This window comes from Nesterenkonia cremea (genome assembly GCF_014642675.1).
In the GTDB taxonomy this organism is placed as follows: Bacteria; Actinomycetota; Actinomycetes; order Actinomycetales; family Micrococcaceae; genus Nesterenkonia; species Nesterenkonia cremea.
The window spans coordinates 281225-337853 of record NZ_BMIS01000001.1 but is presented as its reverse complement, the minus strand read 5'-3'; the positions used below and the strand labels follow the sequence as shown (position 1 = coordinate 337853).

General features: G+C 67.0%; 52 protein-coding genes (1 of these 52 only partly in view). 20 read left to right on the top strand and 32 right to left on the bottom strand.

The window, feature by feature from the left end:
* Positions 1-261 precede the first annotated feature (261 nt).
* Complete coding sequence (locus IEW85_RS01560; protein ID WP_028654349.1) at positions 262-1203, bottom strand: GlxA family transcriptional regulator; 942 nt, start codon at positions 1201-1203, stop codon at positions 262-264.
* A 107-nt stretch (positions 1204-1310) separates the two neighbouring features.
* Here IEW85_RS01560 and IEW85_RS01555 point away from each other — a divergent pair, with 107 nt between their 5' ends.
* Together IEW85_RS01555 and IEW85_RS01550 are read left to right on the top strand one after the other, a co-directional pair.
* Positions 1311-1622 (top strand): putative quinol monooxygenase, encoded by a 312-nt coding sequence (locus tag IEW85_RS01555; protein ID WP_033107114.1) that lies wholly within the window; start codon positions 1311-1313, stop codon positions 1620-1622.
* 616 nt (positions 1623-2238) lie between these two features.
* Positions 2239-3567, top strand: coding sequence for an ISL3-like element ISPfr2 family transposase (locus IEW85_RS01550; RefSeq protein WP_188682495.1), 1329 nt, complete (start codon positions 2239-2241; stop codon positions 3565-3567).
* A 1264-nt stretch (positions 3568-4831) separates the two neighbouring features.
* Here the strand turns inward: IEW85_RS01550 and IEW85_RS01545 are convergent.
* Complete coding sequence (locus IEW85_RS01545) at positions 4832-5098, bottom strand: DnaJ family domain-containing protein (RefSeq protein WP_188682213.1); 267 nt, start codon at positions 5096-5098, stop codon at positions 4832-4834.
* A 352-nt stretch (positions 5099-5450) separates the two neighbouring features.
* On the opposite strand from IEW85_RS01545, the gene IEW85_RS01540 reads away from it, so the two are divergent.
* The 3 genes from IEW85_RS01540 to araA all read left to right on the top strand — a co-directional run bounded on the left by IEW85_RS01540 (position 5451) and on the right by araA (position 9378).
* Positions 5451-7070, top strand: a complete 1620-nt coding sequence (locus IEW85_RS01540) for a xylulokinase (RefSeq protein WP_188682211.1) — start codon at positions 5451-5453, stop codon at positions 7068-7070.
* Complete coding sequence (locus IEW85_RS01535; protein WP_188682210.1) at positions 7067-7804, top strand: L-ribulose-5-phosphate 4-epimerase; 738 nt, start codon at positions 7067-7069, stop codon at positions 7802-7804. The genes IEW85_RS01540 and IEW85_RS01535 overlap by 4 nt, the downstream gene beginning before the upstream one ends.
* 65 nt (positions 7805-7869) lie before the next feature.
* Positions 7870-9378, top strand: a complete 1509-nt coding sequence (gene araA, locus IEW85_RS01530; RefSeq protein ID WP_188682208.1) for an L-arabinose isomerase — start codon at positions 7870-7872, stop codon at positions 9376-9378.
* A gap of 60 nt (positions 9379-9438) precedes the next feature.
* On the opposite strand, the gene IEW85_RS01525 is transcribed toward araA, so the two are convergent.
* From IEW85_RS01525 to IEW85_RS01505, 5 genes are all read right to left on the bottom strand, one after another.
* A complete protein-coding gene (locus tag IEW85_RS01525) occupies positions 9439-10275 on the bottom strand; it encodes a MetQ/NlpA family ABC transporter substrate-binding protein (RefSeq protein ID WP_188682206.1) in 837 nt (278 codons plus the stop codon).
* A 37-nt stretch (positions 10276-10312) separates the two neighbouring features.
* Complete coding sequence (locus tag IEW85_RS01520) at positions 10313-11011, bottom strand: methionine ABC transporter permease (protein WP_188682204.1); 699 nt, start codon at positions 11009-11011, stop codon at positions 10313-10315.
* Positions 11008-11754 (bottom strand): ATP-binding cassette domain-containing protein, encoded by a 747-nt coding sequence (locus IEW85_RS01515; RefSeq protein WP_229658698.1) that lies wholly within the window; start codon positions 11752-11754, stop codon positions 11008-11010. Before IEW85_RS01515 ends, IEW85_RS01520 begins: the two co-directional genes overlap by 4 nt.
* A 266-nt stretch (positions 11755-12020) precedes the next feature.
* On the bottom strand, positions 12021-12491 hold the full coding sequence (locus IEW85_RS01510; RefSeq protein WP_188682201.1) for a universal stress protein: 471 nt from the start codon (positions 12489-12491) through the stop codon (positions 12021-12023).
* A 91-nt stretch (positions 12492-12582) separates the two neighbouring features.
* On the bottom strand, positions 12583-14448 hold the full coding sequence (locus IEW85_RS01505) for a serine hydrolase (RefSeq protein WP_188682199.1): 1866 nt from the start codon (positions 14446-14448) through the stop codon (positions 12583-12585).
* Positions 14449-14781: 333 nt separating this feature from the next.
* On the opposite strand from IEW85_RS01505, the gene IEW85_RS01500 reads away from it, so the two are divergent.
* Positions 14782-15522 carry an alcohol dehydrogenase catalytic domain-containing protein gene (locus tag IEW85_RS01500; protein ID WP_229658697.1) on the top strand — a complete coding sequence of 247 codons (741 nt, stop codon included), beginning with the start codon at positions 14782-14784 and terminating at the stop codon, positions 15520-15522.
* A 62-nt stretch (positions 15523-15584) separates the two neighbouring features.
* Here the strand turns inward: IEW85_RS01500 and IEW85_RS01495 are convergent, their stop codons facing one another.
* From IEW85_RS01495 to IEW85_RS01475, 5 genes are all read right to left on the bottom strand, one after another.
* Positions 15585-15848, bottom strand: coding sequence for a glutaredoxin domain-containing protein (locus tag IEW85_RS01495; RefSeq protein ID WP_188682198.1), 264 nt, complete (start codon positions 15846-15848; stop codon positions 15585-15587).
* Positions 15849-15888: 40 nt separating this feature from the next.
* Positions 15889-16296, bottom strand: a complete 408-nt coding sequence (locus IEW85_RS01490; protein WP_188682197.1) for a VOC family protein — start codon at positions 16294-16296, stop codon at positions 15889-15891.
* Between the two features lie 127 nt (positions 16297-16423).
* Positions 16424-17920 carry a sodium:solute symporter family protein gene (locus IEW85_RS01485; RefSeq protein WP_188682196.1) on the bottom strand — a complete coding sequence of 499 codons (1497 nt, stop codon included), beginning with the start codon at positions 17918-17920 and terminating at the stop codon, positions 16424-16426.
* Between the two features lie 4 nt (positions 17921-17924).
* Complete coding sequence (locus IEW85_RS01480; protein ID WP_188682519.1) at positions 17925-18134, bottom strand: hypothetical protein; 210 nt, start codon at positions 18132-18134, stop codon at positions 17925-17927.
* Between the two features lie 20 nt (positions 18135-18154).
* Complete coding sequence (locus tag IEW85_RS01475) at positions 18155-19609, bottom strand: SNIPE associated domain-containing protein (RefSeq protein WP_188682195.1); 1455 nt, start codon at positions 19607-19609, stop codon at positions 18155-18157.
* Between the two features lie 151 nt (positions 19610-19760).
* On the opposite strand from IEW85_RS01475, the gene IEW85_RS14805 reads away from it, so the two are divergent.
* The 5 genes from IEW85_RS14805 to IEW85_RS01450 all read left to right on the top strand — a co-directional run bounded on the left by IEW85_RS14805 (position 19761) and on the right by IEW85_RS01450 (position 22934).
* A complete protein-coding gene (locus IEW85_RS14805) occupies positions 19761-20102 on the top strand; it encodes a hypothetical protein (RefSeq protein WP_229658696.1) in 342 nt (113 codons plus the stop codon).
* 41 nt (positions 20103-20143) lie between these two features.
* A complete protein-coding gene (locus IEW85_RS01465; protein WP_188682194.1) occupies positions 20144-20632 on the top strand; it encodes a YbaK/EbsC family protein in 489 nt (162 codons plus the stop codon).
* A 6-nt stretch (positions 20633-20638) separates the two neighbouring features.
* Positions 20639-21001 carry a divalent-cation tolerance protein CutA gene (gene cutA / locus IEW85_RS01460; protein WP_188682193.1) on the top strand — a complete coding sequence of 121 codons (363 nt, stop codon included), beginning with the start codon at positions 20639-20641 and terminating at the stop codon, positions 20999-21001.
* Between the two features lie 285 nt (positions 21002-21286).
* Positions 21287-21898 (top strand): hypothetical protein, encoded by a 612-nt coding sequence (locus IEW85_RS01455; protein ID WP_188682192.1) that lies wholly within the window; start codon positions 21287-21289, stop codon positions 21896-21898.
* A gap of 10 nt (positions 21899-21908) precedes the next feature.
* Positions 21909-22934, top strand: coding sequence for an inorganic phosphate transporter (locus IEW85_RS01450; RefSeq protein ID WP_188682191.1), 1026 nt, complete (start codon positions 21909-21911; stop codon positions 22932-22934).
* 3 nt (positions 22935-22937) lie between these two features.
* Here the strand turns inward: IEW85_RS01450 and pstB are convergent, their stop codons facing one another.
* From pstB to pstS, 4 genes are all read right to left on the bottom strand, one after another.
* Positions 22938-23717: a phosphate ABC transporter ATP-binding protein PstB gene (gene pstB / locus IEW85_RS01445; protein WP_188682190.1), complete on the bottom strand. Its 780-nt coding sequence runs from the start codon at positions 23715-23717 to the stop codon at positions 22938-22940.
* A 23-nt stretch (positions 23718-23740) separates the two neighbouring features.
* The gene (gene pstA / locus IEW85_RS01440; RefSeq protein ID WP_188682189.1) at positions 23741-24949 is read right to left on the bottom strand and encodes a phosphate ABC transporter permease PstA; all 1209 of its coding nucleotides are present in this window, start codon (positions 24947-24949) and stop codon (positions 23741-23743) included.
* Positions 24949-25941, bottom strand: coding sequence for a phosphate ABC transporter permease subunit PstC (pstC, locus tag IEW85_RS01435; protein WP_373286534.1), 993 nt, complete (start codon positions 25939-25941; stop codon positions 24949-24951). The genes pstA and pstC overlap by 1 nt, the downstream gene beginning before the upstream one ends.
* A gap of 155 nt (positions 25942-26096) precedes the next feature.
* Entirely contained in the window at positions 26097-27212 is a 1116-nt protein-coding gene (gene pstS / locus IEW85_RS01430; RefSeq protein WP_188682188.1) for a phosphate ABC transporter substrate-binding protein PstS, read from the bottom strand.
* Positions 27213-27452: 240 nt separating this feature from the next.
* Between pstS and IEW85_RS01425 the strand changes: the two genes are divergently transcribed.
* Positions 27453-27968 (top strand): amino-acid N-acetyltransferase, encoded by a 516-nt coding sequence (locus IEW85_RS01425; protein WP_188682187.1) that lies wholly within the window; start codon positions 27453-27455, stop codon positions 27966-27968.
* Positions 27969-28013: 45 nt separating this feature from the next.
* Here the strand turns inward: IEW85_RS01425 and IEW85_RS01420 are convergent, their stop codons facing one another.
* The 3 genes from IEW85_RS01420 to IEW85_RS01410 are packed head-to-tail and all read right to left on the bottom strand — an operon-like array spanning position 28014 to position 30861.
* Positions 28014-29213, bottom strand: a complete 1200-nt coding sequence (locus IEW85_RS01420; protein WP_229658695.1) for an FUSC family protein — start codon at positions 29211-29213, stop codon at positions 28014-28016.
* Positions 29213-29902, bottom strand: coding sequence for a hypothetical protein (locus tag IEW85_RS01415; RefSeq protein WP_188682186.1), 690 nt, complete (start codon positions 29900-29902; stop codon positions 29213-29215). Before IEW85_RS01415 ends, IEW85_RS01420 begins: the two co-directional genes overlap by 1 nt.
* A gap of 35 nt (positions 29903-29937) precedes the next feature.
* The gene (locus IEW85_RS01410) at positions 29938-30861 is read right to left on the bottom strand and encodes an AraC-like ligand-binding domain-containing protein (protein WP_229658732.1); all 924 of its coding nucleotides are present in this window, start codon (positions 30859-30861) and stop codon (positions 29938-29940) included.
* Between the two features lie 265 nt (positions 30862-31126).
* Here IEW85_RS01410 and IEW85_RS01405 point away from each other — a divergent pair, with 265 nt between their 5' ends.
* Positions 31127-32164, top strand: a complete 1038-nt coding sequence (locus IEW85_RS01405) for a carbon-nitrogen hydrolase family protein (RefSeq protein ID WP_188682184.1) — start codon at positions 31127-31129, stop codon at positions 32162-32164.
* A 78-nt stretch (positions 32165-32242) separates the two neighbouring features.
* Here the strand turns inward: IEW85_RS01405 and IEW85_RS01400 are convergent, their stop codons facing one another.
* Positions 32243-33757: an NCS1 family nucleobase:cation symporter-1 gene (locus IEW85_RS01400; protein ID WP_188682183.1), complete on the bottom strand. Its 1515-nt coding sequence runs from the start codon at positions 33755-33757 to the stop codon at positions 32243-32245.
* A 229-nt stretch (positions 33758-33986) separates the two neighbouring features.
* Between IEW85_RS01400 and radA the strand changes: the two genes are divergently transcribed.
* Entirely contained in the window at positions 33987-35393 is a 1407-nt protein-coding gene (radA, locus tag IEW85_RS01395; RefSeq protein WP_188682182.1) for a DNA repair protein RadA, read from the top strand.
* 107 nt (positions 35394-35500) lie between these two features.
* On the opposite strand, the gene IEW85_RS01390 is transcribed toward radA, so the two are convergent.
* Both IEW85_RS01390 and IEW85_RS01385 read right to left on the bottom strand, forming a co-directional pair.
* Entirely contained in the window at positions 35501-36427 is a 927-nt protein-coding gene (locus IEW85_RS01390) for an iron-sulfur binding domain-containing protein (protein WP_188682181.1), read from the bottom strand.
* A gap of 69 nt (positions 36428-36496) precedes the next feature.
* Positions 36497-36919, bottom strand: coding sequence for an ArsR/SmtB family transcription factor (locus tag IEW85_RS01385; RefSeq protein WP_188682180.1), 423 nt, complete (start codon positions 36917-36919; stop codon positions 36497-36499).
* 92 nt (positions 36920-37011) lie between these two features.
* On the opposite strand from IEW85_RS01385, the gene arsB reads away from it, so the two are divergent.
* Positions 37012-38112, top strand: coding sequence for an ACR3 family arsenite efflux transporter (gene arsB, locus IEW85_RS01380; protein ID WP_188682179.1), 1101 nt, complete (start codon positions 37012-37014; stop codon positions 38110-38112).
* Positions 38109-38624 (top strand): arsenate-mycothiol transferase ArsC, encoded by a 516-nt coding sequence (locus tag IEW85_RS01375; protein ID WP_188682178.1) that lies wholly within the window; start codon positions 38109-38111, stop codon positions 38622-38624. The genes arsB and IEW85_RS01375 overlap by 4 nt, the downstream gene beginning before the upstream one ends.
* A gap of 12 nt (positions 38625-38636) precedes the next feature.
* Here IEW85_RS01375 and IEW85_RS01370 read toward each other — a convergent pair whose 3' ends face one another.
* The 3 genes from IEW85_RS01370 to IEW85_RS01360 all read right to left on the bottom strand — a co-directional run bounded on the left by IEW85_RS01370 (position 38637) and on the right by IEW85_RS01360 (position 42787).
* Entirely contained in the window at positions 38637-39506 is an 870-nt protein-coding gene (locus tag IEW85_RS01370; RefSeq protein ID WP_188682177.1) for a hypothetical protein, read from the bottom strand.
* A gap of 85 nt (positions 39507-39591) precedes the next feature.
* Entirely contained in the window at positions 39592-42111 is a 2520-nt protein-coding gene (locus IEW85_RS01365) for an ATP-dependent Clp protease ATP-binding subunit (protein WP_188682176.1), read from the bottom strand.
* Between the two features lie 94 nt (positions 42112-42205).
* Complete coding sequence (locus IEW85_RS01360; protein WP_188682175.1) at positions 42206-42787, bottom strand: GNAT family N-acetyltransferase; 582 nt, start codon at positions 42785-42787, stop codon at positions 42206-42208.
* A 229-nt stretch (positions 42788-43016) separates the two neighbouring features.
* Here IEW85_RS01360 and IEW85_RS01355 point away from each other — a divergent pair, with 229 nt between their 5' ends.
* Positions 43017-43259: a FitA-like ribbon-helix-helix domain-containing protein gene (locus IEW85_RS01355; protein WP_188682174.1), complete on the top strand. Its 243-nt coding sequence runs from the start codon at positions 43017-43019 to the stop codon at positions 43257-43259.
* Positions 43256-43642, top strand: a complete 387-nt coding sequence (locus IEW85_RS01350; RefSeq protein WP_188682173.1) for a type II toxin-antitoxin system VapC family toxin — start codon at positions 43256-43258, stop codon at positions 43640-43642. Before IEW85_RS01355 ends, IEW85_RS01350 begins: the two co-directional genes overlap by 4 nt.
* A gap of 106 nt (positions 43643-43748) precedes the next feature.
* Here IEW85_RS01350 and IEW85_RS01345 read toward each other — a convergent pair whose 3' ends face one another.
* Complete coding sequence (locus tag IEW85_RS01345; protein ID WP_188682172.1) at positions 43749-44711, bottom strand: GntR family transcriptional regulator; 963 nt, start codon at positions 44709-44711, stop codon at positions 43749-43751.
* A gap of 644 nt (positions 44712-45355) precedes the next feature.
* Here IEW85_RS01345 and IEW85_RS01340 point away from each other — a divergent pair.
* Positions 45356-48889 carry a proline dehydrogenase family protein gene (locus IEW85_RS01340; RefSeq protein ID WP_188682171.1) on the top strand — a complete coding sequence of 1178 codons (3534 nt, stop codon included), beginning with the start codon at positions 45356-45358 and terminating at the stop codon, positions 48887-48889.
* A gap of 159 nt (positions 48890-49048) precedes the next feature.
* On the top strand, positions 49049-50269 hold the full coding sequence (locus tag IEW85_RS01335) for a Fic family protein (RefSeq protein WP_373286533.1): 1221 nt from the start codon (positions 49049-49051) through the stop codon (positions 50267-50269).
* Positions 50270-50426: 157 nt separating this feature from the next.
* Here IEW85_RS01335 and IEW85_RS01330 read toward each other — a convergent pair whose 3' ends face one another.
* The 6 genes from IEW85_RS01330 to panC all read right to left on the bottom strand — a co-directional run.
* On the bottom strand, positions 50427-50729 hold the full coding sequence (locus tag IEW85_RS01330; RefSeq protein WP_188682170.1) for a histone-like nucleoid-structuring protein Lsr2: 303 nt from the start codon (positions 50727-50729) through the stop codon (positions 50427-50429).
* Between the two features lie 197 nt (positions 50730-50926).
* A complete protein-coding gene (locus tag IEW85_RS01325; RefSeq protein WP_188682169.1) occupies positions 50927-51079 on the bottom strand; it encodes a hypothetical protein in 153 nt (50 codons plus the stop codon).
* A 24-nt stretch (positions 51080-51103) separates the two neighbouring features.
* Entirely contained in the window at positions 51104-52657 is a 1554-nt protein-coding gene (gene lysS, locus IEW85_RS01320; protein ID WP_229658693.1) for a lysine--tRNA ligase, read from the bottom strand.
* Between the two features lie 37 nt (positions 52658-52694).
* Positions 52695-53711, bottom strand: a complete 1017-nt coding sequence (locus IEW85_RS01315) for a DMT family transporter (protein WP_188682167.1) — start codon at positions 53709-53711, stop codon at positions 52695-52697.
* 36 nt (positions 53712-53747) lie between these two features.
* A complete protein-coding gene (locus IEW85_RS01310) occupies positions 53748-55733 on the bottom strand; it encodes a M13 family metallopeptidase (protein ID WP_188682166.1) in 1986 nt (661 codons plus the stop codon).
* Between the two features lie 35 nt (positions 55734-55768).
* On the bottom strand, positions 55769-56629 hold the 3' portion of the coding sequence (gene panC, locus IEW85_RS01305) for a pantoate--beta-alanine ligase (protein WP_229658692.1). It continues 105 nt past the right edge of the window; the window shows 861 of its 966 coding nt (coding positions 106-966); its start codon lies off the right edge, out of view; the stop codon is at positions 55769-55771.

Genomic DNA, 56629 nt, shown 5'->3' with positions numbered 1-56629 from the left:
CGGCTTCGGCCGCCCTGACCTGACCGCCTTCGCGTCTCATCCCAATCGACCCTGATCGAGTCTGCTGACCCCCTCGACGAGAACGCAGCGACATCACAGCCACCCAACCCCGACCGTCCGGGAAGCCGGGACACGTCACATGGCCTGTGCTGCGGGCGTGTCGAGTGGGTCGTCCAGGGGCGACGCAGGAGCGTCGACGCGACGTGCTGAGAGGTGGTTCCAGTCGAGCACTAGGACACCGGCTACAGGCATGGCGATAGGTCAGGAACGGCGTCGCTCCCTACGCAGGAGGGAGCGCAGAGTCTCGGCGTTCGCGTAGCCGACCCGTAGCGCGATCTCGGCGGAGGTGAGGTCCGTGGTTGCTGAGAGGTGCCGAGCTCGTTCGATGCGAAGCCGTTGGACGAAGCCGAGCGGAGTGAGGTTGAGCGCCGCACGGACTCGTCGTTCGAGGGTGCGCCGGCTGGTGCCGAGCGACTGCGCGACGAAGGCGACGTTGAACGGTTCGTCCAGGCGGGCGCGCACGAAGCGTTCGAACTCGACGACGATCGGGTCCTCGTGCCGGAGATGTTCGTAGGCGACGAAGGCCGCCTGCGACGGACGCTCGTCGATGATGAGGAGCTTGGCGACATGTTGGGCCAGGTCGGGGCTGATCGATCGCACGAGTGAGAGCGCGAGGTCGATGTGGGCGAACGCGGCGCCGGCGGTGACGAGGTTCCCGTCGACCACGACCATGGTGTCGAGATCGAGGGCGACGGTCGGATAGCGCTTCAGGAACTCCGGCCCCAGGAACCAGCTGGTCGTCGCCCGCCGATGATGCATCCGTCCGGTCTCGGCGACGGCGAACACGCCGGTGCACGCTGCGGCGATCCGGGTGGTCGCCTCGTCGAGGCGCCCGAGCGAGGCGATGACCGAACGAGCATCTCGGCTCTGGAGGGCGTCGTTGGTAGCGGCGGCCGTAAGGGTTCCAAGCGCAGGGACGACGACCACGTCGAACTCTGCGGACTCCGACAGTGGGTGGTCCACCGACAGGGTCATCGATGCCGTCGTGGTCACTCGCCGTTTCGGTCCGAGGATGGCGAGTTCGATCGGGTCGATCCGCGGGTCGACATCGCCGCGGGCTCCGTCGGCCACCCGCACGATGTCGATGATCGACGCGACAGCCGAACCGAAGCAGCCGTCGATCGCGATCAGTCCGATACGCATGACGTAAACAATAGCAATACTGCCGTATACGCCACTCCCCACCGGCCCTCGCTCGTCATACGCTGAACTCGTCCCACGAAGAACCCCGACGTCAAGGAGAGTCCCTCATGTCCACACCCGCATCACTTCCGTATGCCTTCGTCGCCAAGATCGTCGCGGCCGATGGACAGCACGACGCGGTCGCCGATCTGCTCGCCGGCGCTGTCGCACTCGCCAACGAAGAAGTAGGAACGATTGTCTGGTTCGCGGTCAGGACCCACGCCGACACCTTCTGGATCTTCGATGCATTCCCCGACGAAGCCGCTCGCGACGCCCACGCCAACGGCGCCATCGTCGCAGCCCTGATGGCCAACCAGCACCTCCTCGGCGCAGCACCCGAGATCCTGGCGGCCGACGTCCTCGCGTCCAAGCTCCCGTAGTCCGCCAACGCACGAGACGATCGCGCCCCGCCGAGCCGTCGCCAGGTCGCGACGCAACGCCACGCCGCGTTGCCGAGCGGAGCGAGGCCTATCGGCACACGGACAGGATGCCGGCCGCGAGCGCTCGGCCGGCGAGGGGTCCGTCGCAGAGGAGAGCGATGTCGGTGTCGGGCAGAGCCGTGAGGCCAGCGCATCGCGCGACCACCAGAACCGAACCGCCCCTGCCCTGCGTTTCCGCAGGTCAGGGGCTGTTCGCCAGAGCCGCCTGTCGGAATCGAACCGACGACCTAATCACGTCGGCTTTGCGTCTATCGCTTGATTGCGCCCACTGGGCGAACGAGCCGCTGACCTGCGCAAACGCCGAGCGTGGAGGGCGCCGCCATCCGGTGGTGACCGACGACGACCGACCAGTACCGACCGTTTCACCGGAGCTTGCGGCGGCGTCGAAGCCGAGCAAGCTCCATTCCTTTAGCTCACCGCGCCCTCCTCCTCGCCGGTCCCGTCGTCGTCGAAGACGTTTCAGGGGTCTTCCCAGATGAGGGTGTAGGTCGGCCGGGCGCGTCGGTCCGCAGATAGACGTCGAGGTCTCCCGACGGCGGAGGTTCCTACGCCATCCATCCGAAAGACCTCGACGTGTCCGACGCTACCCCGCCGCCCTGACCTGACCGCCTTCGCTCGACTCGACGGCCTCGGTCTGAGCGTGACCGGACAACGACTTGAACCGGATCGTGCGGTCCTCGCGTGCCGCGTGGTGGAACCAGATCAGTGGTGCCGACGGTGCGGCAGCGAAGGCGCTGCTCGTGACACCGTGATCCGGCGGTTGGCCCACGAGCCGCTGGGCTGGCGACCGACCGTGCTGGAAGTTGTAGTGCGCCGCTACCGCTGTGCCGACTGCGGACACGTGTGGCGCCAAGACACCAGCGCCGCGGCGGAGCCACGCGCGAAGCTCTCGCGCACCGGGCTGCGGTGGGCGCTGGAAGGGATCGTGGTCGCACACCTCACCGTCGCCCGTGTCGCCGAGGGACTCGGGGGCGCGTGGGACACCGCCAACAACGCGGTCCTGGCTGAAGGCAAGCGGCTGCTGATCAACGACCCCACGCGGTTTGAGGGCGTGAAGGTCATTGGCGTCGATGAGCACGTCTGGCGCCACACCAGGCGTGGCGACAAGTACGTCACCGTGATCATCGACCTCACCCCGGTCCGCGATGGCGCCGGCCCAGCAAGGCTGCTGGACATGATCGAGGGCCGGTCGAAGGCGGCGTTCAAGACCTGGCTCGCCGACCGCGACGACGCCTTCCGTGACGCGGTCGAGGTGGTCGCGATGGACGGCTTCACCGGGTTCAAGACCGCCGCTGCAGAGGAGATCCCGGACGCGGTCACGGAGATGGATCCCTTCCACGTCGTGCGCCTGGCCGGTGACGCCCTCGACAGGTGCCGGCGCCGGGTCCAACTCGCGATCCACGGGCACCGTGGGTTCAGGGACGACCCGCTCTACAAGTCGCGGCGCACGCTGCACACCGGCGCGGACCTGCTCACCGACAAGCAGAGCGACAGGCTACGCGCGCTGTTCGTTGATGACGCTCACGTCGAGGTCGAGGCGACCTGGGGTGTCTACCAGCGCATGATCGCCGCCTATCGCCACGAGGACCGGCAACGTGGCCGCGAGCTCATGGAGAAGCTGATCACCGACCTCAGCGCCGGCGTCCCCAAGGTGCTCACCGAGCTCACCACCCTGGGCCGGACCCTGAAGAAGCGAGCCGCTGACGTGCTCGCCTACTTCGAACGACCCGGCACCAGCAACGGGCCGACCGAGGCGCTCAACGGACGGCTCGAACACCTGCGCGGCTCCGCACTCGGGTTCCGCAACCTGACCAACTACATCGCCCGAAGCCTGCTCGAGACCGGCGGCTTCAGACCCCAACTCCTACACCCCCGATTGGGATGAGCCATTAAACTCAAACAGCACACCGCGGCAGCTGGACTGGTCGCCCTGGGACTTTCCAGCTTGGGCGTGAGCGGAGCGCATGCACAGGAGTCTGCTACCAGCCCGGGGATACAGTTGTTGAGCTGGAAAGCCTGAGCGCGGAGGGATTCGCGGCGACAGTCGATGCAGGCAACATCGAGCAAGAGGGCGATGGCTCTCTGACCATCGAGAATGAGCACGGCGAGCATATCGGCGCTCTGGACACCCAGATCACCCTCGGTGACGGAGAGACTCGAACAATTGAGTACGAGGTCTCGGGTGGAAGCTTCGAGGCGACCTACAACTCCCCCATCACTGATGCTCAAGTTGAGAATTTTGTTCTGGACCCCAGTGAGGCTTCAGAAGGCGAAAACGGAGCGCAGGTGCAGTCCCGGTCTGTAGAATGTGGACTTTCAGTCGCAGCCGCTGGAGGTGCATTCCTTGGAGGAGTTGGAGCTGCCATGACTGCTCCTCTCACTGCCGGAGGCAGCCTCGTCGTAGCCGGTGCCGCAGTGACGTCTGGAACAGCTAACGTGAACGCCGCTTACCAGTGTTATGCCTAGCAAGAGAGACGAATGGAGCGCTTATGGCAGCCACTAGACCCACGACATTCGGACTGCTTCTCGGAGTTCTTGCCCTAGTTGTTTCAAGTATCGGGATCGCCATATGGTTTGCCTTGGGACTACAGAACTCCCTCACTCTGGGAGTTCTCATCTCAACCTTGATCATCTCTACGATCACTGTATTCATGTCTATCTGGCGACGCTCCGAACAGGAACAAGGTTCCTGACGAACGAGGGATCAATAGGGTTCTGAACCTCCCTGGACCTCACTCAGAACCCCTCAATTCAAGAGTGTGGAGACGTGAGCAGAACCAGGCCGCTCGCCACACCAGAGTTCAAGCCCCAGGCCAGAGCATTCCTGGCCTGGGGCTCTCTCGTGCTCAGACTGGGCGGCACGATCCCCGCAAGCAGGTGAACGAGCGGCCGACGTCGGACGCTCACTGCGGACGGCCGGACCACCGACGGATCCACGAAGGCCGCTCTCGGCTGCGCGCCTGAACCTCCGGCTCACGCAGTTCCGCCTGGCGGGCTCGCCACCTCCGCTCCGGGCGCTGCGCAGCCCAGACCGTGACGTCCGCCTCCACATCACGGGACACGGTGGGCAGCGGAGGCCTCTCCGACTGCTGATGACGGACCCGGATCACACCCTGGTTGAACCCTTCACATGGTTGAGCGCCTACCGCTCATAACAAAGGTCGATCGAGCACCTCGTCAAGCTGGGATTCTTCTCTGCGCAGCTCCACCGAGAGGGGCAGGATCGCGAGCTGCTCGCGCTTGACCAGGCTCTTGAACCACCAGTCAGGGTCATAGTGGTCGGTCAGCTCGAGGGGTTCACCGCTGCGGGGAAGGACGTCGAGCTCTCCTCGCTCAGTGGCCCGCGAGGCGGGAACTTGTTTCGGGCAGGTCCAGCACTCTTCCTCCTCGCGCTCGGCCATGCTGACCTTCGCCATGAACCGCCCCTCCGATCAGACCTCTCGCCGCATCGAGAGCCGCTTGAAGATCGACGGCGAACAGGTGCCATCCTTCTGCGAGATCTTGCGCGTCGTCCTCACTGAGATGCTTCCACTGCAGTCCGACACCCGGGCGACCAGCCGCATGAGCGCCACCTTGGCGCTCCAAACCCTCCATGACAAGGAACTGTGGGACCAAGGCCACACGGGGATGCGCAACGCCCCTGGGCATGGGCGCACCAGCACCCGAAGCTCTCACCAGATGTGGACCCACACACCATCCGATGTGTCTTGCCTCACCCTTGAGTGTTAACGTTAACATCGTCACGACTTCTCATGAAGGAGACCTCGCATGCCGTACAGCAACGACGCTGCAGGCCCCCAGGGCACAGACCCCGGCGGGCCGCCGCCTGAGGAGACCGCACTCGGAATCGAGCTGGGCTCCACCCGCATCAAGGCCTGTCTCACCGGCCCGGACCACCAGGTCCTCGCCACCGGCAGCAGCAGCTGGGAGAACCAGTTCATCGACCGCCTCTGGACCTACCCGCTGGACCAGGTCTGGTCCGGGATCCAAGAGGCCGTGACCGCCCTGTTCGACGACGCCGAACAGCGCATCGGCACCCGCCCCACCCGCTTCGGCGCCCTGGGCATCTCCGCGATGATGCACGGCCACCTCGCCTTCGACGCCGAGGACCAGCTGCTCACCCCGTTCCGCACCTGGCGCAACACCAACACCGCCGCGGCCGCCACCGAGCTCACCGAGATCTTCGGCCAGAACGTCCCGCTGCGCTGGTCCGTGGCCCACTACGCCCAGGCCGTCCGCGACGGCGAGGAGCACACCTCGGACATCCGCTTCCTGACCACCCTGGCCGGCTATGTGCACTGGAAGCTGACCGGGCGAAAGGTGCTCGGCGTCGGGGATGCCTCAGGAATGTTCCCCATCGACGATCAGACCCGCGACTACGACAAGACCATGCTGACCGCCTGCGATGAGCATCTGGGCGACCGCGGCGCGAGCATCCCCACCGCTGAGCTGCTGCCAGAGGTGCTCTCCGCCGGTCAGCCCGCCGGTGAGCTCACCGCCGAGGGCGCGGCCCTGCTGGATCCCACCGGCTCCCTGCAGCCGGGCGCCCCGCTCTGCCCGCCGGAGGGCGACGCCGGCACCGGCATGGTGGCCACCAACTCCGTGGCACCGCGCACCGGCAACGTCAGCGCCGGCACCTCGATCTTCGCCATGGTGGTCCTGGAGGAGCAGCTCTGCGAGGTCCACCACGAGATCGACCTGGTCACCACCCCCGCCGGGGATCCGGTGGCCATGGTCCACTGCAACAACGGCGCCTCCGAGCTGGGCGCCTGGGCCGGAATCTTCGGCGAGTTCGCCCGAGCCCTGGGCCACTCGGCGGAGCCGGCCGAGATCTACCAGGCGCTGCTGGGCGGAGCAGCCCAAGGAGACCCCGACGGCGGCGGCCTGCTGGCCTACAACTACCTCGCCGGGGAACCCATCACCGATCTCCCGGAGGGCCGCCCCATGGTGGTCCGCGGGCCCGAGAGCACGCTGAACCTGGCGAACTTCGCCCGCACCCAGCTCTACGGCGTCTTCGGCACCCTCTCGCTGGGCATGAAGGTCCTGGCTGAGGAGGGCGTCCGCCTGGAGAAGGTCTTCGCCCACGGCGGACTCTTCACCACCCCCGGCGCGGCCCAGCAGCTGCTGGCCGCCGCCATGGGCGTGCCGGTCTCGGTGGGAGAGACCGCCGCTGAGGGTGGATCTTGGGGCATCGCCGTACTGGCGGGATACCTCCGCGACGGCGCCGAGCAGCCCCTGACCGACTACCTGGACCAGCGCGTCTTCGCCGGGACCGAGCAGCATGTGGCTGACCCGGATCCGGCCGACGTCGCCGGCTACGAAAAGTGGCTGGAGGGCTACACCTCCGGCCTGGACATCCAGCGCACAGCGATCGAGGCGATCCGATGACATCTGCACCTGACCCCGTACTGACCGACCTGCCCCAGGACCTCCAGGAGGCCGTGGCCCAGACCCGCCGGACCGTGGCCGAGCTGCACGCCGAGCTGCCCCGCAACGGCCTGGTGGCCTGGACCGCCGGCAACGTCTCCCAGCGGGTCCCCGCCCACCAGGACGGCCCCGAGCTGTTCGTGATCAAGCCCTCCGGCGTCTCCTACGACGACCTGACCGCCGAGAACATGGTGGTCTGCACCCTGGACGGCGCCAAGATCGACGACGGCACCGCCGATGACCTCAAGCCCTCCTCAGACACCGCCGCCCACGCCTATGTGTACCGGCATATGCCCGAGGTCGGCGGCATGGTCCACACCCACTCCCCCTACGCCACCGCCTGGGCGGCCCGCCACGAGCCCATCCCCTGTGTGCTCACGATGATCGCCGATGAGTTCGGCGGAGACATCCCGGTGGGCCCCTTCGCGCTGATCGGCGACGACTCCATCGGCCAGGGCATCGTGGAGACCCTGCAGAACCACCGCTCCAAGGCCGTGCTGATGGCCGGCCACGGACCCTTCACCATCGGCAAGGACGCCAAGGCCGCGGTCAAGGCCGCCGTGCTCTGCGAGGAGACGGCCATGACCGTGCACGTGGCACGCCAGCACGGCGAGCCCGAGCGTCTGAGCCAGGAAGACATCGACAAGCTCTTCGCCCGCTACCAGAACGTCTACGGCCAGAAGAAGAGCGCCTGAACCACACCCCCACCGCCGCACCCCATACCAGCGCCGCAGCGACGCGGCAGGACACGGAGCACACCATGCAGAACCCCTACGAGAACAAGACCATCTGGTTCCTCACCGGATCCCAGGACCTCTACGGGGAGGAGACCCTGGTCCAGGTGGAGCAGCAGTCCCGGAAGGTGGCCGAGCAGCTCGACGCCGCCGAGGAGATCCCCGCCGCCATCACTTGGAAGCCCATCCTGAAGGACCGGGGCGCCATCCATGAGGCCGCACTGGCCGCGAATGCGGACCCGGACTGCCTCGGCGTCGTGGTCTGGATGCACACCTTCTCCCCGGCGAAGATGTGGATCCGCGGCCTGTCCGCCTTGGACAAGCCGCTGCTGCACCTGCACACCCAGGCCGATGCCGCCCTGCCCTGGGACACCATCGACATGGACTTCATGAACCTCAACCAGGCCGCCCACGGCGACCGCGAGTTCGCCTATATGGCCACTCGGATGGGGGTCGCGCGCAAGACGGTGGTCGGTCACGCCACCGACCCGCGGGTCCGCTCCAAGGTCAGCACCTGGGTCCGCGCGGCTGCCGGCTGGCACACGCTGCGCACGCTGAAGCTGTGCCGCTTCGGCGACAACATGCGCAATGTGGCCGTCACCGAGGGCGATAAGACCGAGGCCGAGATCGCCCTGGGCTCCTCGGTGAACACCTGGGCGGTCAACGATCTGGTCGAGGTCGTGGAGCAGACCACCGACGCCGAAGTGGCCCCGCTGCTGAAGGAGTACGAGGAGCTCTACGAGCTGGCCCCCGAACTCACCGAGGGCGGCGAGCGCCGCGAATCCCTGGTCTACGCGGCCAGGCAGGAGCACGCGATGCGCAGCTTCCTGGAGTCCGGCGGCTTCGGCGCCTTCACCACCAACTTCGAGGACCTGGGCGGACTGCGCCAGCTGCCGGGCATCGCCGTGCAGCGCCTCATGGCCGAGGGCTACGGCTTCGGCCCCGAGGGCGACTGGAAGACCGCCCTGCTGGTCCGGGCGGCCAAGGTCATGGGCTGCGGCCTCGCCGGCGGCGCTTCCCTGATGGAGGACTACACCTACGAGATGACCCCCGGGGAGGAGAAGATCCTCGGGGCGCATATGCTCGAGGTCTGTCCCAGCCTGACCACCGCCAAGCCCCGCGTGGAGATCCACCCGCTGGGCATCGGCGACCGCGAGGACCCGGTTCGCATGGTCTTCACCGCAGACCCGGGCGAGGGGGTCGTGGTGGCCATGGCCGATCTGCGCGAGCGCTTCCGGCTCACCGCCAACACGGTGGAGCTGGTGAGACCCGACGCCGACCTGCCCAACCTCCCGGTGGCGCGTGCGGTCTGGGAGCCCAAGCCCGACTTCGCCACCTCCGCAGAGTGCTGGCTGACCGCAGGCTCCGCCCATCACACGGTGCTGACCACCGCCCTGGGCGCGGAGGCCTTCGAGGACCTCGCGGAGATCGCCGGTGTGGAGCTGGCGCTCATCGACGAGGGCACCACCACCCGGGGCTTCGCCCAGGAGCTGAAGCTCAACGCCGCCTACCACCGCCTGGCTCAGGGGCTCTGAGCACGGCTGGTCTTCGCGGGCCCTGAGGCTCAGTCGCGCGGCCGACCTCAGCGTCCGACCTCAGAACGCCGCGAAGAGCGACTCGCCGTGCTCCTCCTCGAGGAACTCGCGGACCTCCTCGGAGGTCATGGCCTCCTCGAGCACCTGGATCTCCTCGGAGTCGGCGTTGTCCGCCCGCACCACCAGGTTGATCGCGAAGTGCAGATCCTCCGGCTCCTCCAGGAAGAGGGCGTCATCGGGGGTCAGCCCGGTGGTATCGATCATGTAGTTCGGGTAGTTGAAGACCAGGGCGACGTCGTCCTCCTCATAGGCGGAGGAGAGGTTGAGCAGGTCGATCTGGAAGAGCTCGAGGTCCAGCGGGTTCTCCTCGATGTCGGAGATGCTGGCCTCATAGCCCGCTTCCTCGTCCAGGGTGATCAACCCTTCGGCCTCCAGAACGGCCAGGGCGCGGCCCTCGTTGGAGTGGTCGTTGGGGATGGCCACCCGGGAGCCCTCGGGGATCTCCTCCACCGAGTCGTAGTCCCGGGAGTAGAAGCCCACACGGGCGTCGTAGATGGGGGCGATGGCCTCCAGGTCAGCGTCGTTCTCCGCGTTATAGGCCTCCATGAACGGTCGGTGCTGGGCGAAGTTCGCATCCACCTCGCCGTCGGCCAGGATGCGGTTGTACTGGACGTTGTCGTTCACCTGGACGATGTCCACCTCGTAGCCCTGCTCCTCGGCCACCTCTCCGGCCACCGCCAGCAGGTCGTACATAGTGGGCAGATGGGTGGCCACACGGATGGTGTCACCCTCGGGCCCAGCCTCGGCGCCGCCGTCGCCGCAGGCAGTCAGGGCCAGGGCGGAGGCGGCCAGCACAGCGGCGGGGGCGGCGGAGCGGCGGACGGTCTTCTGGGACATGGAAAGGTTCTCCTCAGGGTTGAGTGATGGCAGGTCTTCATCGGATGCGCTTGTCCAGGCGCCTCGAGATGAAGGTGCCGGTGGCTTGGATGAGCATCACGGCCACCACCATGATCACGATGGCGGTGTACATGATCTCGGTCTCATAGGTCTGATAGCCGTAGCGCATCGCGAAGTCGCCGACGCCGCCGCCTCCGACCACGCCCATGATGGTGGAGTAGGAGATCAGGCTGATGGTCACTGTGGTCAGGCTCAGCACCAGCCCGGACCGGGCCTCCGGATAGAGGAACCGGGTGACCATTCCGAAGGTGCTCGCGCCCAGCACATGGGCCAGGTCCACCACCCGCCGCGGCACGTCCAGCAGTGTCTGCTCCACCCAGCGGGCATAGAGCGCGACGGCGACGAAGGCCAGCGGGACCGAGGCGGCTGCGGTGCCGAAAGAGGTCCCCACCAGCCAGCGGGTGAAGGGGATGAGCGCCACGACGAACAGCAGGAACGGCACTGACCTGACGATGTTCACATAAGCATTGAGCACTGCGTAGATCCCGCCGGAGGGGCTGGGCCCGTTCTTCCGGCTCAGGTACATCCAGGTGCCCATGGGCAGCCCGACCAGCAGTGCGGCGATCAGCGAGGCGCCCAGCATGATGCCGGTCTCCACGATGGAGGCCACCATCTCGTCCTGGTACTGGGCGATGCTCCGGCTGAGGCTCTGGAAGAAGCCCTGCTCCTGGCTCATGCCTGCTCCTCCTTGGGGCCCAAGTAGGTCCGGGCGCGCTCGGAGTAGCTGGCGTAGGTCTCGCGGGCCTCAGGGGCGCTGACCTCAGTGATCCCGGCCAGCTGTCCGGCCTCCAGGATGGCGGCCCGGTCGCAGAGCGTCTTCACCAGCTCCAGCTCATGGCTGACCAGCATGATCGTGGTGCCCAGGTCGCGGCGAACCTGGCTGAGGATCTCCACGACGTCGTCGGTGTGCTGCGGGTCCAGCGCGGAGGTGGGCTCATCGCAGAGCAGGACGGCCGGGTCGGTGACCAGGGCGCGGGCGATGGCCACGCGCTGCTGCTCGCCTCCGGAGAGCTGGATGGGGTGCTGATGGGCGCGGTCGGCCATGTTGACGTAGTCGAGGACCTCCATGACGCGGTCACGCTGGCTGCGCCGGCGTCGTCCCTCCAGGCTGAGCACCAGGGCGATGTTGTCGAAGACCGTCTTATTGGCCAGCAGGTTGAAGTCCTGGAAGATCATGCCGATGCGGCGGCGCTGGGCTCGGCGGGCGCGCAGGCTCAGCTGGGCGAGGTCCACGCCGGCCACCTCCACCGTGCCCTCGGTGGGGGCCTCGAGGTGGTTGATCAGGCGCAGCAGCGTGGACTTGCCGGAGCCGGACTGCCCGACGATGCCGAAGACCTCCTGAGCCTGCACGCTGAGGGTGATCTCGTCCAGCGCACAGACGGTGTGTCCCTCGCGGCGGGCCGGATACACCTTGGACACCCCCTGGAGCGCGATCATCGGCCGCGGGGACTGATCAACTGTCACAAGGGTGCACAACGCCCCTTCGCACCCGGACCATTCCAGCTGCAGCAGTGGCGGGGCTCACTCACCAACCGAATTGCGTACCCCAATCTCGACAACCAGGCACACGATCCGCCCAGAGTCCCCATTGAGGTACGCGATTCTGCGTCAGAGGTGGGCGCCAGCGAGCAGAGCGCACCCTGCAGTCGCATGCGCCCCGGGAAAGCGTCCGGGCCAGACCTCATTCAGCGCTGATGGGTATGAACGATGTAGAGATCGCATTTCGCCTCGCTGGCCACTGTCCGCGCCACGCTGCCGAGGACCCGAGCGATCCCCTGCACGCGCTTATTGCCCACCACGATGAGGTCTGCGCCCACCCTCGCGGCCTCATCGCTGAGCGCAGCGCCGGGCTTGCCTTCGACCGCCTTGGGGATCACCGTCAGCTCCGGAGAGCTGCTGCGCAGCTCCTCGGCGATCTCTGATGCTGTGGCCTCGGCGTCTGCGGCGTACTGGGCCACGAGCGTGCGGTAGGCCTTGCTGACAGCATCCGATTCGCTCTGAGAGTGGATGGACTGAAGAGTCTCTGCCTTATGCGTGTTGAAGGCCGTAGCCACATGCAGCTCCGCACCGAAAGCCGCAGCCAGAGACGCCGCCTTCTGCGCCGCCTTCCTGGCGGTCTCGCTCTCGTCCACGCCCACCACAATGATCTCGGCCATGATCGCTCCCAACGACTGTCACATTCATCCGCTGTTCGTCAGCGCTGCTCTGCGCAACGCTACCCGAAGCTGCTCGCCTGGTCCCAGAGGATCAGGACTGCGGAAGACCACGCCCCTCCACCGCCCGGTATGCCTCAAGTCCGAGCTGTCCCAGGACGCCGTGGACATCAGCCGGCAGCCCAGAGGAGGCATCGCCCTCCGGCACGTATGCCGCTGCGCAGGCGACGGTGCCGCTGATGGGGTCAGCTCCCTGGTGGGTGATGAGCACTGACGCCCACCCCCGTGTCGCCTCTGTGGCGTGCGGCTCCGCTGCAGAGAGGCTCCACTGGGGAACACCCCTGGGGCCGCAGCCAGGCAGCGCGAAAGCCAGCCCTGCGGGTTCGAACACCTGGGACATCCACCCCAGGACCCTGCCGGCGGCACCAGCACTGACCCCGGCCGCATCGGCCTCGGCCAGGCTTCCCAATCCACCGGCGGCACTGAGCCGAGCCAGTATCTCCACCAAGTCCTGCGGGCTGGTCTCACCGGCGATGAGATCTCCCGTCGGGGCGGAGTCGCCCTCCCACATCATCACGCGCGTGGCCGGCAGCGGAGCACCATGGGCCCGCAGCTGATCGAGCAGCCGCTGCACCTCTGACTCCAGCCTCAGACCGTGCCCCTCCAGAGAATCGCGGACTGCCAGGGCGGCTGCGACGTCACTGGTGCTGACCACCAGAGCCAGCGCGTCAGCCAACGAGACAGTCAGCTCCCCCGTCAGGGTGCGCAGCGGCCCGTTACTCGCCCTCCGCCGGTGCGACGCCGTGATCTCCACGGCCGTCTCCGACAGGCCCGGCTGGTGTTCGGCACGCTCAGCAAGCGCGAGGACAGCCAGCAGCTTTCCCGCGCCGGCCAGCGGATGGCTCTGTGCGGCGCGGTGCTCCAAGCCGCGGACGCCTCTGCTTCCCGACCCCGCCGTGCCGAGTGCCCGGACCGCCGCCCAGGGGCGCGGAACCTGGCCGCTGCGGCCTACTCCCCCGGTGACAGCGCCGCGAGAAGCAACCTGCACCTGACCGGGTGCGGCCGGAGCGGCGTCGCCGGTGTACCAGGCCTCCACCGCTCGGCCGACGGCGGAGAACAGGTCATAGGCCGCCACCCGCCCGGGCTGCCCGCCGGCAAGCTCGGCAGGGACGTTCTCAGCGAAGACTGCAGCTGCCGCCACAGGTCCCCCATCCTCAGCGAGCGCCAGCCCGACCTGGGAGAGCCCGCGCAGTCCGCGCCCGTTCTTCTCAGCGAAGTCCACAGAGCGGGTTTCGGCCCCCAGTCGCGGCGTGTGGATCTGACGCATCAGGCCGACGGCGAACCGGGCCAGAACCGGCGTGATGCACAGCTGCGCAGCGGCCCCTTCGCATCCGGTGGCGCGGCCGAGTGCGCCCAGCAGCTGAACCTGGTCCGCCGCAGAGGTCACCGTCATCTGCTCAATGCTGTGATCCCAGCTCAGCTCCCCGGTGCGCGGGAAGATCTCGCGGTGAACCGTAGCAGTCAGCCCCACCTCCGTAACGTAGCGGTTGACCTCCTCCAGAGGGTCACCGGCAGCACGGCCGATGGCCTCGAAGACCAGCTGGGTACAGATATTGTCCGAGGTGATCATCATCTGACGCAGATGATCCTCCAACGTGAGCTCCACACCGGCGGCCATGTTCTTCATGATGCCCGCCTGGACTCCGGCACGGTGCTCCTCGGCGATGGGAAGCCGCATCCCCAGGCACAGGTCCCCACGGTGCACCCGCGCCAGACAGGCCAGCAGCACACTGACCTTGCGAGTGCTGAAGGAGGCTGCCTGAATGTGGGCCCCGGCGCCGATGGTCCGCACGCCCGACGCCGTCAGGTCCTGGATCTGCCACTGGACGTCGAAGGGCTGGACATCGGTGAGAGCCCACATCTGCTGTTCGAGCGCGTCCAGGGCGCGAGACCGGGACATGTGTCTCCTCACTGCGCGGGGCGGGAAGGCCTCCGCCCGGTGGCCCGGATCTCCTCCAGGCCGACAGGGGCGCACTCCCACCAGGCCGACTCCTTCCACACCTGGAGGTGTTTCAGATCGGAACACGATCTGCTCCGCATCTCATCCAGACTGGACCGTATCAAGTGATATACACCACATGCAGCATGCTCAATCGGTTCGGCCTGAGGGCCGAAGCCGGTGGGAACAGCTGCTGCCGAGATGCCGAGGAGGCCCTATGCGCGCCGCCGTCTACCATGACCGCAACCACGTCACGATCGAAGACATCCCCGAACCCACCCCGCAGTCGGGCAGGTGAAGATCCAGGTCAGCCGGAACGGGATCTGCGGAACCGACCTGCACGAATACTATGACGGCCCCATCTTCATCCCCGCAGACGGGCCGCATCCGATCACCGGCAGGCAAAAACCGCTGGTGATGGGCCACGAATTCTCCGGGACGGTGGTCGAGGCGGGCCCGGGCGTCACCGAGGTGCAGGTGGGCGACCGAGTCGCCGTCGAACCCATCTATCGATGCGGAAAGTGCCGGCCCTGCGTATCGGGGAACTACAACCTCTGCCGTGAGATCGGCTTCCACGGCCTCATGGCCGATGGTGCCATGGCCGAGTACACCGTGGTGCCTCAGTCGCAGGTGCACCGGCTCCCGGACAGTGTCCCGCTGGAGATGGGGGCCCTGGTGGAGCCCATGTCCGTTGCCTATCACGCGGCCAAGCTCAGCGGGATCTCCGATCAGGGGACAGCGCTGATCTACGGCGCCGGCCCCATCGGCATCGGCATATGGTTCGCCCTTCGCGGCATGGGGGTGACAGAGATCGCCGTCGTCGAGCCATCGGCCGGTCGCCGGGCCTCCATCGAGGCGCTGGGCGCCGAGACTCTGGACCCAGGGGCAGTGGACGTGCCGGAGGTGATCGCGGAGAGGACCTCCGGGCTGGGGGCAGACGCCGCCTTCGACGCCGCAGGAGTCGCCCCCGAGCAGCTCTACCGGTGGTGCACGCCGGCCCGGCCCGAGAATTGCGTGCCTGATTGTGGTGAATAGGGACCGCAATCGCCATATTCTCCACAATCAGGCACGCAATTCTCGGGTTCAGAGCAGAAACGTCAGAGCAGGCTGATCTCCCGCAGCTTGGCCTCCACGTCGGCGTTGCTCGGCTCCACCTGGTGGGAGGCGTCCGGGTAGAGGACCACGGGGATGTTGGTCCTCCCGGAGATGTCCCGGGCGACGTCAGCGGCCTCCGGCTCTGCCTCGAGGTCGATATAGGTGTAGGCCACACCCAGCCCGTCCAGCTGGGCCTTGGTCCGCCGGCAGTCTCGGCACCAGTCGGCGCCGAAGACCCTGATGCTCTGCTCTGCGTTCTCGCTCATAGCCCCAGCCTAAGTGAGTTCCCGACGCCGGCCGCCCGGCTCAGCTGTGGGAACCCTGCCGCAGCTCTTCGCGCCAGGCCTCCCAGCCCCAGCAGAGGCAGAAGGGGTGCCCTGCAGGGTCCGCGTAGACCTGGAAGCCGGTCTCGGCGTCGGGATCGCTGGAGGGCTTCAGCAGCTCCGCGCCCAGGCCCATGACGCGCTCGTGCTCGGCCCGCAGGTCATCGACGAAGAAGTCCAGGTGCACCTGCTGCGGCTGCCCGTCGGGCCATTCCGGGCGAACGTGATCAGCCACCCGCTGCACCGCCACGGGGTGGTCCGCGCCCACACTGATCTCGTACCAGTCGGCGTCGGCGCGTACGACCTCGCCCTCGTAGACGCCGGCCCAGAAGGTCGCCACCGCCTCGATGTCGGCCGCGTCCAGGACCACGATCTGCCGTGAGAAGCTCATGGCCCCAGCCTAGGTCTCCCAGCGCGAATCGTGTACCTCATCATCGACAATCGCGACCACGATCCCCGTATTCACGACATTCCGGTACGCAATTCGCCAGGGAGGGACAGGGGCACAGACCGCGCACCTACCGCTGGGCGGCGAGTGCGGCGTCGTCGTCGGATGTCTCCCGCCGACCGCGCCGGGAGGCGGCGATGAACTCCTCCGCCCGATCCCGCGGAGGCCGCGTCAGCAGGCTGACCCCGACGAACAGCAGCACGGAGACCAGCAGCCCCCAGACGCCGCTGCCCTGACCCAGGAACAGCGTGCCGGTGGCCTCCAGCGCGAAGACCAGTGCCCCGGCCACCACCACGGAGACGATCACCCCGGCCGCGGTGCCGCGCTTCCAGAAGAAGGCGCCCACCGTGGGCGGGACCAGCACCAGCAGACCCGCCGACGCCGACACCGAGAGCACCGCCACCAGGTCCAGCTCCAGGTGTGCGAACCAGTAGGCCAGACCGGCGATCACCGGCAGCGCCAGCTTGCCCAGCCGCAGCTGGCCCCGCTCGGAGGAGCGCGGGCGCACCGCCGCGTAGACGTCGCGGCTCAGCGTGGAGGACAGGGTCAGCATGATCGAGTCGATGGTGGAGACGCAGGCGGCCAGGATACCGATCATCACGATCAGCGCCAGCGGTGTGGGCACCAGCTCTGAGCCCAGCAGCGTGGGGGTGGCCATATCGCTGGACTCCAGGTCCGGGAAGTGCAGCCGGGCCGCGAAACCCCAGAACACTGAGACGAAGGTGTAGATGAAGCCGAAGACCAGGAAGCCCAGCAGCATCCGCCGCAGGTCCTTCATGGAACCGGGGGTGAAGAGCCGCTGGCTGACCTGCGGGTTCGAGATGGAGAAGAAGATCCACGGCAGGGTCAGCGCCAGGAAGGTGCTGAAGGTGAAATAACCTTCCCCCGGCACGCTCATCGCACCGGGCTGCTCGGCCAGTCCGTCGAAGAAGGCGCCGAGGCCGCCGAACTGCCAGATCACCACGATGACCACCAGGGTGGCGCCGATGATCATCAGCACCGACTGCAGCGAGTCGGTCCAGGCCACCGAGCGCAGCCCCGCCACCATGGCGAAGACGATCGCCAGCGCCATGGCCAGCAGCGTGCCCTGGGTGAAGCTGATCGCATCCCCGGTCATCCCGGAGAGCAGATACCCGACGCCGGCCAGCTGGACTGCGGCGTACGGGATCAGGAAGATGCAGCTGGCCAGGGCGGTGGTCGCCCCTGCCGAGCGGCTGCCGTAGCGGTGACCGATCATCTCTGAGGGGGTGATGAAGCCGAAGCGCTTGCCGACCCGCCAGAATCGGGGCCCGAAGACCAGCACCAGGGTGACCCCGCAGAGGTAGAGCAGCTCGAAGCCGAGCGCCCCCACTCCCCCGGCATAGGTCAGACCGGCCAGGCCGATCATCATGAAGGCGCTGTAGGTGGTGGCGCTGTAGCTCATCGCGGAGACGAATCCGCCCATCCGGCGCCCACCCAGGAAGTAGGCGGACATGTCCTCGGAGCGGCCCGGTCGGGAGAGCACCGCGGCGGCGAGCGCGAGCACCACATAGACGCCCACGCCTGTCCATACCCATTCGGCCGGCATCGGCTCAGTCCTCCCAGTCGGCGGAGAGGATCACGTTCAGCGCGATGACCGCGCCGGTGGCCAGCATCCAGAACAGCGCACTGCCGTACCAGGCGTCCACCTCACGCAGCAGCGTGTACGGGACCACGAACATGGCCAGCATGATCACCGGGATGGAGATCAGCAGGACAGCACGACGCCGACTGCTGCGCCGGCCCTCATCCGTGCGGATCATGGACTTCAGAATACACAGACTCAGATATCTCCCGCGTCAGTCTGAACTCGTGTGGTCCGCTGACGTTCTGAGGCTTCGAACTCAACAGCTTCAGCCTCCTCGTGATACTCGAGGACGTGGACGTCGTGCTCGATCAGAGCGTCCTTCACCTGAGCCGGCGTCGCGTAGAAGTACTCGCGCCTCATATTGATCAGGTTCACACGGCGATCGGCGAAGTGCTTATGCAGGGCGTTTTCCAGAGCCACGGCATCCTCGCTGAAGATGATGGTGTGCTTGTCGAAGTTGAACGGGACCGAGGCGTCTGAAAGCTCCTTCAGGCGCTCCTCAGGGTTGAGGCGGCGCGTCATCCCGATCTTCACCACGCCTTCCCCGAAGGCTCCGCGGTTGGAGGCCACGTAGACATAGCCGGCGCGTGTATTGGCCATCCTGTTCTCGACGTCATCGAGCTTCTCCTCAGCCTCGGCCAAAGTCGCCGCCATCTTGACGACCTGTTCCTCGTCACCGGACTCCTGCAGCGAGGCGACCACATTGCGGTAGTGTTCGACCTCCTTCTCCTGCTTGGCCTTCAGCGCCTCGAACTCCTTCTGGGCCTTGGCCTCCTCGCGCTGGCGCGCCCTGATCTCACGTTCCTCCTCCTTGGCGGCCTTCACGGCTTCCAGATGCTGGTGGGTGAGCTTGAGCTCCTTCTCACGCAGCTCGTAGAAGGTGGGCGAGATCCGGATGCTCATGCTCTTGCCCAGGCGCTCCACCGCATTGGCCGACTTCTCCAGACGATTCTTAGCCTGGGTCAGGTGGCCGGCCCTCACGGTCTTCACCGCATTCTCGGCCTCAGCATTGAAGGAGCGCAGCAACAGCTTGACCATGTCATCGACCATCTTCTGGCCCTTCTTCAGGTCACCGTCGAACGTCATAGTCGTCGTTCCGGTGGCAGCGGTCTTGTTCCTGACCATCTCCTTGATCCGGCCCTGCGCATCCTTCAGCGTCTCCTTCAGTTCAACCGAATCATCAGCAGGATTCTCGAAGTCGTAGAGCCCATAGTCCTGGACGTCGTACATGTCCTTGAGGTTCAGCAGCTTCCGCTCAACAGCACGAGCTTCCTGCGTATGTGAAAGCTTGGTGCGGCTGATCTCCCGCTCTTCCTGCTCCCACTCGGCCCGGCGCTGATGGATCTCCTGCTCCAAGCGGCTCTGCTCATCCTTCAGGTTCTGGAGCTCCTCCTGCCTCTGAAAGTGGTCCATGATGCCCAGCCGGTGGATCTCGGCTTCAGCCCAGCGGTTCCGCCCGGCCTCCGCCTGCCCCGCTCGGTGAGACTTCTTCGCCTGGGCCCTGAGCACGAAGAGGTAGATCAGAGCGGGGATCACGAACGGGATGGTGAACAGCAGCACCATCGTCAGCGCCAGGAGCACCACGATGATCCAGAACAGCGCGCCTCGTTCTGCCACGGGTGTTCCGGCAGTTCCCTGCTCTTCGGACATAGAAAGGCCCCTCTTTCCTTGCGAGTGATTGTGAAAAACGCGCTGACGTCGGACTTCGCGCTTCCGGAACCCTACCCCGGTACATCAGAACCGCGAGTCCGATGACTGCTGGATTGCACGGGAATCGCTGCACGTTGAGGGGCAGATACGCATGCCGGAGAAGACCGTCGCACAGGGCCGATACGACCGTTGGACCAAGTCCACCGGGTGGACGATGGCGATCGTGCTGCTGCCGCCCCTGCGAGCGCTGCGCATGCTCCGCCTGGTCACGCTGATCTCGGCGCTGCGCCGCTCCGCCGGCTCGGCCCTGCGCGGCAAGGTCACCGTCTACGTCTTCTTCACCTCGCTGCTGCTGGTGCTGGTCTCAGCTCTGGCCATCCTCGGCGCTGGCCATCCTCGACGCCGAGCAGAACGCCGACGGCTCCAAAATCACCCGCATCGGCGACGCCGTCTGGTGGTCTCTGGTCACGATCACCACAGTCGGCTACGGTGATCATCACGATCCACACCACCGCACCTTGCTAGGTTGGTCGTATGAGTTCGCATCCTTCGGTCCAGCAGGTGCAGGCGGCTCTGGCCGACCACGGCCTGCGCCCAGAGATCACCTGGTTCGACGACGCCGTCACCACCGCCGCGCTGGCCGCGGAGGCCCTCGGCGTGGAGATCGGGCAGATCGCCAACTCCCTGATCTTCACCCTGGATGGGGAGCCCGTCCTGGTGCTCACCTCAGGTTCCCACCGCGTGGACACCGCCTGGCTGGGCGAACAGCTGGACGGGACGGTCGTGCGTGCTTCCAAGGAGACCGTGAAGGCGGCCACCGGGCAGGCCATCGGCGGCGTCGCGCCGCTGGGCCACCCCGCCCCGGTGAAGACCTTCGTGGACACCGAGCTGGCCCGGCACCCCGAGATCTGGGCGGCCGCCGGCCACCCCATGACAGTCTTCCCCACCACCTACGAGGACCTGGTGCGGATCACCGGCGGCGCCCCCACCGCTGTGGAGCCCGCCCAGGCGGAGAGCGCCTGAAGCCCTATGACACAGACTCCCGACGCCGAACCCGCACCTCAGAGCCCCCGTCACGTCACCGTCCAGACCACCGCGGACTCTTCCGAGGCCGCGGAGAAGCTCGCCTCCGCCGTCGTGGACGCCCAGCTGGCGGCCTGCGCGCAGGTCTCCGAGATCCGCAGCTTCTACCGTTGGAAAGGTGACGTGCATCACGATCCGGAGTGGCTGGTGACCTTCAAGACCACCGCCTCATCCGCCCCGGAGGTCCAGCAGATGCTGCTGGAACAGCACCCCTATGAAGAGCCCGAGATCATCGTCCAGCCGATCATCTCCGGCAGCCCCGGATACCTCGACTGGGTGAGCGAGAACAGCCGCGGAACCGGCTCCTGAGCCACGCCGACCTTGAGAAATCTCACGTCAGAGGCCCATACGTTGACCGCAGGCCCTCCGGGGGAGCACACTTAAGTACGTGCCGGGCTGCAGGTAACCCCCGGGCTCCAACCAGAAGCCGCTACGAGCGGCCACGCGCCGTGAGGCGTTCCCAGCCCGGCACTCCTAATCCTCTCGATCTCCCGGCCTTCGGACCCCGCCGTACCGGTGAGTTAACTTCGGCGCTATAGACTCCCTGTCGGTAGGACATCACTCGTTCATCTGTGGGACAGGGACACACATCGCATGATCGTACGCCGAGGCCGGTCGCAGGCCGCTGAGCTGCTGACGAACACTGCCCGGGAGGTCCGCTCCGGCGTCCAGCTCCTCGCCCAGCTGCTGGGCCTCCCCGAGGCTGAGCGCGAGGCTCTGCGCGAAGAGCTGCTCACCCTCGAGGGCAACGCCATGAACCTTCATTTCAACGTGATGACCCATATGCGCAGCGTCTTCCTGACCCCTCTGCCCCGCCAAGACATCTACTCGTTGTCCCAGCAGCTGAACCGCACCATGGAGCACGTCGTCGCCGCAGGGGACTTCCTGATCTCCCGCAATCATCTCAAGCTCTCGCCACAGAGCTCCGAGCAGGTGGAGACCCTCACCCGTCAGGTCGACCTGACCATCGGCGCCCTCTCGCGGCTGGACGACTTCGACCAGCTCGAGGATTTCTGGATCCAGATGCAGCGACTGGCCAAGCAGGCCAACCGGACCCACCGCGAGTGGATCATCTCCACCGACGGCGCCTTCCAACCGAATATCGCCCTGCAGCAGACGCAGGTGGCCGAGGCCCTGCTCTCTGCGGTGGAGGCCCAGCGCACCGTCGCGATCACCGCCGGCTCGATCATCGTGCGCGAATCCTGACGGGGCGGCTGTGGATCCGGTTCCTCTGATTCTGCTGGCCTTGGTGGGCCTGGCGATGCTGCCGACGCTCTATGTCGCCGGCATGCAGGATGTCGCAAACTCCATCGCCATCCCGGTCCGCACCCGCGCACTGACCGCCTCTGTCGCCACCTGGGTCTCAGCGATCTTCCACGGCATCGGCGTGCTGATCGCACTGCCGCTGGGGATCTGGCTGTTCTCGTGGTTCGAGTTCCCGGATATGGACCCGGAGCTGAGCCTGGGGATGATCCTGGCCGCGCTGCTCTCAGTCTGCGCCTGGGGCACCTTCGCCTATTTCAAAGGCATGCCGGTCTCGATCACCCATGGGCTCATCGCCTCCGTCCTGGGAGGGTCGCTGGCCATTCTGGCCCTGGAGGGCCTCGACGCCGAGGCGGTGCTGGGACTGCCCTGGCTCGCCCCGCTGATGACCCTGCTGATCTCGCCGCTGGTGGCCTTCGGCCTCGCCTATGCGCTGGTCTTCGCCACAGTCCCCTTCGCCAGAGGCGAGGACCCTGATGAGGTCAACCGGGTCGCCCGCACGGTGCAGTCGATCTCCGTGGGGATCACCGGCCTGGGCACCGGCCTGCAGCAGGGGCAGCGCTTCTCCTTCCTGCTGCTGATCGCACTTGCTTCAGCAGGCGTGGAGGATCCCACCGACTGGATGCCCTACGCATACATCGTCTTCGCTCTGGTCATCAGCGCCGGCTGCCTGACAGGCGGGTGGAGGATCGGACACGTTCTGGGCCACCGCCTGGTCGCCATCGACCCGTTGCGCGGCATGATCGCGGCCACCACCACCTCCGGCCTGCTGTTCATCGGCTCCATCGGCCTGGCGCTGCCGCTGTCCACGTCCCTGGTGGCGGCGTCATCGATCATGGGCGCCGGCTCCAACCAACGCTTCGCCACCGTCAACTGGCGCCAGTTCATCCGCATGTGCCTCTACTGGGGTGCCACCCCCATAGCCACCGGCGGCGCGACGGCGGTGCTCACCCTCGCGATGAGCCCGCTGCTGCTCTGAGTCTCATCCGAACTTGCCGGAGACGTAGCGCTCGGTCTGCTCGTTGTTCGGGTTGTTGAAGATCGTGGCGGTCTCGTCGTATTCGATCATCTTGCCGGGCTTGCCGGTGCCGGCGATGTTGAAGAAAGCGGTCTTCTCGGAGACGCGGGCCGCCTGCTGCATATTGTGCGTCACGATCACCACCGTGTACTCCTGCTTGAGCTCGTGGATCAGGTCCTCGATGGCCAGCGTGGAGATCGGGTCCAGCGCGGAGCAGGGCTCATCCATCAGAATCACATCCGGCTTCACCGCGATGGTCCGGGCGATGCACAGACGCTGCTGCTGACCGCCGGAGAGGCCCGAGCCCGGCTTGTCCAGGCGCTCCTTGACCTCGTTCCACAGGTTGGCCCCCATCAGAGCCTCCTCCACGACGTCGTCCGCCTGAGACTTCGACATCCGCGCGCCGTTGAGCTTATAGCCGGCCAGGACGTTCTCCCGGATGCTCATCGTGGGGAACGGGTTGGGCCGCTGGAAGACCATGCCCACCATGGAGCGGACCGTCACCGGATCCACACCGGTGCCGTAGATGTTCTCGCCGTCCAGCAGCAGCTCGCCCTCCACCCGAGCCCCGGGCAGCACCTCGTGCATACGGTTCAGCGTGCGCAGGAAGGTGGTCTTGCCACAGCCGGAGGGCCCGATGAACGCCGTCACCGAACGCGCCGCGATGCTGATGTTCACACCCTCCACGGCGAGGAATTCGCCGTAGTAGACGTTGAGATCTCTGGTCTCGATGTGCTTAGACATAGTGTTAGGAACTTCTTTCTGTGCTAACGCCCGGTCTTCTTGGGCGCGAAGACTTTGGCGATGATCCGGGCGGTCAGGTTCAGCAGCATGACGATGAGGATGAGCACCAGCGCCGCCGCCCAGGCCCGCTGATGCGAGGGGTCCGAGAAGTTCGGCGAGGTGGGGTTCTGGAACTGCCGGAAGATGTAGACCGGCAGGGCCGTCATCCAGCCCTGGACCAGGTTCCAGTTGGTGCTGACCACAAAGCCGGCGGTGACCAGGATGGGTGCGGTCTCACCGATCACCCGCGCGATGGCCAGGGTGACGCCGGCTGCGATGCCGGAGATCGCCGTCGGGATGACCACCTTCAGAATGGTGCGCCACTTCCGCACACCCAGTGCGTAGCTGGCCTCGCGCAGCTCGTTGGGGACCACGCGCAGCATCTCCTCAGTGGTGCGGACCACCACGGGGATCATCAGCACCGAGAGTGCGATGGCCGCGGTGATGCCCATCGTGGAGCGGCTGGGCAGCGGCAGCCCCATGGAGGAGCCCACGCTGAGGAACCAGGCCATGGCCGCGCCGCCGAAGAGTCCCGCCACGATGGAGGGGATGCCGGTCATCACGTCCACGAAGAAGGTGATCGCCCTGGCCAGTGTGCCGCCGCGGGAGTACTCCACCAGGTAGATGGAGGTCATCAGGCCGATGGGCACCGAGATCAGGGTGGCGGCGATGGTGATCAGCAGCGAACCGATCAGCGCGTGCCGGATGCCGCCCAGCACCGGGGTGCCCTCCTCCTGGCTCTGCTGGTCGATGCTGCCGTCGATGCCCTGCATGTCCGAGGCGAAGAAGCCAGGCTCCAACAGACCGGGCAGGCCCACGGAGGTCACCGACCAGATCACCGAGACCAGCGGCAGCAGGGCGATGATGAAGGCCAGGTAGACCAGGTTGCGCCAGAAGCCGTCGGTGGCTTTGCGCCGGTTCACCCGCAGCCGGGTGATGACATAGCTGATCAGCACGTAGAGCACCGCGGTGAAGATGAACCACAGGGCCAGGCTGAAGGTGATCAGCGAGCTCAGCGCCGCACCCAGCACGGCGGCGGCGGCGAGAACCACCGGGCCGATCCACCAGGGCATGGTGTTCTGGGTCAGCGAGCTGCCGCGGCCTGGGCCTCGCTTGGGGCTGCGCTGTCCGGCGGGCCCTGCGGGGCCCTCCACCGAGGCCGGCGTCGGGGTCTTGGGTTCTGTAGGACTCATCAGTTGGCTCCCGAGAATTCCTTGTGCCGGCTGACGATCCACCGGGCCGTCATGTTCACGATCAGGGTGATGATGAAGAGCACCAGACCGATGGCGATGAGCTGGGCCTGCCGCTCGGATCCCGGCGGGGCCTCCGGGAAGCCGAGCGCGATCTCAGCGGGGATGGTGCTGTTGCCCGAGGAGATCAGCGAGGCGGTGAGCAGACCCGGGGAGAGCACCAGGGCCACCGCCATGGTCTCGCCGAGCGCGCGGCCCAGGCCCAGCATGATCCCGGAGATGATGCCGGCCCGGGCGAACGGGAACACCGACATCCGGATCATCTCCCAGCGGGTGGCACCCAACGCCAGGGCCGCCTCCTCGTGGAGCTTGGGGGTCTGGATGAAGATCTCGCGGCAGACCGAGGTGATGATCGGCAGGATCATCACGCCGAGCACCACACCTGCGGTCAGGATGGTCCGGCCGGTCTGCGAGGGGGTCCCGGCGAAGAGCGGGATGAAGCCGAGGTTCTCGTGCAGCCAGGCGTAGACCGGCACCAGGGCCGGGCCCAGGAAGCTCATGCCCCAGGCGCCGTAGACCACCGAGGGGATCGCGGCCAGCAGGTCGATCACATAGCCGATGGTCTTGCTCAGCCGCGGCGGGGCGAAGTGAGAGATGTAGAGCGCGACGCCGACGGCCACCGGAGTGGCCAGGATCAGTGCGATCAGCGAGGCGATCAGTGTGCCCACCACCAGCGGGTAGGCGTATTCGAGGAAGGCGCCCAGGATGAGGCCCTCCTCATCCTGGTAGATCGCGCCGGTGGAGTTCACCGTCAGGAACAGCGCCACGAAGGCGAGGGTGACCAGGATGGCCACCCCGGCCAGCAGCGCCAGCGTGGAGAAGAGCCGGTCGCCGAAGACGCCTCGGCTGTCGCCCTCAGCCAGAGAGCGCTTCTGCGAGGCTGAGGTCTCCGCCGGTTCGGCGGTCGAAGAGGGTGAGTCGCCAGGACTGCTCACAGGGTCTGCCTTTCGAGATGCTTCAGATGCAGTGTCGATGCTCCGGTGCCTGCAGGGAACAGGCGCCGGGGCGCGGGAGGAGCGTTCAACTCCTGCATCCGCACCCCGACGCCGTCATCCTCAGCATGGAGATCGGCCGGTGGTGACCGGCCCGGTCACTCCGCAGCAGAGATCTCGGAGAGAGCCTCCAGGGCCTCGTCGCGCAGCTCCTCGGACATCGGAGCGTTGCCGGCTGCGTCCTCAGCGGTGCTCTGGCCGTCCTCGGAGACCACGTACTCGCCGAAGGCCTGGACCAGCTCAGCGGTCTCAGCGTCCGGGTACTCGCTGCAGAAGATGTTGTACGCGACCATCACGATCGGGTACACACCCTCTTCCTCGGTCTCGCGGTCCAGCTCCACCGCCATGTTGTTGGGGGCCTGGCCCTCCACCTGCTCGGCGGAGTCCACGGCAGTGGCGGCGGCCTCCGGGGAGTACTCCACGTACTCCTCGCCCACCTGGACGGCCACAGAGTTCAGGCTGCCGATCTGGGAGGCGTCGGCGTAGGTGATGGCGCCGTCGGTCTGGGAGGTCAGGTCGACCACGCCGGAGGTCTGCTGGGCAGACTCGGAGGAGATCTCGGCCGGCCAGGTCTCGTGAGCCTCGTGCTCCCAGGTGTCGGCGGCGGCCTCGAGGTACTCGGTGAAGTTCTCAGTGGTGCCGGAGTCGTCTGCGCGGTGGACCACAGTGATGGCGGTGTCCGGCAGCTCCACGCCCTCGTTCTGCTCGGCGATGGCCTCGTCGTCCCAGGAGGTGATCTCGCCGGCGAAGATGCTGGCCAGAGTGTCCGGATCCAGGTTGATGGTCTCGTCCACGCCCTCGATGTTGTAGGCCACGGCGATCGGGGAGATGTAGGAGGGGATGTGGAAGGCGCCGTCGGGGCCGCAGATCTCCTGCGAGTCCTCCCACTCGTCGTCGTCCATGGCGGCGTCGGAGCCGGCCCAGTCATACTCGCCGCCGAGGAAGCCCTCACGGCCCGCGCCGGAGCCCACGGAGGCGTAGTTGACCTGCGCCTCGGGAGCGACAGAGGTGAACCCGTTGGTCCAAGCGGTCATGGCTGCCTCCTGGGAGGAGGCTCCGCCGCCGGACAGGGTGCCCTGGACGTCGCTGGCCTCGACCTCGCCTCCCCCGTCGCCACCGTTGTCACCGGGGTTGTTGGCTTCGCCGCAGGCCACGAGGGCGAAGGATGCGACGGACAGGATGGCCGCAGTGCGACCGAAGCGTTCTACCTTCACGTTTGAACCTCTCTGAGGGTGCTCTGGCGCGGTGCCACGCCGTCATCGGAGTCATTCGGTGCAGCCGGAAACGGCGGCTGGAGCAGGAGATGGCTGCACGCACAGCTGCTCAGTGCGCCCGGTTGACCGAGTGTCAGAGTAGGGACAGCAGGTGACCATAAGTGCGGCTTAAGGTGACGCGTGCCGCACGCAGAGGTGAACCCTTGGTGAACGGATTCTGCGCCCCTCTAGACTGGGGCGATGACTTCGGGAAGCTTCCACATCCGCTCCGCACGCACCTCAGACGTCACTGACATCGTCGAGATGGCACAGCCGCTGGTGGAGCGCCGGGCGCTGGTGCCCAAGGAGACCGTCTCCTACTACGAGTCCATCCAGGAGTTCCTCGTGGCCGAGGCGGAGGCCACCGGAGAGATGGCCGGCTTCGGTGCGCTGCACGTGATGTGGGAGGACCTGGCGGAGGTGCGCACACTGGCCTCCCATGACGACTGGAGGGGCCGCGGCGTCGGCTCCGCGCTGCTGCGCCGGCTGGTGGAGCGGGCCCGGGCCCTGGGCGTACAGCGGGTGTTCTGCCTGACCTTCGAGGTGGAGTTCTTCACCCGGCACGGCTTCGAGGTCATGAAGGACCAGACCCCGGTGGACCCGGAGGTCTACACCGAGCTGCTGCGCTCCCCCGATGAGGGCGTGGCGGAGTTCCTGGACCTGGCGCGGGTCAAGCCGAACACTCTGGGCAACACCCGGATGATCCTGCACCTCTGAGCCGGAGGTCCCCCTAGGTTCGCCAGAGATCACCCCGGCACCGGGCTACTCGAGCGTCGGGAGGTGGGCGACGGCGTCGTCATGGTCCAGCCCTGTGGCCTCCAGGAGGTCCACCACCATCGTGCGCAGCAGCAGGACCACTGTCTCCCCCTCCAGAGTGTCCACGCTGAGCCGTGCCGGGTGCAGCTGCCGGGCCACCGTGGCGTAGGCGTCGCGGGCCACGCTCATCCGTGGGCTGTCGCCGGAGCTGGTCTCCGAGACCGTCCGGGAGAGCAGCAGCGTGCCCTCGGCGAGCTCCTCGAAGGCGGAGCTCAGCTTCTCCGCACCCTCCTCGGTGAGACCAGCGTGGTCCAGCATGCTGACCGTGCGCCGAGAGACCACCCGCATGCTGCGCACCGCCAGGTCCAGCCGAGAGGCCACCTGATCCATCGAACGTACGTCATGCCGGTGGTGGCGGGAGACGATGGAGTAGCTGGTCAGCTCCCGGGCCGAACGCATGGAGGTGGCCACGCCGTCGATCTGGTCCTGCAGACCGCGGCAGCGGATCAGCGCATGCCAGGCCTGCCTCGAATCAGTGGTACGCACCGCCGCGCCGGTCTCGCGCAGCGCTTTGATCAGCTCCTCCGCCACAGACTTCAGCTCGCGGACCGGCTCGCGGCGCGGGTCCTTCGGAGTGATCACGGTGATCAGGATGGCCACCGACCCGCCGATCACCGCATCCATGCTGCGCACCAGGGGCCCGCCGTCGGGTGCCGGCAGCATCACCACCAGCAGCGCCTGCAGACCCATCTGCATGGTGAAGGTGGCACCCGGGTCAAGGATGCGGGCCAGCATGATGGAGAAGAAGACGACGACGAGCGCCGTCACCAGTCCGGTGCCGAAGAAGTAGAGGAGGGTATCGCCGATGAGGATACCCAACGTGCAGCCCAGTGCCACCTCCACCGTGCGGCGCAGCTGAGGCTCCTTGGAGAAGCCCATGGCGATCAGCGCGGCGACAGCGGCGAAGATCGGCGCCTCATGGCCCACGACACGTTCTGCGAAGGTATAGGCCCCGACACCGGCCACAGTCATCTGCAGAGCCGGGATCATGGAGCGGCGGGCACGCACCAGCCCGGAGGAGAGCCGGTTGGTCAGGAAGCGGCGGCCCTCGCGCAGGCGGACGCGCAGACCGCGGGGCAGGTTGCCCGAGGATTCCGGTCGGTCGTGGCTGTCCGGGGCGCTCTCGGAGATGCGGTCGTCGTCCATCAGGCCTCCGCCAGGGTGAACTCGTGGGTCTCGGAGGTGATCCCGCCCAGGCTGACGGTCAGCTCATAGGTGCCGGGCTCGAGGTCAGCAGGCTCGGTGCAGTCCGCGGCCGAGTCAGACCGCGGCCAGGTCAGATGTGCGCGCTCGGTCTGGCCGGGATCGAAGTCCATCTCCAAGGAGGCTCCCTCGTCCTGGGCCTGCTCGCCCTGGGCCCCTTCGCCGGGGCCGCACTGGGCGGTGTTGAAGATCTCGCGGCCGCCCGAGGCCACCACGAAGCTCTGCTGTGCGGTTCCCACATCCAGAGTGCAGTCCTCGCTGCCGGTGTTCTGGATCTCCAGGATCAGCAGCGGGGCCTCGTCCGGGGCGTAGGACTCATCGCCGGTGTCGGCGGTGATCTGGACATCGCCGGGGGCGCAGCTGCCGCCGTCGCCGCCCTCGGAGTCGTGCTCGCCGCCGTCGGCGTCATCTGTGTCCTCATCGGAGCCGGCGTCGGCGTCCTGATCGGCGGACTCCTCGGCCTGCTGCTCGGAGGCGGTCTCCTCGGGCTCCTCATCATCGGTGAACAGCCCGATGATGGTGGAGACCAGCCACCAGACGCCCAACAGCGCCAGGACCGCCAGGATGCCGACGGCGATCCGCCGGCGCCGGTACACCGCATCGGACTGCTTCCGAGGCCCCTGAGAACTCATGAGGACAAGGATATCGGCCTGAGCTGCTCACGACGTCAGCTATAGCTGAGTTCTCCTCGGTAGTGGACCCCCGTGGGCCTCACTCTGGAGGGCAGCTCGTGGTATAGACGCTTGAAGGCACGGGTGAAGGTGTCGACGTCATTGAACCCGACGGCAGTGGCGGCTTGCCCGACGGTCGCGCCGTGGAGCAACAGATTTCGAGAGTGCTCCAGGCGCCGGCGTCGGATATAGGATACAGGCGAGTCGCCGACCCGGGTGAAGAGCTTCTGGAGCAGCCGTAACGAGATGTGATGATGGTCGGCGACGCGCCCTGGGCTGAGCAGAGGATCAGCAAGGTGCTCATCGATGTACTGCCTCGCGGCCGTCACCAACAGCTCAGAGTCGATCTGTGGAGGCTGGACCGCTGAGGACGAAGAGAGGGTCGCGCGCAGGAGGCTCATCAGGGCATCTGCGAGCGCAGCATTCTCCAAGGGCCCCGGAGCAGCGTCGGCCTCTGCCGAAGTCGCCAATGCGGTGAGTGCGCGCAGCGGCCCCCCATCCGGAAGGGGCCGTGCCGTCAGGTCGGCGAAGGCGTTCCTGGACATGGGCAGACAGCGACGGGGAACCTGCAGGACAACTTCACTGATCCGCCCGGGGAAGGAAAGAACATACGGCGCCGACGCGTCGTACATGGTCGCCCTGCCTGCCACGAGCTTCACCTGACGACCGTGCTGGCTGACCGAACCGGAGCCGGAGCGGTGCAATGAGATCAGCAGATCGTCGCGCGGGTTCTCACGGATGATCTGGTCGCTGCGGTAGACCTCCGAGGCGCCGCTGGCCACTCTGGTCAGCGAAACGTCCGGACTCAGTATGTGCTGGTTGAGACTGGCGCGGAAGCTCTGAGCAGCCGAACGTACCCGAAGAGGCACGAACGCAGAGCTGCAAGCCTGGGCCCACCCGGGTACAGATCTGACAGACATCTGGCTCATGGCGCCCAACATAGGCCGGAGGACATGACACCAACAACACCCCGTGAGTTTCATCTGGGTTTCATCTCGGCCCTCCGTGCGCAGAATGCCGGATTCTCCGGGGACGCACAGTGTCGCGGCCGTCGAGAGTTCGATGAGTGCGCGAAAAGTCGGATGCCGGGCGTCTTCAGCCAGGTCGAGATCGCCGGGATGTTCATACGGTCTCAGTGTGGACCTCAACCTCGGTCCACGAACCGATACAAGAGAGGATCCTACGATGCCTGACTACACCCACAAGTTCCGAGCGGCCGCGATTCAGGCCGAGTCTGTGTGGAACGACGTCGAGGGCGGCGTCGACAAACTCATCGCCCTGGCCGAGGAGGCGAAGCAGAGCGGCGCCGACATCGCAGCCTTTCCTGAAACCTGGATCCCGGGGTATCCGTGGTTCCTCTGGCTCGACTCGGTCGCGTGGCAGAGCACATTCCTGGTGCGCTACGCCGAGAATTCGATCGAGGTGGGCGGACCTCAGTGGCAGCGCATCGAGCAGGCCGCACGTGATCTCGCGATCACCATCGGATTCGGGTTCAGCGAGCGTGACGGGGCATCGCTCTTCATGTCACAGGCGGTCATCGATGCCACCGGCAGAACAGCGCTGACCCGTCGCAAGCTCAAGCCTACGCACGTCGAGCGGACCCAGTTCGGTGAGGGCGACGCCTCCGACATCACGGTGGTCGAGACCTCGGTCGGCCGCGTGGGGGCTCTCAACTGTTGGGAACATCTGCAGCCGCTGACCAAGTACGCGATGTATGCCCAGCATGAGCAGCTCCATATCGGCGGATGGCCCAGCTTCTCACTTTTCGAAGGAGCTGCCTTCGCCCTCGGTCCAGAGGTCAACACTGCGGCTTCACGCCTCTACGCGGTCGAGGGCGGCTGCTTCGTGCTTGCGCCGTGCGGACTGATCGGCGAGGCTGCTCAGGAAGAGTTTGCCGATACCGACCTCAAGAAGCAGCTCCTCGCTCTCGGCGGCGGACACGCCCGCATCTTCGGACCCGACGGCCGCGAAATGGCCGACCCGTTGCCGCCGACCCAGGAAGGCATCCTCTACGCCGACATCGACTACGCGGCGATCATTGCCGCCAAGAACGCCGCCGACCCTGTGGGGCACTACTCCCGTCCCGACGTGTTCACCCTTGGCATCAGGGCAGAAGGCCGTCTGCCGAAGGTCACCACCGCTGCTCCCGTCCCCACACCGGCGGGGGCGGACGCTGAGGAGGCCGAACCCGCAGGTGACGCCGAAGCGACGAAGGGCTGCTGAGGGGGCAGAAACCGCCGGGGCTCTGTGCCGGAGGCCGCACCGTGAAAGGAACTGCGTGAGGGCACGGAGCCTCGGCGATCAGCCGACGTCGGGGGTTGGCGCGGAGGTGGCGTTCATCCGCATGACCGCGTAGTAGAAGGTGCCGCCCAGCAGTGCGCCGATGATCCAGGCGAAGCCCTCCAGGTGCTCCAGCCGCTCCCACCAGACGGTGGCCACGGCGAAGACTGCGGCCAGCCCGACCGCGACCAGTGCGCCGCGGTTCCAGCCGTTGCGGTAGTAGTAGGGCCCGTTCGGGTCCAGGGTGAACATGTCTTCGGTGCGGACGCGGCGCTTGCGGATCACGTAGTAGTCGACGATCAGCACACCGTAGAGCGGTGCCAGCAGCGCGCCGAGGGTGTCCACGAAGGTGGGCAGGCCGGCGTCGTCGATGAAGGCCACCCAAAGGCCGCCGATCACGAATCCGACGGCGGCAGTGATGTAGCCGCCGATCTTGAAGCTGATCTTCTGCGGCGCCAGGTTGGCGAGATCATAGGCCGGCGGGATGAAGTTGGCCACCAGATTGATGCCCACTGTGGCCAGCAGGAAGGTGATCGCTGCAACCACGGCCAGCAGCACGGACTCGGTCTGCTCGACGATGTCCGTGGGGTTCACCATGGGATCTTCCCCAGCGTCCTGGTAGACCACATAGGCACCGGCGGTGATGAACAGGGACAGGAAGGTGAAGAAGGCCAGAGAGACCGGCAGGCCGGTGAAGTTGCCGAGCTTCATGGAACGCTCGGACTTGGAGAACCGGGAGAAGTCGCCGAAGTTGATGATGACTGCGGCGAAGTAGGCGACCATCGTGCCGATCACGCCGAAGAAGGCGCTGACCGCGGCCCAGCCGGTGACGTCATCGGAGGCGAAGATGGAGCCCACGGCGGGGATCATCTCGTCGCCGGCACGGACCCAGATCATGATCAGCAGGACCACCATGACCGCGTACACCGCGGGGCCGGCGAAGTTCAGGAAGCGGGTGATCATGTCGATGCCGCGGGTGAAGATGACCACCTGCAGCACGGCCACGATGACATAGGAGATCCAGCCGATGACGTCCAGGCCCAGGAAGGTGCCCCCGCCGGGGTGGTCCAGCGCGGCGTTGAAGGCCAGCGCCACTGCAGTGGAGGCGAAGTAGGTCTGCGCGCCATACCAGAAGATCGCGACCACGCCGCGGACCAGGGCCGGGAACTTGGCGCCGAGGACGCCCATGGAGGGCCGGGCGATGACGGCATAGGGCACGCCGTGCTTCACGCTCGGGGAGCCGGAGAGGTTGACCAGCCAGTTCACGAAGACGCCGGCCAGGATGATGGCGGCGAAGACATACCAGCCGTTGAGCCCGGCCGAGACGAACAGCGAGGCGGCCAGGGTGTAGCCGGCCAGGGACTGCACGTCATTGGTCCAGACGTTGAATACCTCGAAGGCGCCCCACTTGCGCTTCTCCTGGGGCACCGGTGCGAGGTCCTCGTTATGGAGTCCCGGGGCAGGTGCCGGCACGGCGGACTGCGGCGGCGTATCCTGCCGCTGCTGCGCACTGGACGCGGCGGTGGTCTCAGTCATGGAAAGCGTCTCCGATCGTGAACTTCTGGCGCACACCGAAGGTGCGATTCGCCTTCACGCTAGCGAGAGAGAAACGATCGTTTCTACACAGAACGCCCATTTGGAACAGCCGTTACACACAATTTACGCCGCTGAAATCTCAGAGCTCTGAGGGGCTGAGCAGATGCGCGGGGAAACATGTCAGAGCCCCCGGATAGGGTGAGACCAGCGATCAGAGAGGGGAGCGAGCATGGCCAAGAAGAAGGGTGCTCCGAGCTTCGAATGCACCGAATGCGGCTGGCAGACCGTGAAGTGGGTCGGCCGCTGCCCGGAATGCCAGGCATGGGGCACCGTGGAGGAGAAGGGCCAGGTCACAGCACGCACGACGGCGGCCTCCAGCCTCGCCCAGCCGGCCAAGGCCATCCACGACGTCGACTCCTCGCTCGCCTCCTTCCGCGCCACCTCCATCGGCGAGCTGGACCGGGTGCTGGGCGGCGGACTGGTGCCCGGCGCGGTGATCCTGATGGCCGGCGAGCCCGGCGTCGGGAAGTCCACTCTGCTGCTGCAGGTGGCCTCTTCCGTGGCCAAGGCCCATCCGGAGCAGCCGGTGCTCTATCTGACCGGAGAGGAGTCGGCCGCCCAGGTGAAGAAGCGCGCTGAGCGGATCGGCGCGATCACCGATGGGCTCTACCTGGCCGCGGAGTCCGATCTCGGCCAGGCCCTGGGACAGGTGGAGGAGACCGGCGCCGAGGCCGGCGGGCCCCAGCTGACCATCATGGACTCGGTGCAGACCTTCTCCTCCGCGGCGGTGGACGGCGCGGCCGGCGGCGTCACGCAGATCCGCGAGGTCACGGCGTCGATGATCGAGGCCGCCAAGCGCAAGAACATGACCACCATCCTGGTGGGCCACGTGACCAAGGACGGCAATATCGCCGGACCCCGCATGCTGGAACATCTCGTGGACGTGGTCTGCCAGTTCGAGGGCGACCGCCACTCCCGGCTGCGGCTGCTGCGCGCGGTGAAGAACCGCTACGGCCCCACCGACGACGTCGGCTGCTTCGACCTCAACGAGGACGGCCTGACCTCTCTGGCTGACCCTTCCGGACTCTTCGTCTCTGCGCTGACGGACCGGGTGCCAGGCACCTGCATCACCATCACTCTGGAGGGCCGGCGGCCGCTGACCGCGGAGGTCCAGGCCCTGGTGGCCGAATCCCAGGCCTCTCAGCCGCGGCGGGCCGTCTCCGGATTGGATTCGCCGCGGGTCTCCATGCTGCTGGCGGTGCTGCAGCGGCGGGCACGGCTGGCCACGCTGATGAAGTCGGAGGCCTATGTGGCCACTGTGGGCGGTGTGAAGATCACCGAGCCGGCCGCCGATCTCTCCATCGCACTGGCCGTGGCCTCGGCCGCGCTGGAGAAGCCGCTGCCGAACAGGTTTGTGGCCTTCGGCGAGGTCGGACTGGCCGGCGAGGTGCGCCCGGTGCCTGGGCTGCAGCGCCGGCTCCAGGAGGCTCAGCGGCTGGGCTTCACCCATGCGATCATCCCACGAAACCCTGACGGAAATGACAGCATTCCGGAGGGCATGCGGGTCAGAGAAGTGGGTTCCCTGCCGGAGGCGCTGAACCTGGTGCTCGACGGCGGACCGCCCAAGGAGGAGTGAAGGGCTGCGGTTCCCCTGCCCGCGCCCTGCCGAATTGCGTACCCCGTTGTCGAGAATGGGGGACACGATCCGCTCAAAGTGGTCATTCCGGTACGCGATTCTTCTGGTCAGAGCACGCCGGGAAGGGCCACTCGGCCATCATGCTCCTCGGCGAGATCATCCCTGAGCAAGGAGTCCAGGCAGCGTATGCGCTGTTCCTCTGAAGCCTCTGGGAGAGGCAGGCCCTCCAGCAACGTTCCACGCTGAACGGGCTCGCCCTTACGCAGCTCGGCCATGATCGCACCGCGCACCTGGCGGTCGGTGCCGGCCCATGCCTGCCCCTTGGTCTGCTGCGCCTCAGTGGGCGGCGGCGACCCTGCGGCCACCCAGGCACACAGGTCCGCCACCGGGCAGATGGCGCACTGCGGGGACTTCGCCGTGCAGATCAGCGCCCCGAGCTCCATGGCCGAAGCATTCCACGCACAGGCTTCGCGGCCCTGGTCATGAGCAGTCTCCGGCATGAGCTCATGCGCCAGCTTCCGCTGGGCTGCGGTATAGGTCTTGCCCGGCAGCGCCGCACCGGAGAACACCCTGGCATGGACGCGGCGGATATTGGTGTCCACCACCACCTCGGGCTGGCCGAAGGCGAAACTGGCCACCGCCGCCGCGGTATACTCCCCCACTCCGGGCAGCGCCCGCAGCTCATCAGCCGTACCCGGCACCTCTCCGTCATGCTGGTCCACCATCGCCTGAGCCGCGGCCTGAAGCCGCAGGGCGCGGCGCGGGTACCCCAGCCGATCCCAGACGGTGAGGATCTCGGAGGCCGGTGCGGCCGCCGTCGCCGTCGGGGTGGGCCAGCGGCGCATCCATTCCTCCCAGCGGGGCAGCACACGGCCGACCGGGGTCTGCTGGAGCATGACCTCGCTGACCATCACGCCCCAAGAAGTGCATTCGGGGCGACGCCAGGGCAGGTCGCGGGCCTGCTCCTCGAACCACCCGATCACCCGGGGATGGACTTCAGCAGGATGCGGAGCGAGGGAGGAATAGGCAGACATCGGCACCCAGTCTATTGGGCCGGGAGCCGGCGCTCCCGCAGGATTCCAACGGGATCTGCCGCAGGAAGGTCAGCAGCAGGAGGAACCGCGCTGCGCTGAACCGACCTCGGCTGACCCACCCTCGGACCGGGCCCCATCGAGCATGCCGTTCAGCGCCGTATCCGCGCAGAGGTCCTCGCAAAGTCCGCGCAGCGCGCCAGGGACAGTGGCGTAATAGGTCCAGCTGCCCCGGCGCTCCCGGGCCAGGAAGCCGGCGTCGACCAGGATCTTCAGGTGGTGGGAGACCGTGGGCTGGCCCAGTCCCACCGGTTCGGTCAGGTCGCAGACGCAGGCCTCGCCGCCCTCGGAGGCCGCGATGAGGGAGAGCAGGGTGAGCCGGTTCGGGTCACCCAGCGCCTTGAAGCGCACGGCCAGGTCGGCCGCGGCCTCAGCCTGAAGGGTCGGCTGCGCGGGGGTGGCAGTGCAGCACTCGGCGTCGGTCTGAGCAGTCATCTCCAGCACCTCTTCTGTGGATATTGACATCTGTCGATATAGACGAGGATACTGCCGTTATCGAAGTTTGTCGATAACCCGAGAGGATCCCTGTGACCACCACCGGCACCGCCCCCACAGCGCCCGTACTGAATCGCCTGAGCGCGTTGGACCGCTTCCTGCCGCTGTGGATCCTGGCCGCCATGGCGCTGGGACTCCTGCTGGGCGCCGTCGCTCCGGGCTTCGGCGCCGCCTTGGAGGCCGTGGAGATCGCCGGCGTCTCAGTACCCATCGCCCTGGGACTGCTGGTGATGATGTACCCAGTGCTGGCCAAGGTCCGCTACTCCGAGACCGACGCCGTGCTCGGCGACCGCCGCCTGATCATCACCTCCCTGGTGATCAACTGGCTGCTGGCCCCGGCGTTCATGTTCGTCCTGGCCTGGGTCTTCCTGCCGGATCTGCCTGAATACCGCACCGGGCTGATCATCGTGGGCCTGGCCCGATGCATCGCCATGGTGCTGATCTGGAACGATCTGGCCTGCGGCGACCGGGAGGCGGCCGCCGTGCTGGTAGCCATCAACTCGGTCTTCCAGGTGTTCATGTTCGGCGTACTCGGATGGTTCTACCTGCAGCTGCTGCCCGGCTGGCTGGGCCTGGAGACCACCTCCGCGGAGTTCTCCATCGGGGCGATCACCCTCTCGGTCCTGGTCTTCCTGGGCATCCCGTTGGCCGCCGGCTTCCTCACCCGCACCTTCGGCGAGCGGCGCATGGGCCGCGACGCCTATGAGTCCCGCGTTCTGCCGAAGCTGGGCCCCTGGGCGCTCTACGGCCTGCTGTTCACCATCGTGGTGCTCTTCGCGCTCCAGGGCGAGCAGGTACTGAGCCAGCCGTTGGACGTGGCCCGGATCGCCGCTCCCCTGCTGGTCTACTTCGTGGTGACCTTCTGCACCTCCATGCTGATCGGCCGACTGCTGCGCATGGACTACGCCCGCTCCACCACGCTGGCCTTCACCGCTGCCGGCAACAACTTCGAGCTGGCCATCGCCGTCTCCATCGCCACCTTCGGCGCCGCCAGCGGACAGGCCCTGACAGGCGTCGTGGGTCCGCTGATCGAGGTCCCAGTCCTGGTGGGGCTGGTCTATGTGGCGCTGTGGGCACGCCGATTCTTCACCGCGGATAGAGTGGCGACGGAACCGAGAGGAGTGAGCCGATGACGCAGAAACCTGGCGATCAGCCCGTACGCGCCGCGGAGGAGGAGATCGTCCCGGCCGCGGAGACCGTCCTGGACGGCAGCACCGAAGACAGCAGCACCCCGGGTGTGCTCTTCGTCTGCGTGCGCAACGGCGGCAAGTCACAGATGGCAGCCGGGCTGATGCGACGAGAACTCGCCGAGGCCGGGGCAGAGGGGAGCATCCTGGTCAGCTCGGCCGGCACCGAGCCCGGCAGCCGCATCAACGCCCTCTCCGCAGACGTCCTACACGACCTCGGCGCAGACATCACCGGGGAGACGCCTACCCCCGTGACTCCGGAAGCCATGCGGGAAGCCGGGCTCGTCGTCGTGATCGGCGCCGAGGCTCAGGTGGACCCGCCCGAGGGCGTGACCGTGGAACGGTGGGAGACCGATGAGCCGAGCGATCGCGGGATCGAAGGACGTGAGCGCATGGAGCTGGTGCGCGATGACATCCATACACACGTCCGCGAGCTGAAGAACCGACTCCTCAGCTGAGACCGACAGCCATCAGCGACGGCGCACGAAGGAGGCGTAGGCGTGATCCCCGCGCATCCTCTCCAGCCGCCGGGCAAAGATGCGTGGGTCTCGCCGCTCCGAGCCCTTATTGCGGCTGGTGAAGATCCAGAACAGGGCTCCGGCCCCCATACACGTTCCGCCCAGGACGGAGCGAGCCACGGCGCCGTCCTCCAGCCCGCTGAGGAGCACGCCCAGACCGACCAGTCCCCCAAGGGCGGCGCCGACCAGCCAGCTGCGCCGCGGGTTCTCCTCCCACGCCTGACAGAGCACTCCTGGGACGGCCTTGGACTGGCGCATGATCCGATCAGCGCTCCACTCCGGGTCACGCGGGTCCACCAGTTCCGCCCTGCCCCCGAAGCCCCATCGCGGATTTCGATTCTCCTCCATCCGGTCCCACCAGTGTCGGTAGAGCGCCACCATGGCCTCTCCCCCGGGGGATCCGGGCTCGGTGAGCCGCCATCCGGCGCGCCGCACGCTCCGGACATTGAGATCGTGGAGCAGGGTCCACAGGATCAGCCCCGGCAGAGAGAGCACCAACCCGACGCCGAGGGCGCCGAAGAGCACATCCATCACGGAAGCAGGAAGGTCCAGCCAGTCGCTGACCATCTGCACGGCCAGGGCGACAGCCGAGAACGCCGAAGCCCCAAAGACGAACCAGCCGGAGGCCTTCCGCGCAGCACGGCTCCTCCGTGTGGAGACACGGATGTCCCCATCCAGCTGATCGATCGCACGCAGCCAGTGCGCCGCGGTCCTGTCCTCAGGGCTCGCGGCGGCCGCTTCCCCCTGGGCCTGTTCGCGGAGCAGCTCATCATGGAACTCGCCTTCCGTTCCAGGCTCTCTCCCACCAGACGGATAGGTCATGGCGCCACCTTAGAGATGACGACGGCGCCCGTCCACCACGCATGGATGGGGACGGGCGCCGTCGGCATGATCGGGCGCAGCGGCCTCAGCTTTCGATCGCAGCCGGCTCGTCGGCGGCCTCGATCTCAGGAGCGGGCTCCTTCCAGTCGAAGGTCAGCTCGCGGTCCGCGCCTTCGCCCTTCAGTCCGATGCTGATCTCCGCGCCGGGCGGGATCTCGCCGAAGAGGATCCGCTCGGAGAGCTGGTCTTCGATCATGGACTGGATCGCCCGGCGCAGCGGACGGGCACCCATAGTGGGGTCGTAGCCCTTCTCTGCGAGGAACTCGCGGGCCGGCTGCGTGACGTCCAATGTCATGGACTGCTCGGCCAGACGACCCCGCAGGCGATTGACGAACAGGTCCACGATCTTGACGATCTCGGACTGCTCCAGCTGCGGGAACACGATGGTGTCATCCACACGGTTGAGGAACTCGGGCCGGAAGTGCTGCTTGAGCTCTTCGTTGACCTTGCCCTTCATCCGCTCGTAGTTGGTGGTGGTGTTGGTGTTCGAGGTGAACCCGGTCATCACACCCTTGGAGATGTCCTTGCTGCCCAGGTTGGTGGTCATGATGATCACCGTGTTCTTGAAGTCCACCACGCGCCCCTGGGAATCGGTCAGGCGACCGTCCTCCAGGATCTGCAGCAACGAGTTGAACAGGTCCTGGTGCGCTTTCTCCACCTCATCGAAGAGCACCACGGAGAAGGGACGACGCCGAACCTTCTCGGTCAGCTGGCCGCCCTCCTCGTAGCCTACGTAGCCCGGAGGGGCACCGAAGAGGCGAGAGACGGTGTGCTTCTCCTGGAACTCGGACATGTCCAGAGTGATCATGGCCTCCTCGTCGCCGAAGAGGAACTCCGCCAGGGACTTGGCCAGCTCCGTCTTACCCACACCGGTGGGGCCGGCGAAGATGAAGGAGCCGGAGGGACGGTTGGGGTCCTTCAGGCCGGCACGGGTGCGGCGGATGGCGCGGGAGAGGCTCTTGACGGCCTCGTCCTGGCCGATGACCCGCTTGTGCAGCTCCTCCTCCATGCGCCTGAGGCGGTCGGACTCCTGCTCGGTGAGCTTGAAGACCGGGATGCCGGTGGAGAAGGCGAGGACCTCGGCGATCAGGTCGCCGTCGACCTCTGCGATCTCGTCCATGGAGCCGGACTTCCAGGCGTCCTCCTTCTCCTGGCGCTCATCGGTGAGGTTCTGCTCCTGATCGCGCAGGTTGGCGGCACCCTCGAAGTCCTGGGCGTCGATGGCGGCTTCCTTCTCCCGCCGGACGTCCTCGATCTTGGCGTCGAACTCCTTGAGCTCCGGCGGCGGGGTCATCTTCTGGATGCGCAGCCGGGCGCCGGCCTCATCGATCAGGTCGATGGCCTTATCCGGGAGGAATCGATCGTTGATGTACCGGTTGGCCAGGTTGGCCGCGGCCTCCAGGGCCTCCTCGGTGATGGAGACCTTGTGGTGGGCCTCGTAACGGTCGCGCAGGCCGCGGAGAACCTGCACGGTGACCTCCACAGTCGGCTCCTCCACCTGGATCGGCTGGAAGCGGCGCTCCAGCGCGGCGTCCTTCTCGATGTGCTTGCGGTACTCATCCAGCGTGGTGGCGCCGATGGTCTGCAGCTCACCGCGGGCCAGCATCGGCTTGAGGATGTTGGCGGCGTCGATGGCACCCTCGGCCGCACCCGCACCGACCAGGGTGTGGATCTCGTCGATGAACAGGATGATGTCGCCGCGGGTGCGGATCTCCTTGAGCACCTTCTTCAGACGCTCTTCGAAGTCGCCGCGGTAACGGGAGCCTGCCACCAGGGAGCCGAGGTCCAGGGTGTAGAGCTGTTTGTCACGGAGGATCTCCGGGACGTTGCCGTTGACGATGTCCTGGGCGAGGCCTTCGACGACGGCAGTCTTGCCGACGCCGGGCTCGCCGATGAGCACCGGGTTGTTCTTGGTGCGGCGGGCCAGCACCTGCATCACGCGCTCACGCTCGTAGTCACGGCCGACCACCGGGTCCAGCTGCGCTTCGCGGGCGGCTGCGGTGAGGTTGCGCCCGAACTGGTCCAGGACCACGGAGCCGGAGGGGTTGCCCTCCTGGTTGCCGCCCTGGCCGACGCCGGCGCCGGCCTTCTCGCCCTGATTGCCGCCGGAGTAGCCGGAGAGCAGCTGGATGACCTGCTGGCGGACCTTGTTGAGGTCGGCGTTCATCTCCACCAGGACCTGGGCGGCGACGCCCTCACCTTCGCGGATCAGGCCCAGCAGGATGTGCTCGGTGCCGATGTAGTTGTGGCCCAACTGCAGGGCCTCGCGCAGCGAGAGCTCCAGGACCTTCTTGGCACGAGGGGTGAAGGGGATGTGGCCCGAGGGTGCGTTCTGCCCGGGACCGATCTTCTCCTGCACCTTCTCGCGGACTCCCTGCAGGGAGATGTCCAGGGACTCGAGCGCCTTCGCTGCGACGCCCTCACCCTCGTGGATGAGGCCGAGCAGAATGTGCTCAGTACCGATGTAGTTGTGGTTGAGCATGCGTGCCTCTTCTTGGGCAAGCACAACGACGCGCCGCGCGCGGTCCGTGAACCTCTCGAACATGGCCAATCGACACTCCTAGCGTTGACTTGTCTCCAGGCTACGGCGTGATGACGACGACGGCGCCCCTGTTCGCCACGGGGAAAAGTCAGGCTCCTCAGCCGCGCCCATACTGCTCGTAGTATTCGGCGTCGAGCATGCCCATCAGGAGCTGGTCGCAGAAGGCGCCACGATGCACCACCGCGTTGCGGCGCCGCCCCTCCACTGTGAATCCGAGCTGCTCGTAGACGCGCACGGCCCGCTCGTTGAAGGAGTAGACCTCCAGCTCCATCTTGCGCGCGCCCATCTCCAGGAAAGCCAGACGCAGAGCCAGCAGCACGGCCTCCCTGCCGTAGCCGCCGTTCTGGTACGGCGGTCCCATCATGATCCCCAGGGTCGCGATCAGGGCGGGCGGAGTGATGCCGTGGACGGCCACATGACCGGCCACCTCCCCGTCGTGGGTGGTCACGGTGTAGCCCACCGATGAACTGTCCCCGTTGGCGGACCAGGCGGACAGCTTCTCCTCCACCGCAGTGCGCGGCCTGCGGACGATCCGGTCCTGCTGGAACAGCGCGACCTCGGGCTCATTCCACCACTCGGCCAGGATGGGCAGATCTTCGGCGCGCTGCTCGCGCAGCCGTACCTTCTCCCCGCCCAGGAGCTCGCGGGACCAGGACACCATCTCGTCGAAGTCACTCATGAGCCCACACTATCGGGGCCCACCGGACGCGCTCTGCTTCCTCCACAGCCCTGATCCTCCACAGCCCTGAGCGCAGAACCGACGCCACGCCCGAGACTCCACAGAACGGGAGGAGTTCAGCCGTGAACACCGGCCCGGTGCTGTGCTGAGAGCACCTGAGGAGAGGAGCCGCGTGGAGAGCATCCCAGCCACTATTGCATGCAGAGTGCATGAACCCGATACTGAGCCCATGGGCACCGTTCAGATCCGAGACGTTCCGGACGACGTGATCGAAGCACTGAAGAAGCAGGCCGCCGCTCTGGGGCTGTCCCTCAGCCAATACCTGCGCCAGGAACTGATCGAGGCGTCCCAGCAGTCCACCTGGCAGGAGATCTTTGACGACATCGAAGCTCACCACGCGAAGTATGGCCCACCGAATATCGACATGGATGCAGTGGTCGCTGACATCCGCGAGCGGCGGGGAGAGATATGAGCCCGCTGGTGCTCGACGCCTCCGCCGCCTTTGAGCTGGTGACCAACGGCAAGAAGTCCCCAGCTGCTTCGGCTCTCGCCGCGCACCACGTATTCGCCCCTGAAATCATGATCCCAGAGACGCTCAACACGTTGCGGGGCAATGTGCTTCGAGGAGATCTCCTCGAAGCGTCCGCTGATCTCGCTGTGAAGAAGCTCCGTCAGGCGCCTGTGAGACTCGCTTCCATGAAACACCTCTCGCAGGCCGCCTGGGCGCTCCGGCATAACGTCTCTCCCTATGACGCCATGTACATCGTCCTGGCCCAACTGCTGGATGCACGAGTCCTCACCGCAGATGCCCGGCTGGCACGGGCGGTCCCTGAACGGACTCAGCTGATCAGCTGAGCACGACAGCGGCCGAGCGACTTCCGATCACCTGTGCCCAGGGGTGATGGCGATGCCTCCCCTACGTAGGGTGGGCATGCGCAACAGGGGTGTGCATCCGTGAGCCTCACCGGCTCAGCCGAGACCAGAGGTCAGCGTCGAAGGATTCCGGCGCGAGCGCGGACATATGCCGCACCGCATGATCCAGCTTGGAACGCCAGATCCGCACCGCGTCCTCAGCCCTGCCCTCCAGCACCGCACTCAGGATCCGACGGTCATCGCCGACGATCCGCTCCACCGCAGGCGTGTAGTCCAGCTGCAGCACGGAGATGAACATCCGTACCCGCAGCGTCAGCGCATGGAAGCTGCGCGCCGACTGCTCCAGCCCCGAGGCCTCCGCCAGCTCCTGCTGAAACTGCAGGTCAGCCTGGCCGACGTCGGTCCGTGTGCCCTCCGCGGCAGCCGCGTCCACGGCGCCGAGCGCCAGACGCACCGGCAGCAGTCTGTGCCGCGGCGCCGTGGCACAGCCGCGCAGCAGCACCATCCCCACATGCAGCCGCGCCGCATACAGGTCGATCACATCCGCACCGGTCACCGCCGGCACGCTGAACCCTCCCTCGGCCGTATCCAGCAGCCCATCATCGGCCAGTCGGCGCATGGCAGAGCGCACCGTCCCGACGCCGAGCCCCAGCTCCGCGGCCAGCGGCCCGGGAGTGATCCGGTCGCCCGCCCGATACCCGGAGTCCATGATCTCTTTGCGCAGCGCGATGGCGATCTGCTCGGTCACCGAGAGCTCCACCTTGGGCAGCCACGGGTTCTGCGGGGCCCGCCCCGGCGGCGGATACTCGGCCACGGCGAGCGCAGCCTCTGAGTCAGAATCTGTAGGAGTTTTCTCCGCCGACTGCTCCCGAGCCCAGCTGACCCCGTGCAGACCACGTCCTGCCCGTGCGGCCAGCATCCGCAGCAGCTCCCCCGGCACGGCACCGGCCGTCTCGGCGCAGCGGTTCAGCAGCGAGGCGACCTCAGCCAGGAACTCCTCCCAGGACCGCTCCCCCGGACGCCATCGAACAGTCAGGGGCTGATCCAGCACGCCAGGCCCGTCCAGATGTGTTGCGTCCCCGGGAACCGCCCCCTCAGGAGCCCCAGTCACCTGGAGCTGAACACGTCGGTCAGCCGCATCCCCAGGATCCACCCACTCGGCCGCGCCCGAGACCCACAGAGCAGCCATCAGGGCAGCGACTCGGCGAGCGAACGCCATCGGGCTCGCCGCCTTGGGTCCCATCGGAACCGGCTCAAAGACCAGACGGATCGAGGGAAAGGCCACCTCCATCTCCTTCAGCTGGAGCGGAAGGTCACCAGAAGGACAGCCGTCACCAGCAGAATCCCCGACGCCGGCCGCCCCAGCAGCCTCAACCACACCACCAGCCTCAGCATCCTCAGCCCGACCAGAACCAGCCCCACCGCGGATCCTGCGGAAGGCCCTGCTCACCAGGGTCTGACTCAGTCCGGTCAACTCGGCCACGCGGCGGGTGGAGAACTCGCGTGTCCCCACTCGAGGCCCGGCAGTGGCCAGAACACTGGCCACGATCCGGTCCGCCGAGTCCTGGATCCGGGGCCTCCCGCGCTGCCGCTCAGCCATCCCCTCTCCGCTCATCCCACCATTCTGACTCATTCTGTCCGCCCTCGGCCTCGCAGACGTTCCCAAGCCGCGCCCCGGCATCCCAGACTGATGCCATGTCTGACCACACACGCACCGAGCTGAACCGGCTGGCCGAGGCCTCCATCGAGAAGGCCACCCGCTGGCTGCAGGCCACCCAGAACTCCGGGGTCAAGCCCCACGCCTCCGCCCAGCGCCTCTCCCAGGTGCTCTCCCACCCCACGGGCCTGGACTTCACCGTCGGGTTCGTGGACCGGGTCATCCGCACTGAGGACTCCAAGGCCGCAGCCCAGGCGCTCTCCGAGCTGGACGACCTCGCCCCGGACACCCTCTCCGCTCTGGACCGAGCCCAGATCCAGGCCGGCTCCAAGCTGGGCAAGCTGATGCCCGACGTCGTCGTCCCTGCTGCGCGGACCCGGATGCGCTCCATGGTGGGCCATATGGTGGTCGACGCCCGCGATAAGCAGTTCGGCAAGGCCGTCTCCGAGATTCGCAAAGACGGCCACCGGCTGAACATCAATCTCCTGGGCGAGGCCGTCCTCGGTGAGGAGGAGGCCGATAAGCACCTCGAGGACACGGTGCGCCTGCTGCGCCGCGAGGACGTGGACTACGTCTCCATCAAGGCCAGCTCCATCGCCTCGCAGATCTCCATGTGGGGCTTCGAGGAGTCGGTGGACTATGTGGTGGATCGTCTCATCCCGCTCTACACCGAGGCCGCCCAAGCCCCGGCCGGCTCCAAGTTCATCAACCTGGACATGGAGGAGTACGGCGATCTGCGGCTGACCATCGCCGTGTTCAAGAAGCTGCTCTCCCTGCCGGAGACCAAGCACTACGAGGGCGGCATCGTCATCCAGGCCTACCTGCCCGACGCCCTGGCCGCAGTCCAGGAGCTCACCGAATTCGCCAGCGCCCGCGTGGCAGACGGCGGCGCCGGCATCAAGATCCGCCTGGTCAAGGGCGCCAACCTGGCCATGGAGCAGGTCCACGGCGACATCCACGACTGGCCCGTGGTCACCTGCGAGTCCAAGGAGGCCTCAGACGCGAACTATAAGCGCGTGCTGCACTGGCTGCTCACCGCAGAGCGCATGGCCGGGGTCCGTCTGGGCGTGGCCGGACACAACCTCTTCGACATCGCCTTCGCCCACCTGCTGGGCACCGAGCGCGGGGTCACCGACCGCCTCGAGTTCGAGATGCTCCAGGGCATGGCCGCCGAGCAGCAGGGCCCGATCAGCGACGATGTGGGCCAGCTGCTGCTCTACGTCCCGGCTGTCCGACCGGCCGAGTTCGACGTCGCGATCTCCTACCTGGTGCGCCGTCTGGAGGAGAACGCCGCCAGCGAGAACTTCATGTCCGGCATCTTCGAGCTCTCCGTGGACGAGCAGGGACAGGGTTCGGAGATCTTCCGGCGCGAGGCTGACCGCTTCCGCAGCTCCATCGACTCGCTGAGCGAGATCATCGAGCGCGACGGCGAGACCGCACCCTCCCCGCAGCACACCCAGGACCGTACCGCTGAGGAGCAGCACGACGCCGGCGACTACAGCGACGGCATCCCGGAGTTCCACAACGAGCCGGACACCGATCCGGCCCTGGAGGCCAACCAGCGCTGGGCCGAGCAGGTCGTCGAGCGCGCCACGTCTGAATGGCTGGCCGCCCAGTCCCTGCCTGCCACGCTCGACGCCGCCCAAGTGGATGCCCTGGTGGCCCAGGCCCGCAGCGCCGCAGAGGGGTGGGCCTCCCGCCCGGCCGCCGAGCGGGCGGCGATCCTCTACCGGGCCGCTGACATCATGGCGTCCCGACGCGGCCACCTCGCCTCCATCGCCGCCGCTGAGGTGGGCAAATCGGTGGCCCAGTCGGACCCGGAGATCTCCGAGGCCATCGACTTCCTGCGCTACTACGCCCACCGCGCCCTGGAGCTGGAACAGGTGGAGAACGCCTCCTTCACCCCGGACCGCCTGGTGCTGATCACCCCGCCGTGGAACTTCCCGCTGGCCATCCCCACCGGCGGCACCGCGGCCGGCCTGGCTGTGGGCGCGTCCGTGATCCATAAGCCCTCCAGCCCGACGCCGCACTGCTCCATGGCGCTGCTGGAGTGCCTGTGGGACGCCGGCGTCCCGCGCGAGGTGCTCCACGGGGTCTTCCCGGATGAGTCCGAGGCCGGTCAGAAGCTGATCTCCCACAACGGAGTGGACCGGGTGATCCTCACCGGCGCCTCGGAGACCGCCGCCCTGTTCCGCTCCTGGAAGCCGGAACTGAACATCAACGCCGAGACCTCCGGCAAGGACGCACTGATCGTCACCCCGGCGGCCGACCGCGACCTGGCCGTGGCCGATCTGGTCTACTCGGCCTTCGGCCACGCCGGACAGAAGTGCTCGGCGGCCAGCCTGGGCATCCTGGTGGGCTCGGTGGCGAAGTCTGAGCGCTTCCGCCGCCAACTGGTGGATGCGGCGTCGTCGATGGTGGTGGATCGGCCGCAGAACCTCTCCGCCGCTGTGGGCCCGCTGACCGAGCAGCCCTCCGAGAAGCTGCACCGCGCGCTGACCACGCTGGAGCCCGGCGAGTCCTGGCTGCTGGAGCCCCGCCAGCTCGATGACACCGGCCGGCTGTGGAGCCCCGGCATCAAGACCGGGGTGAAGCCGGGCAGCTTCTTCCACCTGACCGAGGTCTTCGGCCCCGTCCTGGGCCTGATGGAGGCCAAGGACCTGGACGAGGCCATCGAGTTCCAGAATGCGCCTGACTACGGACTGACCGGCGGCATCCACTCCCTGGAACCTGAAGAGGTCCAGCAGTGGCTGGATCAGGTCCAGGTGGGAAATGCGTATGTGAACCGCGGGATCACCGGCGCCATCGTGCAGCGCCAGCCCTTCGGCGGCTGGAAGAAGTCCTCCGTGGGCCTGGGCTCCAAGGCCGGCGGCCCCAACTACCTGATGCTCTTCGGGCAGTGGGAGGACGTCCCCGGCGCCCCCGCCCCGAAGAACGCCATCTCCAGCCCGGCGGCCGGCCTGCTGACCGCTGTGCGGGAGAAGGAGCTGCTGGGCGAGGAGGATCTGGCCTGGGTCCGCGCCGCAGCCGCCGACGACGCCCACTGGTGGGGCGAGGAGTTCGGTGCGGCCAAGGACCGCACGGGCTTGGACTCGGAAGCGAACATCCTCCGCTACCGCGGCCAGGAGGTGCTGCTGCGCGTGGGCGAGGACGCTCCGGTGCGCGAGGTGATCCGCACGCTGGCCGCAGCCACAGTGGCCGGCTCACCGGTGAGCATCTCCTACGCGCCCAGCGTGGAGAGGGAGACCAAGAGGGCACTGAAGGTCCTCTCCTCCGAGCTGGGGCTGGACCTGACCAGGGAGGCCGACGCCAACTTCGCAGCCGCACTGGCGGCCGGAAAGTACGACGCCGGCGTCGGGGTGCGGGTGCGTGTGCTCGGCACTCTGCCGGCTGGGGTGCGTGAGAAGGTCGCTTCCCGTCCGGAGGTGGCGCTGCTCGACGACGCCGTCACCTCCTCCGGCCGCGTGGAGCTGCGGTACTGGGTGAAGGAGCAGTCGGTCTCCATGACGCTGCACCGCTTCGGCAACCCGAGCCGCCGCTTCCACGACCTGGCGGAGGAGCTGAAGAAGTAACAGCGCCCACCTTCCCCGTTCAGTTGGCGCGCAGGTGTCGGAAAGAGCTCGATATCGCCTCTATTCCGACACCTGCGCGACAACCGAACGGCGCTCGATCCCCGAAACTGTGAGCAGCGAGCCGCCCTTACTAACAGTTTTTGAGAAAGTGTCAGTAAAATGCGAGGCGTGCTCACACTTCCAGTTCCTGCCGTCGCTCGCGAGGCGCACCAGTGGCAGGCCGCCGACGACGGCATGACGGGGCGACGGCGTCTGGCCGCTGCCTCCGGGGCCTATGAGTCAACCATCCCGGCACCTCTCGCCGGGCTGAAGCTCTCTCTGCCGCCGGAGCTCGCTGCGGATCTCGACGAAGCCACCGTCGCCCTCAGCAAGTTCGACGACCATGCGCGCAGCACCCTTCCTCCGGCGAGCACCGCCCTGGGGCCGATGAGTTCCATCCTGCTGCGCACAGAATCTGCCTCCTCGTCACAGATCGAGAATCTCACCGCAGGCGCCCGGCAACTCGCCCTGGCAGAACTCGAGCAGAGCCGCAGCGACAACGCCAGGATCGTCGTCGGGAATGTCCACGCGATGGAGGCCGCCCTCCAACTCGCCGACCACCTGAACCAGGACGCCCTGCTGACCATGCAGCGCATCCTGGTTCAGGAACAGCCTCACTCGGAGAACTGTGCTGGGCGCTATCGGAGCGACCTTGTCTGGGTGGGTACCACCGGGGTCTCACCGATCGGGGCGAATCACATCGCCCCACAGGCCGAGCACATCGCTCCTGCTATGGACGATCTCATCCGGTTCATCCATCGCCCCGATATGCCCGTCCTGCTGCAGGCGGCGCTGGCGCACGCGCAGTTCGAGACCATCCATCCCTTCGAAGACGGCAACGGCAGGACCGGACGAGCGCTCATCCACGCGATGCTGAAGAGCAAAGGCCTGGTCACCAGCACCACCGCACCTCTCTCCGCCGGCCTGCTGAAGCAGACGCAGAGCTACTTCGACGCCCTGACCCAGTTCAGAGAGGGCGACGCCGGCCCTCTCGTCTCCTGCTTCATCGATGCGGCACTCTTCGCCGCCGCCTCCGGCACCCAGCTGGTCGATGATCTCAACACCGAACTGGCCCTCTCCTCCGAACAGCTGACTGGGCTGCGCCCCCAGGCCTCGGCTTGGAAGGTCCTCCCCCAGCTGATCGCGCATCCCGTGGTCAACGCGGCATTTCTGCGCCGCCAGCTGCAGTTCAACGAGATGACCGCTCAGCGAGCACTCGCGCAGCTGACCGAACGCGGAGTGCTCGAAGAGCGCTCCGGGCTCAGGAGGAACCGCGTATATCAGCACCCGGGCATCCTCCGCACCCTCGATGCCTACGCCCAACAGCTCAGGCGCCGCTGAGCCGCGCCCTCCTTCTCCGTTCAGGTGGCGCGCAGGTGTCGGAAAGAGCTCGATATCGCCTCTATTCCGACACCTGTGCGACAACCGAACGGCAAAAGGGGCGGCCCCGAGGAATCTCCTCAGGGCCACCCCCCCCCTTTGATCTGCTGAAAGTCGCTTACCGCTTCTTGGCGTTGCGGTAGGCCTCGACGATGTCGCGGTGCAGACGACCACGGCTGGAGACCTGGTAGCCGTTCTTCACGGCCCAGTCGCGGATCTGACGCGCCTCGTTCTGCGGAGACGGCGGCGCGATGGCCCGGCCCTTGCGGATGTACCGCTTGAGGAGATCACGCAGTTCCTTGGCGTTGTCCTCGCTCAGGTCGATTTCGTAGAACCGCGAGTCCAGACCGAATGTCACGGTCTCTTTCGCTTCGCTGCCGTCGAGATCATCGACGAGGACGACTTCTACTTTCTGAGCCATATGCACCTCACTGCTCAGTTGAGAGAATGCTCAGACAAACCGGATCCGGCCGCACTCTCAGAAGGGATATCAGACACAGAAAGTATCCCAAGAATTTTCTTTGCTGGTCAACTTCTCGGCTTTCAGGTTATTTTCAGGTATTGAGCTGAAGAGAATGATGGAAACCAGTGTGATTTCCGCCGCAGGCTCAGCGCCTCTCAGCGGTCCTGGCCCAGCTCCTCGCGCACCTGCGCCTCGGCGCCGCGCTCCTTGCGGTCAGCTCTGAAGATCGAGCGCATCGCCAGCCAGAACAGCAGGCCGACACCGACCGACGGGGCCAGAACTTCGAAATACGTCCAGAAGTTTTCCATTGAATTCCTCGCCTCTATTCAGGCTTATGAGTTGTCCACTTCCGGCTTCAGCAGCGGGAAGAGGATGGTCTCTCGGATTCCTACTCCGGTGAACAGCATGACCAGGCGATCGATTCCCAGGCCCAGGCCGCCCATCGGCGGCGCGCCGTACTCCAGGGCACGCAGGAAGTCCTCGTCGTACTGCATGGCCTCGTCATCGCCCTCAGCGGCCATGCGGGACTGCTCCACCAGGCGCTCACGCTGGACCACCGGGTCCACCAGCTCGGAGAACGCAGTGCCGCGCTCCATGCCGCCGATGATCAGATCCCAGGCCTCGATCACGCCAGGCTTCTCGCGGTGCTCGCGGGCCAGCGGCTGCGCGATCGGCGGGTAGTCGCAGACGAAGGTGGGCTGCATCAGCTGGGGCTCCACGATCTCTCCGAAGAGCTCCACCACCAGCTTCTGGGCGCCCCAGGCCGGATCCACCGTGACCTCGTGCTTCTCGGCGATCCTGCGCAGCACCTCGGCCGAGGTCTCGGGGGTGATCTCCTGGCCCACCGCCTCGGAGAGGCCGGGGTAGACGCTGAGCCACTTCCACTCGCCGTCGAGGTCCACGGTCACCGGCTCGCCGTCGGGACCTGCGACCTCCACCTGGCGTCCGACACCGCAGGCGTCGGCGGCGCTGCGGATCATCTCCTGCATCCGCTCGGCCATGGTGTACATATCCGCCCAGGCCTCGTAGGACTCCAGGGTGGTGAACTCCGGGGAGTGTGTGGAGTCCACGCCCTCGTTGCGGAACACACGGCCGATCTCGTAGACGCGGTCGATCCCACCGACCACTGCGCGCTTCAGGTAGAGCTCGGTGGCGATGCGCAGCGTCATGTCCTGGTCGAAGGCGTTGAGGTGGGTCTCGAAGGGACGCGCCTGTGCGCCGCCGTGGACCAGCTGCAGCATGGGGGTCTCCACCTCCACGTAGTCGTGGGAGTGCAGAGAGTCGCGGATGGAACGGGTGATGGCCGCGCGCTGATAGACCATCTCCCGGGCCTCATCGCGGACGATCAGATCCGCGTAGCGCTGGCGCACGCGGGTCTCCTCGTTCAGCTCGGCGTGCAGCACCGGCAGCGGGCGGATCGCCTTGGAAGCGATCTCGAAGCTGTTGGCCATCACCGAGAGTTCACCGCGGCGGGAGACCACCACCTCACCGGTGACGCGGACGTGGTCGCCCAGGTCCACCAGGGCCTTCCAGCCGGCCAGGGCCTCCTCGCCCACCTCGGCCAGAGAGATCATGGCCTGCAGGCGGGAGCCGGCGCCCTCGGGGCCGCCCTCCTGCAGGGTGGCGAAGCAGAGCTTGCCGGTGTTGCGGATGAACATCACACGCCCGGTGACCGAGACGGTCTCACCGGTGGACTCACCGGCCTCCACCGTGCCGTCGAACCGCTTGCGCACCTCGGCCAGGGATCCGGTGCGCTCCACCTTCACGGGGAAGGGCTGGACGCCGCGGCCCAGCAGACGCTCGCGCTTATCCATGCGGACGGCGCGCTGGTCATTGGTGTTGAGGTCTTTGGCAGTGGTCTCAGCAGTGGTGTTCTCGGCAGTCACGCCCCAATTGTCCCCTATGGGCGCATAGGGTGCCACTTCACGGAACGGGCATCGGCTCCCGGTGCTCGTCCTCGGTCCCGCGGCCTTCTGTCCGACGGACGGATCCGCCTGATTCCGCGGCATTGGAGGGCGCCACGGCCAGGATCACCAGCACGGCGGCGATGACGGTCAGTCCGGCCCAGCCCAAACCGGAGAGCTGCTCGCCCACGATGATCACCGCCAGCAGCGCCGCCACCGCCGGCTCGGTCAGGGTCACCGTGGTGGCGGTGCTCGCCGGCACCCGGGTCAGGCCGAAGCCGAAGAGCAGGTACCCCAGGAACATGGGCACCAGCGCCATATAGGCCGCCACGGCGAAGGCCTCCGGCCCGGCGATCAGCGGCGCTCCGGTGATCACCAGCACCGGCATCAGCAGCAGACCCCCGACGCCGAACACCGCCCCCATCGAGGCGGCTCGGCCCGCGCCCTCCTCCATCAGCCGGTGCACCGCCCAGGAGAAGGTGGCGTAGGTGGCACCGGCCACCAGCCCGGCGGCGATGCCGCCCACCGTCTCCGCAGTGGAGGAGGCGGGCTCGTTCATCTTGGCCAGGCAGAGCATCGTGCTGCCGGTGATCCCCAGGCCGGCGGCCAGCATCCACCAGCGGCTCAGCGGCTTGCCGTCCACCAGGCGCTCCAGCATCCCGGAGGCCAGCGGCGCCGAGGCCAGGGAGACCACCGAGCCGATGGCCACCCCGGCGTAGTGCATGGAGCTGTAGAAGGCCAGTGGGTAGATCATCACAGCCAGCCCGCCCAGGACCAGCAGCCCCCAGTGGGCGCGCAGCCGGTGGCGGGCGGACCGCAGCGCGGGCAGTGCGATGAGCGCCTGCAGCAGCCCGCCGATCCCCAGCGCGGCTGAACCGATGGCGAAGGGGCCGGCGTCGGGAGCGAAGGTGGCGGCGGTGCCGGTGGTGCCCCACAGGACCGAGGTGAGGGTGATCGCCCCGATCCCGAGGCCGCGTCCACTCGCCTGCTCGCGCCCCTGGCCGCTCCGCTGCCGACTCCCCTGGGCCGTGGTCATCAGCTCACCTGCCTCCTCGGCTCTGCCGGCGCGGAATCACCAGATGGTGACGCGCTCATCGGGTGCCAGGTACATGGCGTCGCCCTCTGCCGTACCGAAGGCCTCGTGGAAGGCGTCCAGGTTCTTCACGATCTGGTTGGCGCGGAACTCGGCCGGCGAATGCGGGTCGATGCTCAGCAGCGTGATGGCCCGCTCCGGGCGGGTCACATGCCGCCAGGCCTGGGCCCAGGCGAAGAAGAACCGTGCGTCCTCGCTGTACCCGTCGATCTCCTGAGGCTCCACGCCCTGCTGCTCGCGCCACAGGGCCAGGGCCTGATGCGCGATGCCCAGGCCGCCGAGGTCGCCGATGTTCTCGCCCAAGGTCAGCTCTCCGTTGACCGTGTGGTCGCCCTCGTGGTCCTCCAGAGCGGAGGGGATCAGCGAGTCGAACTGGTCCACCAGCTTCTTGGTCCGCTGCTCGAAGGCCTCACGGTCCTGGTGGGTCCACCAGTCGGTGAGCGAGCCGTCGGCACCGTAGCGGGATCCCTGATCATCGAAGCCGTGGCCGATCTCGTGACCGATCACTGCGCCGATGGCGCCGAAGTTCTGCGCCATGTCCCGCTCCACGGAGAAGAAGGGCGGCTGCAGGATGGCCGCCGGGAAGCAGATCACGTTCTCCAGCGGGTGGTAGTAGGCGTTCACCGTCTGCGGGGTCATATGCCACTCGTCCGGATCCGGACCGTCGTCGAGCTTCTTCACGTCCCGCTCCCACTCGAACTGAGCGGCCCGGGCCACGTTCCCGACGACGTCGTCGCGGCTGACCTCCACGCTGCTGTAGTCGATCCAGCGCGCCGGATACCCCACCAGCGGTCGGAAGGCCTCCAGCTTCTCCAGGGCCTTGCGCCGGGTCTCCTCCCCCATCCAGTCCAGCGTGGAGATGGAGTGTCGGTAGGCATCCAACAGGGCCTCGATCAGCTCGTCCATGGCCTGGCGGGCCTCCGGCGGGTAGTGCCGGGAGACGTAGATCTGGGCGACGTCCTCGCCCAGATGGCCGTTGACCATGGCCACGCCGCGCTTCCAGCGCTCCTTGAGCTCCGGGACGCCGTTGAGGGTCTTGGAGTAGAAGCCGAAGTGCTCCTGGACCATCTCTTCGTGCAGCAGCGGGGCGGCCCAGCGCAGCACTTGGATGCGCAGCCAGTGCTTCCAGGTCTCCAGGCTGATGCTGGTCAGCGCGGCCTGCATGCCGGGCAGGACATCGGGCTGGGTCAGCACGATCTCCCGCGTCTGGGACTCGGTCAGGCCCCAGCCGGCGAAGGCCTCAGTGACCAGCGGCATGAGCTCGATGACCTCGTCGCGGGTCTTCAGGTTGTAGCGCTTCTGGGCGTCGCGGGTGGTGACCACATCCCAGTGGTGGGAGGCGATGGTCTTCTCCAGCCCGAGGACGTCGGCGGCGGCCTCCTCGGCGGTACGGGCCTCCATGCCGCCCAGGATCAGGAAGCGGGCCAGGTGCTTCTGGTACTCCTCGCGGATCTCCGCGTAGGCGTCCTCGCGATAGTAGGACTCATCGGGCAGACCGATGCCGTCCTGGATGATGTGCCAGAGCTCGCGCTCCGGGTTGCCGGCGTCGCGCAGGGATCCGGCGGCCACGATGCCATCCATCCCAAAGCGCTGCCAGGAGGCGGAGAGCCGCACCAGCTCCTGAGCGGAGCTGACGGCGTCGACGTCGTCGAGGAAGCTCTGGACGGGAGCGAACTTCTGCTCCTCGGCCCGCTCGGCGTCCATGAAGGAGGCGAAGAATCCGCCCACCCGCGCTGCGACCTCGGCAAACTCGGTGCCCTCGAAGGCACCGGAGGCGGCCTCCTCCAGGATGGCACGGACATCAGCCTCAGCCTTGTCCCGCAGCTCGAAGAAGGAACCGTAGGAGTCCTGGTCGGAGGGGATCTCCGCCGTCTTCAGCCAGGCGCCGTTGACGTGCTTCTGGAAATCCTCCTGCGGCCGGATGGAGTCATCGATGTAGGGGAAGGAGGAGGTCTCAGTGGTCATCTCTCCAACCTACACCCGCACGGATCACCGCAGGCCTACACCTGGGATCCGGCGTCCGATCCGAGCTCCACATTGTCGATCAGCCGGACCGGCCCCACGCGGGCTGCGATCAGTGCCAGGGCACGGTCCTGCAGCACCTCATCCTCGGTGAGGCGGACTTCGCTGCCGGCGGCCTGCTCCTCTCCGGGCTCGATCTCCAGCAGCGTGGTGGGGTCGACCACCACCAGATAGTCCAGGTCCACCCCGTCAGCCATATCCAGCTGGGCGACGACGCCGTCCACCTCCAGCGGCTGCCCCTGGGCCGCCCGGTCACGCAGCTGGAACAGGGCCGCTGAGAGGGCGAGGGCCTCCTGGCGCTCCTGCTCGGAGAGCCGCTGGTTGCGGCTGGACTGGGCCAGGCCTGAATGCTCCCGGATGATGGGAAGGCTGCGGATCTCCACGGGGTGGTTCAGATCGGCGACCATCCGCCGGATCACGGCCAGCTGTTCGGCGTCCTTCTCCCCGAACCAGGCCTGGATGCGGGCCGGAGCCTGCGGGGTGACGATGTTGAAGAGCTTATTGACCACGGTGACCACGCCGTCGAAGTGGCCCGGACGGGAAGCGCCCTCCCAACGGCGGCCGAGCTCTCCGGCGTCCACCCGCACCAGGGGCCCCTCAGGGTAGCCGGGGTACATCTCCTGCACCTCGGGGGCGAAGACCAGGTCCACGCCGTGGGCCTGGAGCAGCTCCACATCGGCCTGGAGCTGGCGCGGATAGACGCGGTGGTCGGCGTCGTCGTCGAACTGCAGCGGGTTCACAAAGATGGAGGCGACCACCACATCTGCCTCGGCGCGGGCGGCGTCGATGAGGCAGCTGTGGCCGCTGTGCAGGGCACCCATGGTGGGGACGAAGCCCAG

Bases quoted from the DNA above. Each gene is read 5' to 3' on its own strand.
- IEW85_RS01325 (WP_188682169.1), bottom strand. From the start codon at position 51,079: ATGGAAAACTTCTGGACGTATTTCGAAGTTCTGGCCCCGTCGGTCGGT.
- IEW85_RS01390 (WP_188682181.1), bottom strand. From the start codon at position 36,427: ATGTCTGCCTATTCCTCCCTCGCTCCGCATCCTGCTGAAGTCCATCCC.
- IEW85_RS01335 (WP_373286533.1), top strand. From the start codon at position 49,049: ATGCGAGGCGTGCTCACACTTCCAGTTCCTGCCGTCGCTCGCGAGGCG.
- IEW85_RS01410 (WP_229658732.1), bottom strand. From the start codon at position 30,861: ATGTCTGTCAGATCTGTACCCGGGTGGGCCCAGGCTTGCAGCTCTGCG.
- IEW85_RS01495 (WP_188682198.1), bottom strand. From the start codon at position 15,848: ATGAGCGAGAACGCAGAGCAGAGCATCAGGGTCTTCGGCGCCGACTGG.
- IEW85_RS01490 (WP_188682197.1), bottom strand. From the start codon at position 16,296: ATGAGCTTCTCACGGCAGATCGTGGTCCTGGACGCGGCCGACATCGAG.
- IEW85_RS01330 (WP_188682170.1), bottom strand. From the start codon at position 50,729: ATGGCTCAGAAAGTAGAAGTCGTCCTCGTCGATGATCTCGACGGCAGC.
- IEW85_RS01370 (WP_188682177.1), bottom strand. From the start codon at position 39,506: ATGACCTATCCGTCTGGTGGGAGAGAGCCTGGAACGGAAGGCGAGTTC.
- IEW85_RS01510 (WP_188682201.1), bottom strand. From the start codon at position 12,491: ATGGCCGAGATCATTGTGGTGGGCGTGGACGAGAGCGAGACCGCCAGG.
- IEW85_RS01485 (WP_188682196.1), bottom strand. From the start codon at position 17,920: ATGCCGGCCGAATGGGTATGGACAGGCGTGGGCGTCTATGTGGTGCTC.
- IEW85_RS01365 (WP_188682176.1), bottom strand. From the start codon at position 42,111: ATGTTCGAGAGGTTCACGGACCGCGCGCGGCGCGTCGTTGTGCTTGCC.
- IEW85_RS01505 (WP_188682199.1), bottom strand. From the start codon at position 14,448: ATGTCCCGGTCTCGCGCCCTGGACGCGCTCGAACAGCAGATGTGGGCT.
- IEW85_RS01355 (WP_188682174.1), top strand. From the start codon at position 43,017: ATGGGCACCGTTCAGATCCGAGACGTTCCGGACGACGTGATCGAAGCA.
- IEW85_RS01540 (WP_188682211.1), top strand. From the start codon at position 5,451: ATGCCGTACAGCAACGACGCTGCAGGCCCCCAGGGCACAGACCCCGGC.
- IEW85_RS01525 (WP_188682206.1), bottom strand. From the start codon at position 10,275: ATGTCCCAGAAGACCGTCCGCCGCTCCGCCGCCCCCGCCGCTGTGCTG.
- IEW85_RS01560 (WP_028654349.1), bottom strand. From the start codon at position 1,203: ATGCGTATCGGACTGATCGCGATCGACGGCTGCTTCGGTTCGGCTGTC.
- IEW85_RS01480 (WP_188682519.1), bottom strand. From the start codon at position 18,134: ATGATCCGCACGGATGAGGGCCGGCGCAGCAGTCGGCGTCGTGCTGTC.
- IEW85_RS01400 (WP_188682183.1), bottom strand. From the start codon at position 33,757: ATGACTGAGACCACCGCCGCGTCCAGTGCGCAGCAGCGGCAGGATACG.
- IEW85_RS01360 (WP_188682175.1), bottom strand. From the start codon at position 42,787: ATGAGTGACTTCGACGAGATGGTGTCCTGGTCCCGCGAGCTCCTGGGC.
- IEW85_RS01340 (WP_188682171.1), top strand. From the start codon at position 45,356: ATGTCTGACCACACACGCACCGAGCTGAACCGGCTGGCCGAGGCCTCC.
- araA (WP_188682208.1), top strand. From the start codon at position 7,870: ATGCAGAACCCCTACGAGAACAAGACCATCTGGTTCCTCACCGGATCC.
- IEW85_RS01520 (WP_188682204.1), bottom strand. From the start codon at position 11,011: ATGAGCCAGGAGCAGGGCTTCTTCCAGAGCCTCAGCCGGAGCATCGCC.
- IEW85_RS01425 (WP_188682187.1), top strand. From the start codon at position 27,453: ATGACTTCGGGAAGCTTCCACATCCGCTCCGCACGCACCTCAGACGTC.
- IEW85_RS14805 (WP_229658696.1), top strand. From the start codon at position 19,761: ATGCCGGAGAAGACCGTCGCACAGGGCCGATACGACCGTTGGACCAAG.
- radA (WP_188682182.1), top strand. From the start codon at position 33,987: ATGGCCAAGAAGAAGGGTGCTCCGAGCTTCGAATGCACCGAATGCGGC.
- IEW85_RS01420 (WP_229658695.1), bottom strand. From the start codon at position 29,213: ATGGACGACGACCGCATCTCCGAGAGCGCCCCGGACAGCCACGACCGA.
- IEW85_RS01475 (WP_188682195.1), bottom strand. From the start codon at position 19,609: ATGTCCGAAGAGCAGGGAACTGCCGGAACACCCGTGGCAGAACGAGGC.
- IEW85_RS01405 (WP_188682184.1), top strand. From the start codon at position 31,127: ATGCCTGACTACACCCACAAGTTCCGAGCGGCCGCGATTCAGGCCGAG.
- IEW85_RS01310 (WP_188682166.1), bottom strand. From the start codon at position 55,733: ATGACCACTGAGACCTCCTCCTTCCCCTACATCGATGACTCCATCCGG.
- cutA (WP_188682193.1), top strand. From the start codon at position 20,639: ATGACACAGACTCCCGACGCCGAACCCGCACCTCAGAGCCCCCGTCAC.
- IEW85_RS01555 (WP_033107114.1), top strand. From the start codon at position 1,311: ATGTCCACACCCGCATCACTTCCGTATGCCTTCGTCGCCAAGATCGTC.
- IEW85_RS01455 (WP_188682192.1), top strand. From the start codon at position 21,287: ATGATCGTACGCCGAGGCCGGTCGCAGGCCGCTGAGCTGCTGACGAAC.
- IEW85_RS01315 (WP_188682167.1), bottom strand. From the start codon at position 53,711: ATGACCACGGCCCAGGGGAGTCGGCAGCGGAGCGGCCAGGGGCGCGAG.
- IEW85_RS01535 (WP_188682210.1), top strand. From the start codon at position 7,067: ATGACATCTGCACCTGACCCCGTACTGACCGACCTGCCCCAGGACCTC.
- IEW85_RS01545 (WP_188682213.1), bottom strand. From the start codon at position 5,098: ATGGCGAAGGTCAGCATGGCCGAGCGCGAGGAGGAAGAGTGCTGGACC.
- IEW85_RS01350 (WP_188682173.1), top strand. From the start codon at position 43,256: ATGAGCCCGCTGGTGCTCGACGCCTCCGCCGCCTTTGAGCTGGTGACC.
- pstB (WP_188682190.1), bottom strand. From the start codon at position 23,717: ATGTCTAAGCACATCGAGACCAGAGATCTCAACGTCTACTACGGCGAA.
- IEW85_RS01465 (WP_188682194.1), top strand. From the start codon at position 20,144: ATGAGTTCGCATCCTTCGGTCCAGCAGGTGCAGGCGGCTCTGGCCGAC.
- IEW85_RS01385 (WP_188682180.1), bottom strand. From the start codon at position 36,919: ATGACTGCTCAGACCGACGCCGAGTGCTGCACTGCCACCCCCGCGCAG.
- IEW85_RS01375 (WP_188682178.1), top strand. From the start codon at position 38,109: ATGACGCAGAAACCTGGCGATCAGCCCGTACGCGCCGCGGAGGAGGAG.
- pstA (WP_188682189.1), bottom strand. From the start codon at position 24,949: ATGAGTCCTACAGAACCCAAGACCCCGACGCCGGCCTCGGTGGAGGGC.
- IEW85_RS01415 (WP_188682186.1), bottom strand. From the start codon at position 29,902: ATGAGTTCTCAGGGGCCTCGGAAGCAGTCCGATGCGGTGTACCGGCGC.